Annotated in this window: 37 protein-coding genes; 19 read left to right on the forward strand and 18 right to left on the reverse strand. The window is 46.7% G+C overall.

From position 1 onward, the window contains the following. Positions 1-194: 194 nt before the first annotated feature. From QUB16_RS22245 to QUB16_RS22265, 5 genes are all read left to right on the forward strand, one after another. Complete coding sequence (locus tag QUB16_RS22245) at positions 195-923, forward strand: HAD-IA family hydrolase (RefSeq protein ID WP_333319455.1); 729 nt, start codon at positions 195-197, stop codon at positions 921-923. 252 nt (positions 924-1,175) lie between these two features. Further along, positions 1,176-1,799, forward strand: a complete 624-nt coding sequence (locus QUB16_RS22250; protein WP_333319457.1) for a DUF3859 domain-containing protein — start codon at positions 1,176-1,178, stop codon at positions 1,797-1,799. Between the two features lie 148 nt (positions 1,800-1,947). Then, positions 1,948-3,690, forward strand: coding sequence for an asparagine synthetase B family protein (locus QUB16_RS22255; RefSeq protein WP_333319460.1), 1,743 nt, complete (start codon positions 1,948-1,950; stop codon positions 3,688-3,690). A gap of 184 nt (positions 3,691-3,874) precedes the next feature. Next, positions 3,875-5,095 (forward strand): decarboxylase, encoded by a 1,221-nt coding sequence (locus QUB16_RS22260; protein ID WP_333319462.1) that lies wholly within the window; start codon positions 3,875-3,877, stop codon positions 5,093-5,095. Positions 5,096-5,331: 236 nt separating this feature from the next. After that, positions 5,332-6,645, forward strand: coding sequence for a hypothetical protein (locus QUB16_RS22265; RefSeq protein ID WP_333319464.1), 1,314 nt, complete (start codon positions 5,332-5,334; stop codon positions 6,643-6,645). A 448-nt stretch (positions 6,646-7,093) separates the two neighbouring features. On the opposite strand, the gene argJ is transcribed toward QUB16_RS22265, so the two are convergent. Then, the gene (argJ, locus tag QUB16_RS22270) at positions 7,094-8,335 is read right to left on the reverse strand and encodes a bifunctional ornithine acetyltransferase/N-acetylglutamate synthase (RefSeq protein ID WP_333242249.1); all 1,242 of its coding nucleotides are present in this window, start codon (positions 8,333-8,335) and stop codon (positions 7,094-7,096) included. An 898-nt stretch (positions 8,336-9,233) separates the two neighbouring features. After that, positions 9,234-9,428: a hypothetical protein gene (locus QUB16_RS22275; protein WP_333319466.1), complete on the reverse strand. Its 195-nt coding sequence runs from the start codon at positions 9,426-9,428 to the stop codon at positions 9,234-9,236. Positions 9,429-10,061: 633 nt separating this feature from the next. Between QUB16_RS22275 and QUB16_RS22280 the strand changes: the two genes are divergently transcribed. After that, positions 10,062-10,325, forward strand: a complete 264-nt coding sequence (locus tag QUB16_RS22280; RefSeq protein WP_333319467.1) for a hypothetical protein — start codon at positions 10,062-10,064, stop codon at positions 10,323-10,325. Between the two features lie 59 nt (positions 10,326-10,384). On the opposite strand, the gene QUB16_RS22285 is transcribed toward QUB16_RS22280, so the two are convergent. From QUB16_RS22285 to QUB16_RS22295, 3 genes are read right to left on the reverse strand one after another with little or no spacing between them, the layout of a single operon-like run. Further along, entirely contained in the window at positions 10,385-11,848 is a 1,464-nt protein-coding gene (locus tag QUB16_RS22285; RefSeq protein ID WP_333319469.1) for a DUF1802 family protein, read from the reverse strand. 42 nt (positions 11,849-11,890) lie between these two features. Then, positions 11,891-13,819 (reverse strand): P-loop NTPase fold protein, encoded by a 1,929-nt coding sequence (locus QUB16_RS22290; RefSeq protein WP_333319471.1) that lies wholly within the window; start codon positions 13,817-13,819, stop codon positions 11,891-11,893. 47 nt (positions 13,820-13,866) lie between these two features. Further along, a complete protein-coding gene (locus QUB16_RS22295) occupies positions 13,867-14,589 on the reverse strand; it encodes a hypothetical protein (protein ID WP_333319473.1) in 723 nt (240 codons plus the stop codon). A 412-nt stretch (positions 14,590-15,001) separates the two neighbouring features. Between QUB16_RS22295 and QUB16_RS22300 the strand changes: the two genes are divergently transcribed. Beyond that, positions 15,002-15,481, forward strand: coding sequence for a rhodanese-like domain-containing protein (locus QUB16_RS22300; protein ID WP_333319475.1), 480 nt, complete (start codon positions 15,002-15,004; stop codon positions 15,479-15,481). A 154-nt stretch (positions 15,482-15,635) separates the two neighbouring features. On the opposite strand, the gene QUB16_RS22305 is transcribed toward QUB16_RS22300, so the two are convergent. The 5 genes from QUB16_RS22305 to QUB16_RS22325 form a co-directional block, all read right to left on the reverse strand. Next, positions 15,636-16,070 carry an NUDIX domain-containing protein gene (locus tag QUB16_RS22305; RefSeq protein WP_333319476.1) on the reverse strand — a complete coding sequence of 145 codons (435 nt, stop codon included), beginning with the start codon at positions 16,068-16,070 and terminating at the stop codon, positions 15,636-15,638. A gap of 305 nt (positions 16,071-16,375) precedes the next feature. Continuing rightward, positions 16,376-17,122 (reverse strand): peptidase, encoded by a 747-nt coding sequence (locus QUB16_RS22310; RefSeq protein WP_333319478.1) that lies wholly within the window; start codon positions 17,120-17,122, stop codon positions 16,376-16,378. 185 nt (positions 17,123-17,307) lie between these two features. Beyond that, positions 17,308-17,547 (reverse strand): preprotein translocase subunit SecG, encoded by a 240-nt coding sequence (gene secG, locus QUB16_RS22315; protein WP_333156560.1) that lies wholly within the window; start codon positions 17,545-17,547, stop codon positions 17,308-17,310. 474 nt (positions 17,548-18,021) lie between these two features. Then, positions 18,022-19,620, reverse strand: coding sequence for a 2,3-bisphosphoglycerate-independent phosphoglycerate mutase (gene gpmI, locus QUB16_RS22320; RefSeq protein ID WP_333319481.1), 1,599 nt, complete (start codon positions 19,618-19,620; stop codon positions 18,022-18,024). A 784-nt stretch (positions 19,621-20,404) separates the two neighbouring features. Then, positions 20,405-21,076, reverse strand: coding sequence for a retropepsin-like aspartic protease (locus QUB16_RS22325; RefSeq protein WP_333319483.1), 672 nt, complete (start codon positions 21,074-21,076; stop codon positions 20,405-20,407). 230 nt (positions 21,077-21,306) lie between these two features. On the opposite strand from QUB16_RS22325, the gene QUB16_RS22330 reads away from it, so the two are divergent. The 4 genes from QUB16_RS22330 to QUB16_RS22345 all read left to right on the forward strand — a co-directional run bounded on the left by QUB16_RS22330 (position 21,307) and on the right by QUB16_RS22345 (position 25,842). Next, positions 21,307-23,247: a hypothetical protein gene (locus tag QUB16_RS22330; protein ID WP_333319485.1), complete on the forward strand. Its 1,941-nt coding sequence runs from the start codon at positions 21,307-21,309 to the stop codon at positions 23,245-23,247. 216 nt (positions 23,248-23,463) lie between these two features. Continuing rightward, positions 23,464-24,228, forward strand: coding sequence for an MORN motif-containing protein (locus tag QUB16_RS22335; RefSeq protein WP_333319487.1), 765 nt, complete (start codon positions 23,464-23,466; stop codon positions 24,226-24,228). A 102-nt stretch (positions 24,229-24,330) separates the two neighbouring features. Next, positions 24,331-25,044 (forward strand): MORN motif-containing protein, encoded by a 714-nt coding sequence (locus QUB16_RS22340; RefSeq protein WP_333319514.1) that lies wholly within the window; start codon positions 24,331-24,333, stop codon positions 25,042-25,044. 177 nt (positions 25,045-25,221) lie between these two features. Next, complete coding sequence (locus QUB16_RS22345; protein ID WP_333156566.1) at positions 25,222-25,842, forward strand: DUF6391 domain-containing protein; 621 nt, start codon at positions 25,222-25,224, stop codon at positions 25,840-25,842. A gap of 224 nt (positions 25,843-26,066) precedes the next feature. Here QUB16_RS22345 and QUB16_RS22350 read toward each other — a convergent pair whose 3' ends face one another. After that, the gene (locus tag QUB16_RS22350; RefSeq protein ID WP_333319490.1) at positions 26,067-26,837 is read right to left on the reverse strand and encodes a Uma2 family endonuclease; all 771 of its coding nucleotides are present in this window, start codon (positions 26,835-26,837) and stop codon (positions 26,067-26,069) included. Between the two features lie 195 nt (positions 26,838-27,032). On the opposite strand from QUB16_RS22350, the gene cax reads away from it, so the two are divergent. Then, positions 27,033-28,133 (forward strand): calcium/proton exchanger, encoded by a 1,101-nt coding sequence (gene cax / locus QUB16_RS22355; RefSeq protein ID WP_333057645.1) that lies wholly within the window; start codon positions 27,033-27,035, stop codon positions 28,131-28,133. 42 nt (positions 28,134-28,175) lie between these two features. Here the strand turns inward: cax and QUB16_RS22360 are convergent, their stop codons facing one another. The 3 genes from QUB16_RS22360 to QUB16_RS22370 all read right to left on the reverse strand — a co-directional run bounded on the left by QUB16_RS22360 (position 28,176) and on the right by QUB16_RS22370 (position 31,628). Further along, the gene (locus tag QUB16_RS22360; protein WP_333319492.1) at positions 28,176-28,892 is read right to left on the reverse strand and encodes a Uma2 family endonuclease; all 717 of its coding nucleotides are present in this window, start codon (positions 28,890-28,892) and stop codon (positions 28,176-28,178) included. 99 nt (positions 28,893-28,991) lie between these two features. Further along, complete coding sequence (locus tag QUB16_RS22365) at positions 28,992-29,636, reverse strand: hypothetical protein (protein ID WP_333319494.1); 645 nt, start codon at positions 29,634-29,636, stop codon at positions 28,992-28,994. Between the two features lie 327 nt (positions 29,637-29,963). Next, a complete protein-coding gene (locus QUB16_RS22370) occupies positions 29,964-31,628 on the reverse strand; it encodes a DUF655 domain-containing protein (protein WP_333319496.1) in 1,665 nt (554 codons plus the stop codon). Positions 31,629-31,819: 191 nt separating this feature from the next. Here QUB16_RS22370 and QUB16_RS22375 point away from each other — a divergent pair, with 191 nt between their 5' ends. The 4 genes from QUB16_RS22375 to QUB16_RS22390 all read left to right on the forward strand — a co-directional run bounded on the left by QUB16_RS22375 (position 31,820) and on the right by QUB16_RS22390 (position 35,806). After that, positions 31,820-32,221: a DUF7682 family zinc-binding protein gene (locus QUB16_RS22375; RefSeq protein ID WP_333143337.1), complete on the forward strand. Its 402-nt coding sequence runs from the start codon at positions 31,820-31,822 to the stop codon at positions 32,219-32,221. A gap of 68 nt (positions 32,222-32,289) precedes the next feature. Further along, entirely contained in the window at positions 32,290-33,480 is a 1,191-nt protein-coding gene (locus tag QUB16_RS22380; protein ID WP_333319498.1) for a cysteine desulfurase family protein, read from the forward strand. Between the two features lie 383 nt (positions 33,481-33,863). Then, a complete protein-coding gene (locus tag QUB16_RS22385) occupies positions 33,864-34,886 on the forward strand; it encodes a tetratricopeptide repeat protein (protein ID WP_333319499.1) in 1,023 nt (340 codons plus the stop codon). Positions 34,887-35,161: 275 nt separating this feature from the next. Further along, positions 35,162-35,806 (forward strand): hypothetical protein, encoded by a 645-nt coding sequence (locus tag QUB16_RS22390; RefSeq protein WP_333319501.1) that lies wholly within the window; start codon positions 35,162-35,164, stop codon positions 35,804-35,806. A 49-nt stretch (positions 35,807-35,855) separates the two neighbouring features. Here QUB16_RS22390 and thiL read toward each other — a convergent pair whose 3' ends face one another. The 3 genes from thiL to QUB16_RS22405 all read right to left on the reverse strand — a co-directional run bounded on the left by thiL (position 35,856) and on the right by QUB16_RS22405 (position 38,537). After that, complete coding sequence (gene thiL, locus QUB16_RS22395; protein ID WP_333319503.1) at positions 35,856-36,851, reverse strand: thiamine-phosphate kinase; 996 nt, start codon at positions 36,849-36,851, stop codon at positions 35,856-35,858. Positions 36,852-36,883: 32 nt separating this feature from the next. Next, complete coding sequence (locus QUB16_RS22400) at positions 36,884-37,198, reverse strand: hypothetical protein (protein ID WP_333058575.1); 315 nt, start codon at positions 37,196-37,198, stop codon at positions 36,884-36,886. 214 nt (positions 37,199-37,412) lie between these two features. Further along, positions 37,413-38,537 (reverse strand): peptidylprolyl isomerase, encoded by a 1,125-nt coding sequence (locus tag QUB16_RS22405; RefSeq protein ID WP_333319505.1) that lies wholly within the window; start codon positions 38,535-38,537, stop codon positions 37,413-37,415. A 383-nt stretch (positions 38,538-38,920) separates the two neighbouring features. Between QUB16_RS22405 and efp the strand changes: the two genes are divergently transcribed. The 3 genes from efp to QUB16_RS22420 all read left to right on the forward strand — a co-directional run bounded on the left by efp (position 38,921) and on the right by QUB16_RS22420 (position 40,666). Then, entirely contained in the window at positions 38,921-39,478 is a 558-nt protein-coding gene (gene efp / locus QUB16_RS22410; RefSeq protein WP_333319507.1) for an elongation factor P, read from the forward strand. Positions 39,479-39,685: 207 nt separating this feature from the next. Continuing rightward, positions 39,686-40,243, forward strand: a complete 558-nt coding sequence (gene accB, locus QUB16_RS22415; protein ID WP_333319509.1) for an acetyl-CoA carboxylase biotin carboxyl carrier protein — start codon at positions 39,686-39,688, stop codon at positions 40,241-40,243. A gap of 30 nt (positions 40,244-40,273) precedes the next feature. After that, entirely contained in the window at positions 40,274-40,666 is a 393-nt protein-coding gene (locus tag QUB16_RS22420) for an ArsR/SmtB family transcription factor (protein ID WP_006631662.1), read from the forward strand. A 271-nt stretch (positions 40,667-40,937) separates the two neighbouring features. On the opposite strand, the gene QUB16_RS22425 is transcribed toward QUB16_RS22420, so the two are convergent. Further along, on the reverse strand, positions 40,938-41,708 hold the full coding sequence (locus tag QUB16_RS22425; protein ID WP_333319512.1) for a GerMN domain-containing protein: 771 nt from the start codon (positions 41,706-41,708) through the stop codon (positions 40,938-40,940). Positions 41,709-42,191: the final 483 nt, after the last annotated feature.

Below are 42,191 nucleotides of genomic sequence, written 5' to 3' on the forward strand. Positions count from 1 at the left end.
AGCGTCCCCGCTCGCGTATTGTACAATACGCGAGCGGGGACGCTCGCACTGTAAATGCAAAACTGAGATGCTCCCGTTAATTTTTGAATGTTAACTGTATTTCTTAGTCCGCGCAGGCGGACTTTGTTTGTATAGTAGCGGTTTCAAGCGCCGAACAACCTGACAAATAACAAATAACAACTAACAAATAACGAATGACCAAAGTAATTTTTTTAGATGCCGCCGGTACACTCTTTGACGTTCGCGGCAGCGTCGGCGAAGTCTACGGAAAACTAGCCAATAGTTTTGGAGTAACAGTTAAGAGTGAAGAGTTAAATGCAGCCTTTTTCCAAAGCTTCGCCTCAGCAAGCCCGATGGCATTTCCAGGGATAGAAGCGGCAAAAATTCCCCAATTAGAATTTGAGTGGTGGCAAACAGTTTCCGCAAAAGCATTCCAAATAGCAGGCGTTTTCAATCAATTCTCAGACTTTCCCAAATTCTTTGCGGAACTCTACGCTCATTTTGCCACCGCCGAACCTTGGTTTGTCTATCCCGACGTATTGCCCGCATTAAATAAGTGGCAGCAACAAGGGATTGAATTAGCAGTAGTCTCGAATTTCGATTCGCGACTTTATCCAGTATTAAAAGCACTAAATTTAGCTCAATATTTCACATCAGTGACAATTTCTACCGAAGTTGGTGCAGCCAAACCCCAGTCTCAAATTTTTACCGCAGCTTTGCAGAAACACAATTGCATTGCCGAGAAGGTGCTGCATATCGGCGACAGCTTCAAGGCTGATTATTGCGGTGCTAAAAAGGCGGGATTAAACGCAATTTGGTTGAACCGAGAACAGGAAAAAGTAGAATCAGGCAAATTGCCTTTAACTGAAACGAAAATAGAACAGTGCAGCAGCCTTGATTTTATAATAGAGGTTCTTAAATAGAGGACTTAGCGATAATGTGTAGGGTGCGTCGCTGTCAGATATTAAATAAAAATTGGAGAGTATAGATAGCGACGCACCTTACCATAGCTTTTACATGAATTTTATGAGGTTAAGGTTATGATTTTTATGAGTTGACTTTGAAAGCTGTTTATTGAATAATATGAGTAATTAAACCGCAGAGATCGCAGAGGACGCGGAGGAAGAGAAGAGAAATGTGATTTGTATATCTAATTTTTACGGGAAAAGAACTTTATGGAAACTCGACTCACTCAAACTCAATTAGCACAGGTGATCGCTGAAATCGACAAGTTATCGCAGCAGCGCGAGTTAGAATTGGCCCCAGATCAGGTAAGAGAAATTTTACGGGACTTGAATCTTCCTGATGAGCTTTTAGAAGATGCGATCGCCCAAATGCGCCGCCGCGAAGTCCTAGAACAACAGCAGCGACGCAACCGCTGGATCGCGATCGCCTCGACAGCCGTTGTCATTTCTGCGATCGGTATAGGCGTGCTGTTCGGGCAAAATCAGCAACAAAAAACTGCTCGAGTTGTGGGAGGAGAAGACAGGATTGCGCTATCTCAAAAGGGCGGTGACAGCCTTACTCAAGTCAACCGTCAAATCAATCCCCGCATCTACTATCAGGTGAGGTTGCAAAATGCTCCGATCGGCAATGAGTTGTCTCTGCAATGCGACTGGATTAATCCTAGCGGTCAAACTGTGCATCAGGCCAGGTATCAAACTCGCACGATCGATACTGCGGTTTGGAATACGCACTGCTTTTACGATCTCGGATCTGCTGCTGCCCCAGGCAAATGGGAAGTTCGGATGTCCCTGGATGGGCGCGTCATTAGCAGTGAACCTTTTACTGTGAAATAAATAGACTTATCCAAAAAAGGCTGTTTTGAACAGGCTTTCCGGCCTGTTCCACAATGATTATGGGAGATATCTACATAGACTTATCCAAAAACAGCCTGTTTTGAACAGGCTTTCCGGCCTGTTCCACAATGATTATTGGAGATATCTAATGGGTGCGATCGGCAAACCTTCACATTTTATCGGCTACTGGGGAGATGGCGATTGCACAAAAACGCTCAGCCGTTTAGTCCCAGATTACTGCATTCGGCAGGGCAAATTATCAGAATGGGCGATCGCCTCTGCCTCTGTACTCACGGCTGACAGAGTGACGCTGAATGCTTGCGGGCGATTTGGGCCAACCGATTTACCGGGAGATGCTTGGGCGGCGGTAGAAGCGAAACAGCTACGGCTGGGGCGCGATCCGTTTGGGCGAGTGCCGCTTTATTGGATGCAGTTGGGAGAAACCATTTGGTTTGCGACGCGCCTGCAATTGCTGCTACCGCTGATTGCTTCCCCTCAAATTAGCCCGATCGCCCTACACAGCTATGCTTGTTTTTCCTACGTGCCCGCGCCGTTAACGCCGATCGAGCCAATTGCATCCGTAGCAGCCGGAAGCGAGATGATTTGGGAAATGGCCGATATTAAGGATCTGCCGAAAGTGAGATCGCTGCCATCGGCTTGGCAAGAAGCGCCCCAATTACTGCGGAGTGAAGATGAGGCGATCGCACAATTGCAAGGGCTGTTGCAACAGGCGATCGATCGACAAGTGGCCGATTTGCCGATCGACGAACCCGTAGGCGTTTTACTCTCCGGTGGCATCGATTCTTCCCTGGTGACGGCGCTGCTAGTGAAAGCAGGCTTGCAAGTGCGCGCCTATGCCCTCGATTTTGGTGTCGAAGCCTATTCCGAACTGCCCTACGCCCAACAGGTGGCGGACTTTTTTCAGATTCCGCTGATCCGAGTGGCGGCGACGGGCGATGCAGTGTTGCGGGCGATCGGGCCAACCGCCAAAGCCCTCGATTTACCCTATGGAGACGGCACGACGGCTGCACTGTTTTTGCTCAAACAGGCGGCGGCGCAAGACGTGCGAGTTGTATTCAATGGCGAGAATGGCGATCAGCTATTTGCCGGATGGACAAACAAGCCTTTGATTGCACACGGAGTTTACAGTGCAGAACATCCTGCGGGAAAAGAAACCTTTGAACAGCAGTATTTGCGGACGTTTCAGCGATTTTATGGTTATGAAAAACAGATTTTTTCGCCAGAAATGCTCGATCGCATCCAGTCTCACGATTTGAGCGTTTACCTGCAAGACGCGATCGAGCCCGAAACCTGTCCTTCCCTGCTAGCGAGGCTGCGGCGCGCTTCGCTGATGCTCAAAGGTGCCCAAAATATTCAGCCGAGGGCAACGGCATTGGCGTTTGCTTGCGGTTTGTGGGTGCGATCGCCCTTCTGCGACCCCGACCTCACAGCATGGACGTTTCAACTGCCAGGAGAGCTGCTACTGCAAGGTGCGTGCGAAAAATACATCCTCAAAAAAGCGTCCGAACGCTGGCTGCCACCGGAAATTGTCTGGCGGGAAAAGCGCGGGATGGGTGTGCCGTTGAAGGTTTGGTATTACCGGGAGTTTTGGGCTGCGATCGGCGATCGGCTGAATCCGAATCTGTTGCGATCGCAAAATTGCTGGCAGCCCCATTTGGCCGACTCGATGTTATCGGGACAACTCGGAGTTGCAATGCGCGATCGCTATATTGGCAATAATCTCTGGCTGCTGCTGATGTGGCAGGCATGGCGAACCGAGGTTTTAGGCGAAATTCCGGTTAAGCGATCGCTCGATCATGTGTTTTGGTTGCCACCGGCGATCGGACAACGCATTTGGAAATATCGAAGGAGGTTGATGGTTGATAGTTGACTGTTAACTGTTGACTGTTGATATGGGCGGGGCGGGTTTATAAATTTGTTGGCTTTGAAGTTGAGAATACTGGTGAACCCGCCCCTACAAGATATGGAATTATATCAGACAGATCCATCGGACTTGATATAACCCGTTACATCCGTTAAATCCCGTACATTCCTCGTTGCCGAACTTCTTCTATATGACTGAATCTTTGCTACAGAATGAAACCAAAATACATTCGCCGCCGTTCTCCGAAGCAATGGCCCAGCGACTTTTGTCAACTTATGGTTCGCCCTTATATGTGTATCAGGCCGAGATCCTCCGTCAGACTCTTGAGCATATTACGCGATCGATCGACTATCCGCACGTTCAGTTTCATTTTGCTAGCGTCACCAACGGCAATATTGCTCTGTTGCAATTGATTCAGCAAGCTGGTTGGGGGCTACACGCGAATACACCAGGGGATGTTTTTTTGGGACTGAAAGCGGGTTTTACGAGCGATCGCATTGTCTACACCGGCAGTAACCTCAACAGGGCGGATATTCAGCAATTGATCGAGTGGAAGATCGATCGATTTAACTTCGATAGTCTGTCGCAACTCCAAGATTTTTGCGAATATTCCGGGAGTCAAGCGCGATCGATCCGTGCCGAAATTGGACTGCGCCTCAACTCACCGGAATTGACGGGAGACAGTCGCATTGGAGTGCGTGCGGCCGAATTTGAAAAAGCCAACGAAATCGCGCAGCAGCAGGGGTTGAGGATTACCGGATTGCATTTTTATCGGGGGACGGGAACTAACGCCACGAGTGCTTTTACGCAGGCGATCGATCGCCTAATTGCGATCGCCCAACTGTTGCCCGATTGGCGAACCCTCGATTTTGGCGGTGGTTTTGGCTATCCCTATCGAGGCGGTGCGGTGTTTGACTGGCGGGAGTTTGGTGCGGCGATTACTGAACGATTGAGTGCGCTATCTCGCCCGATCGAGTTGGTGATTGAACCGGGACGATCGGCGATCGCAGGTTGTGGCGTTTTGCTTGCGAAAGTTGTGTCGGTGAAGTGGTTGGGCGTGAGGCAAATTGTCGGTGTGGATACGACTGTATCAAATCTATCGGTGCCTGCGGTGCACGGGGGCTATCGGGCGATCGCAACTTGGGAAACCGACGATGTATCGCGACACGAAACGGATATTTGCGGCAACACGACTTATTCCCGCGACTATTTGGGGCGCAATTGTTGGCTACCGAAACTCCAAATTGGAGATGCGATCGCGATTTTGGATAGCGGGGCTTACGGCTATGCGATGTCGTCACATTTTCTGCACCGCCCCCGCCCTGCTGAGGTGTTGATTGATGCTAAGGGCGATCGATTAATTCGACAGCGAGAAGACTATTCTATTTTATTAAACGGGCAAGTATTTTAAACCGGAGATGTTACACCATTCTCAAAAACAGGCAAGATGCCTGTTCCACAATAAATAAATTCTCTTGTGCAACAGGCATCTTGCCTGTTGCTGACAATGGTGCAAGATATCAGTTGTAACGAAGTTATCTCTCTTCTCTTCCTCTGCGTCCTCTGCGGCCTCTGCGGTAAAATCCTTCCAAAACAACCGTCAACGATATAAATCCATTAAATCAATCAGGAGTAACCGAAATGGGAATGAAATGCGTCCAGTGTCAAACAGACAACATTTTGAGCGATCGTACCACGAACTCAGGTCGCTGCAAACAGTGCAACCATCCGTTTGTCTTTGAACCCACTACCGTCACTGATAAAAAGTTGGCATTCACCGATCCGTTTTTCAAAAAGGCGATCGAAAATATTGCCAGCCAAAATATGTTGTTTTTTACGCACAAACAGTTTTTGTATTTTATTGACCAAAAGCTTAAATCTCGCACGCCAGAAACCAGTTGGATTTTGACCTACTTCTTGTTTAGCGTATTTATGGGCATCTTCGGCATTAACTGGGCTTCTGCTATTTTACCGTCACAATTCGCAGTTGTTATTCCCTTCGCTCTCTACAATTTGATTTGGATAGGGCTATTGTTCCACTACAGCAAATCTCCTGCTCAAGGTATTCGCGGCAGAAGAAATAATGCTAAAAACCTCCAGATTTTAGGGGGAATTATTTTAGTGCTGGGCATTTCAGGAAGCCTAATATTTGATTATTCTTCAGGATACATTGTAGCGATTACACTAGGGCTATTTTCCTACTGGCTCGGCATTTCACAAAAAAAACGCCCACAGATAACTGGTGAAGAATTTCTTGTCAATCAAGCGCAAAGCGATAAATGGCTGCGAGACTGGCAAACAGTAAACGGCACATTAGAAAAACTGCTCCCTGCACCTCGTCAAGAGGCTTTGCCCGCCAGCATCGATCGCGAAGTCAGCGCCTACAGTTTCGATCGCGCAATTATCTGTGACACTGACGAAATAGCTCAATTCCTCATTGCCAACAACGTCCATTTTGAAAACAACTGCGCGATTCTTAGTATTAGTGGCTATCCCCAAAGCATCTTCAGTACCGTGATTGAAATGCTGCGGCGCAATACCGATTTAAAAGTCTATGCACTGCACAATGCGAGCCCTGCTGGAGTTGGCTTGGTACATCAATTACGAACCAGTCCAAACTGGTTTGCGAATCAAGCGGTGACGATTTTTGATTTAGGCATTTCTCCGCGTCAAATCTTAGCAACCCGCGATATGTTTGTGCAGCAATCTCAAACAATGGCACAAACCGCCCGTCAACTACCCGATGCTGTAAGGCAAGGTTTAACAGCAGAAGAACTAGCATGGCTGGATGCAGGCAATTTTGTGGAATTAGAATCGTTTACGCCGCAGCGGTTGTTGCGCGTGGTGAATTATGGACTTGCTCAGAGTGGCGATCCGCAGGGTAACGAGGGCTTAATATTAGTGGATGATAATGTTGGATATGGCGGCGGCTATGTGTTTGTCTCCGATAGTTTTGGTTAGGGCGTGTTTTCAAACTTGATATTAGACTTATTAATAATAAGCTTAAAAAGTCTTGAAACTTAGTCTGAATAAGATTTTTAGCGCTCTTTTGTTGAAATCCTAAAAAGCTGATATTGGTAAGGGCTTCAGCGATTTTAAAATGAGGAGCAAAAAAGCTGAGATTAACTCGGTGAGTAAAAGTTTCAGATTTTTTAATTTCTAATCCTGGGGGGAAATTAAGTTTAAATTGTGTGAAATTTGCCTTTAACCTCACATCTTGCACCATTCTCAAGAACAGGCAAGATGCCTGTTCCACAAAAATTAAATTTTCTTGTGGAACAGGCATCTTGCCTGTTCCTAAACAGCTTATTGAAAATGGTGCAACATCTCAGTTTAACCCGATCTCGTCTGGTTTTGTTTGTTTAGGCGCGGTTTCTAACCGCGCGGACTTCTAACCGCCTGGACTTTTTTAAGTCGTATACTCGGCATTAATCTTCACGTAGTCGTAACTCAAATCGCATCCCCAAGCTTTCGCAAAACCGCTGCCATTCCCCACACTAACCTGAATTAAAACCGTATCAGCCTTCAAATATTCCCCCTCCGCAGCCGCTTTCATATAATTACTTGCAGCAGCGCGATCGAACTCTTTCGGTTGTCCGTTTTCCATCATCAAAAAATCCCCCAATTGAATCCGCAAATTCTCTTGATCGAAAGGTACACCAGCGCGCCCAGCCGCCGCCGCAATTCTGCCCCAATTCGGATCGCGTCCGAAAATAGCAGCTTTCACCAAGGAAGAACCGACAATTGTTTTGGCAATTTTACTCGCAGAAACTTCATCCAGCGCGCCACTAACTTGCACTTCCACCAAACAAGTTGCACCTTCGCCGTCACGGGCGATCGCCTTTGCTAAATGCACGCAAACTTCTGTCAGCATGGCCTCTAATTTTTCAGCATCTGCCCCCATTTCCGTAATTGCCGGTGTGCGGGATTGGCCGTTGGCCAAAGCAATTAGCGAATCGTTGGTACTGGTATCGCCGTCAACAGTAATTTGATTGAAACTTCTGTTAGCCGCCCGACTCACCATTTCTTGCCACAAATGCGATGACACTGCTGCATCGCAAGTTACAAATGCCAGCATTGTTGCCATATTCGGGTGAATCATTCCCGAACCTTTGCAAATGCCGCCGATGCGGACGGGTCGATCGCCAAACATGGTTTCGAGGGCGATCGTTTTCGGCACTAAATCAGTCGTACAAATAGCCTTAGCCGCCGCATCGGAACCAGTTTCCGAGGCCTCAGCAACTAATCGCGGAATTCCCGCCCTCAGCGGCTCCATTTTTATCCGCTGTCCGATGACGCCAGTGGAGGCCAAAAGAATAGATTCTGGAGGAATATTCAGCGCTTCTCCCAACAATTTGGCACTTTCGAGGGCATCTGCCAAACCTTGTTCGCCAGTAGCAGCATTAGCTTGTCCCGCATTGCACAAAATTGCTTTCGCGCTGGGTTTAGCTTGCAAACGCTGGCGGCAGTAGTCCACACAAGCGGCCCGGACAGTGGAGGTTGTGAAGACTCCGGCGGCGATCGCGTCTACCTCTGACAAAATTAAACTTAAATCTGGCAAGCCTGAAGGCTTCAAACCCGCTGTAATTCCCGATGCTCGATACCCTCGGGGTGCTGTAACTCCGCCGTCAATTTCTTTCCAGTCCGACATGATGACCTCCCTAGTAGCCTTCAATCTGCTGAAAGGGGATTATACCATTTTAGATTTTAGATTTTAGATTTTAGATTTTAGACTTCGGCGTGAGCGCTCAGTCGAACGATTTTAGATTTTAGATTTTAGATTTTAGATTCTTTTGAACCCAATTTCCCATTCCCCATTCCCAATTCCCCATAAAACTAATCGCGGCTTCCAATCTAGAGTTATAACTCAAGAAGAAGTCGCGACGGTTTTGTAATTGACATTATTAATTTTTAGCTGGCAAAGAACAAACTCGATTCAACTATCTCGCCTTTGAAAAAACGAGTTATTTGCGATCGATATTCGCTGGAGAACCAGCATCTAAACCCACTTCAGCAGCCACACGGCTCAGCATGGATTCCTGACGGTTTTTGACGACGTGTTGATGGCGCATCATCAGGTTGCGGGCTTGTTCTTGAGTGGACTTGACACTCCCTAGCCTAAAGGCGTAGGGATTCTTAATTCATCGACTGACCTTTAAGCACTATGTCCTTTCGGCAATCTTTAAACTTTTCAACCGTGCAATTACACCAATTGACGAGCCTAATTCACAGCAACCCCAGAGGGTCTATCTCCAAAAGCGTACTAGGATACGAACCTAGAGTTCGGGTATGCCCTACCCTACTTAATTGATTTAAACCAAATGATGTATTTTCTGGTACAGAGAATGCGTTGATTCTCTCGCTGTTTTAAGTGTTTTCGCAGCACTGTGCCCAATTTTTACACCTAAAAGTGTGTCTTAACAGTTTCACGATGGTGATGGAGTTTAACCTTGGCACATCCATCTTAATACAAAGCCGTCCTAGAAGGACGGGGTTTTAGACCCAATTTCTTGATAACTGCGTAGGCAATTGAGGAAATTGAGCTTGCCCTAGCTCATGGTGGCGTTGCTGCGATCGTAACTGGCTTGAAAGCTGGGCTGCGGTTTGCCTTGAATGTGACCCCAGTAGTGCGTATCTTCCATCCCGACTTCGCTGGCGGTGCGGTTGAGCATGGATTGCTGGCGGTTCTTCACAAGTTGGTGGTGGCGCATCATCAGAGAGCGAGCTTGATTTTCGGTAGACATAGGGGGTTCCTCGGTATTCTTTAGATTAATGTTGGGCTTGTTTTTTCTTCTCTTCTATCACTATAACAGACAATTCTGTATCTAAAGCTACCAAATTAAAATTGTCACAAAACTTTACAATTGGGCTATGGGGCGAGAATCTCGATCGAGGTTGCAGGGAGTGCGATCGAGCTTTGGCTGGTGGATTCAGGCCCAACATCAAGCAGCAGTGGGCAAAATTTGACAATATTCATCTTCTAAGAGCCACATTTTAGCGGCTACGTAATTGCCAAGGGCCAAAATAACTTTATAGTTTGGTTCACAGTTATAGATGCAGAATTTGGCCTCTCAAGAAAGTAGAATTTGCCTTAGTTAACAGTAAATTTAATAAGTAGCGAATCACAATTAGATTTACAATGATTAAGCAGCTATGCTCAAGCATAGTCAAGTTTTTTGTAGTCAACTAGATAATATATTTTGGCTAAGTGAATCGCCCTCGCCATCCTCAAAAAGCGAGCTTTGTTGATAAAAATAGATTAAGTCCCAGCAGCCTCCCACAAAAAAGAGCGATCGCCCCTGGGGATTAGTTTTTAGTAATGCACAAATTTACGTTTTTGTCCAATTAATTTAGATGCGTTTACCGTGCCGGAATATGTGATTCTTGACCCAGCCGAAACCAGCCCACGGGTGCGAGTTATGGCATTTCTCGAAGGTGATGACATTTATACAGAGGTAAATTACTTGCCGGGTGAAGAAATGGAATCAGTAGTATTTCCCCATCTGAGATTATCAGTAAATGCAATTTTAGATCCGCCATTGGTAGAAGGGTTAATTAAGGCAGAACAAGCTCAATTGCAGAAAGCTGAAAGATTGGCGGCGAGGTTGCGGGAGTTGGGCGTAGATCCTGATGCTGTGTAGGAAATTGGATAAAGTACGTGAAGCGAAGCTCTCCCGAAGGGAATCGCCCTTGACGTATCTCAATCATCTAGGGACAAATCGCGCAGGAAATAAAAGCGATCGCTTTGCGAATTATCTCCTTTAATTCGCCCTAAGTAACCAGTCAGCGGTGAAGAAAGTTCTATAGTCAAATCCTTTACTGATTCGTTTGTCAGCTTAGAATCAGTGGCGGCAAATCTAGCATTGTATTGAACTTTAATCTCAACAACCGTTGGAAAGTCGCTATCTGAGCAAAGTTGTTTCACTGCTTGTATGATTTGCGATCGCACTTTAAGCTTTTCCCGCACATCGTCAATATAGCGATTAACCTTAGCATCGGCTTCCTCACCAAACGGCTGTTGTTCCAAACAAGGTTTTAACTGTAATAAATCGATCGAACCTGGTTGCTTAGCTTTCAATTCAACTAATCTTTGCAATGTTTCCGGGCGAATTACATTCATTTTACTACCAATAGCTGCTTGATTAGCTGGATTAGTTAAAGGCCCAGCCGCCAAAATAATTTTAACGGATCGATCGAACTTATCTTGACCCAAGTGAGTCAAGCCTAAATGAACCAATTGAGCGGTGACACTATTAGGTACACTTTCATGTTTGCTAGCTTTGCACTCTCCCGCTACTGGATATGGAGTCTCGCAATAAAAGTCTAAACCACCAGCGCCGCCTGTTGATTCTGGATTGAGACTAGCTTTCGGATTGGTATTAGAATTGGCAAAACCTAGCTTGATAAAACTTTTGCGGACTAACTTTTCAAATGTATTACCATCGCTAGAGTTTCCGATTTGTGCGATCGCACTTATCCATGCTAAATCCGGGTCTGGTTGTGTTGTGGGTAATTTTTCCGACCAACCTAGAAACATTTTGATTTCTGCCTCTAGTTGTTTGGCTTTTGGGTTGGTGGTGGATAAATGCACTAATGCACTTTGCAACTCTTCCAATTCTGGATGTTCTGGCGGCTCTAGGTTTTTCAGCTTTTGACTGCGTTTGGCAAAGATAGACTCGCTCAACACAGGTGAAGAATCAGTAACATTTAGGGACTTTGGCAAAGGTACAAAATTGCCGCTGGGATGCACTGGCATTTCCAGCGGCTGAGGTAGCAAATAAACCCGCAGGTAAGCTACAAAAATAAAAGGACGCTGCTGGAGAATTTGCTGTAATGCCTCTGTTTTCCAGACTGTTAATTGCGACAAAGCCTCTAATGATTCAGGATCATTTATCATTTGGCACAATTCGCACCTAGCCCAAGCTTTGATCGAAACTTTATCTAAAACTACTAGGGGGAGTTCTAATTGACCTGACTCTGGAAACAAGCTCATTTGCTTAGGTTTCATCAAGGGCATATTAGAATTATCGGCTGGATAAAGTGCATATTGTTCTCCCGGATTAAACGTTCGCCAAACTATGGCTGCAATCATTCGCCCTTGGATTAAAGCTTCTACGTCTGGGGCAGGCAAACGGATAGCTTTGTCAATGTTGACTAGCGACATGAGAGTATTTGTCCCAATATGAAGTTGATAGTTTATGAAGCCTTAATTAAACTCGCCGAGTAAATTATCGCACGACTTATCTAATTCTTCTGCATCAGATAGATCATCCATAATAGACTCTGCTACAGCAACGGGTTCATCTTCTATCAAATCGGTAGGAACCTGATAGGACGGATCGCTCAGAATCTCTCTAAGCAAGGGGTTGCTAGCCCCTAGCATTTTCTCAGCACCTTTTTCTGCAATAAAATTGAAAATCTGCTCCTCACTAACCCCATAATCTACTTCGCGCTTCTGATAAACAGCCCGAATAGCTAACAGCGGTTTGATTTCATCTTCTTTCAGTGGGACATATTCTCCACCTTGTTGTTTAATGAGCGGTACAAGATACTTTTGCTCCATGTATGAAGTAATCTTTTTGCTCTGGGAACGAACCAAACAACCGCGAGTTAAATTAAAAGTTTGGTAATCATTTAACCTTTTTAAACCCGAGCCTAACCCTTTTCCACCAGCATACTGAAGCACTGCTATTCCAATGATTACATCTTTTCCGTTGTCTTTGCCAATTACTTTGAAATTGATGTAATCATCCTTGCCTCCACGTTTCTTAACTTTATCTGTGGCTTCCTGAACAGTTACCCTTTCCACCGTCTGACCAATCAAACTCTGAAAGCCAAATAAAATAGCATCAGCAAGCAGATAATTATCTTCTAAATAAATTCCTATGTCTTCCTCTAGCTCTTTGACAAAAGCAAGTTCAACGGGATTAGAAATCTCGGTATTTTTAGTGCCTTCACCCGTAGAAATAGGAGGATTACAATTTTCTTTACACCACTTCAAAACCTCTCTAGCAGTGGGTTTTCCTTTGCCAAGCTCGCTAAGTTGAATTTGAGTGAATGGATAAATTGGCTCATGAGGAATTAAGTTTTGCCGTTCATAATATTTGTCTAACCAAAAGCTAACTAAGTTAAGAATTGATTCTCCATCCATGTATTTCAAGTCAATCGGATTTCCCTGAACCGAAACCTTAGTGAACACTCCACCAGGTAGCTTCTTAATTTTATCGCTCCATTGAGGGGGCATCATTACACTCAGTATCAAACCCCGGTTTAGATTTTGGAACAAATCTTTGATTAGTCCTGCAACAATCTGACTGATGTGTAAGCCACTAATATCGTCGTAGGCATCAGGCGTGTCTAACTCATCAAAGCAAATGACCAGTTCCTTGTACTCACTAATCAAATCTAAGATTTGCAAAACCGCCTCAAAAGATTGGCATTGAGTTGGTAGTTCCAACTCATCGGCTTTGTATTTAGCAAGTTCTTGACCCTCTAACCATTTGATTGCATAAAGTGATTGCTCGTCGGAGAGTGTCCAAAAAATTGCCTTGACAATATCAGGATCGTTAACAGTTTTCGCTTGCAGAAATGCTTTTGTTAGATCCTTAACCCACTTTTTTAGTTGCTTGGGCGTGCCTGCCTTAAATTTGGCCAATAATTCTTGAGGATAAAAAACTTTAGCATTGGGTTTGGAAACCTTTAAAGCATTGTTAGCCATTGCCGTTGCTAGTTCTTGCCACTGTCTCACCCCATCTCTACCAATCTTTCCAAGGCTCTCAGCCAATATTCGCTGAAATCCTTGCTTAATTTGACTGATATTACCATATTTATTAGCGTAGACAAACAAGCCCCCGCCATGCTCCTGCAGGCGATGGCGAATGCGGCTAATAATGTGAGTTTTGCCTGTTCCATCTTGAGCAGTTATAGCGATGGAAGTAGTCTTGTAGTGACCAGCACGAATTTGAGCTAGTGCCTGAAATACAGCATTAGAGGCGTGGGCATTTATTGTCTCAACATCGAAGAATTCCTGACCCCAAACATCACCAGCATTGAGAAAAGGAGGTTTAGCAAATGGATTTTGATTTAAAAGAGCCGCGTTCAGGTCTTCAATCGAAGAAAAAGAAGAATTAGTCATGGTTTTTGTGTGAGGTTAACGAATTTACAAAAGGATTTAGGTCAATTTTAGGAATTTAGCCGTTTGGCATAATAGCGAATTGCACCAAGTGCAGTTTTGATGGAATCTTCAGCTTTATCGGGCGTGATGTCTGTCATTTCACCACCTATTAGCTGAAAAATATCATTAGCCTGCATTTCCAACAGCCACTCATTGAACTCCGATCGCCCTACCCTTTCGCCGATCGCCCGACGCATCCGATAAATCGGCACCAAATCGTCTAAGTTATAATCCCGGTTCAAGCTGTCATACACATCGATCGCCACAGCCTTAAAATCCTCATAGGATGCGATCGCCCCTACATCCCCCTTCCCTTTCTCAACCCCAACACTTGCCGCACTATCCTGATGCCGAATCCACTTCAACAAAGAATTTCCCAGCCGAGTACCAATTTGAGAACCATCAAACTCAAACAGAGAATCCTTACTTTTCAAGCCTTCCGCTAAAACTTCTTTCCCCTTCGCGCTCAATTCCACCAGCGTCACCCGATTTACCAGCGAATACTCGATCGCCCCAGTCGCCTGCAACTCGCCGAGCACTCCCAGATATCTCTGACTCGTCTCATTAGTGCGAACAATCCGCTTAGTCAAATCCCCCTTTTTCACCTTCATCTTCCCGCCGCTCAAATCCCACAAATTCAGCAGTACCCGAACTTTCGCCTTCGCATCCCACACCGCTTGCTCTTCCGGTGTCAAAGTGTTAGACACCGGAATTTCATCTTTCTCAGACATATTCATACCTTTAAATACTTGTTTTTACTCTTAGATTTTACCAGAAACCTTCCTGGCCAACATTTAAACTTTTCCGCAAAAATCCGCGCGAGGCTACGCACAACTTATGCAAATTTCATTTAAAAATAATAGGGATTGACTAAAATTGAATTCTTTGATAAAATACCGAATCTAACGAGCGATCGCACTTCAACTTCTCTGCACCAAATGCGATCGAAACCATCTGAAGCACAGCCCGCTATGCTCTAGCAACCTCAACAAATGTAGCGATCCCAACCGCAGCTAACAACCCGCAACCCAGCTTAACTGCGACTTTAGTTCAATGCCCGATTCAGTCTTTAGAAAGACGAATTCAACCTACACATCTTGTTACATTGCAATGGCAATCAAAACATTGAACAAGATTTTACCCATGAAAACTATTCCCGATCAAATTTCCGACATCAAAGAAAAACTTCCAGATTTGACTCCCACCCCTCCTGGTTTAAAAGCTCAAGCATCTAGCCACGACCTCAAAGCCCGTTTAGATTGGGGCGAACCCGGACTCACAATCATCGACGCCCGTGATTTTGAAAGCTTCACCAAAAGCCACATTACCGGCGCCGCAATGATGCCAATGGAAGACTTAGTAGAGCGAGCCAAAGCTAGCCTAGAACCCATCCGCGACATCTACATCTACGGCGAAAACGACCAACAAACCGCCGAAGCTGCCAATCTTCTACGCACTGCAGGCTTTCAAAAAGTAGCCGAACTAAAAGGCGGAATTCCTGCTTGGAAAGCCATTGACGGCCCTATGGACGGCTCTGGCGAACACGATACTCCGGGCCCCGACGCATACAACGTTTTCTCTCGCTTGCAACACCACGCCGAAGCGCAGAAAATCAAAAAATAACCTCAGATTGGCGGCAGAAGTCGCCCATAGAATCTGACACTTAATAAACCCGGTATCGCAAAAGTTACCGGGTTTTACTATCCGAACTTATACCAAATCCGTCTTATATTTTCTTAATCTCTTAGAGAGAGACTTCCTTTGTAGAGGATGGGTTTCAACCGCCGACTCTTAACTTCCTGCTATCCAAATATGCCTTAACTTCCCCAAACATTAAGCGGTTTGCATCAAAAGTAATCCGTGTAACAGCTTCCTCAAAAGAAAGCCAAGCAGAATTTTGAACTTCCTCCTCTTGCAAAACAACTTCCATCGAATTGACAAAACCTAAAAAATAAGTGACACTCTTTTCAATCGGCTCCCCATCCTTAACAAAAGAATAGTGTTCCGTAAAACTCGGCTCATCAAGCATTTCAAAATCCGATATACCTGTTTCCTCCTCAAATTCCCGCCTTGCCGTTTCCGCAGGAGATTCCCCCGGATTCGCGTGACCCTTCGGAAACGCCCAATGTCCCGCTTGATGTTGAATCAACAAAAACAAAGCATCAGCTTCCTTTCCAAAAATCGGCACAATCCCAAAACATTCATCTTTCATTTGTCTGATATTTCCTATTAATTATCGTGTTCTTTATAACTAGGGCTAAAGCCAACTATCACACGATCATCGACTTGTAGGGGGGAGCATCTCAGTTTTGTAAAAAGCATTTTTTTCATTGTAGTGCGAGCGTCCCCGCTCGCGTGTACAATACGCGAGCGGGGACGCTCGCACTGTAAATGCAAAACTGAGATGCTCCCCTTGTAGGGTGCGTCAGACGAAGTTCTAGAACGACTATCGAGGATTTCGGGATCTGACGCACCTTACTATTAACTATCGCGGACTTCGTTTGTCTAGATGCGATTTCAATCGCCCAGTCTCTGAAATTCCCACCCCAACCGAGTCTGCTGTTCATAAACCCGCTTCAAAGTATTAACATCCCTCGCAGAAATAGGCGGAGGATTTCTCACCTGAGAAAAATAAAGCACATCAGTTTCCATCAAACTGTGGCCCCAAATTCCCAAAGCGTGACCCAACTCGTGCCGCGCCGTCGCCGGAATATACTTACCCACTTGATTCGGATTCAAATAAACCGAAAACCGATGAGATAACACAGTTTTATCCCCATCGCGACGGGCATATAATTCATAGGTAGCCTCTCCAGATCGCGATCGCAAAACCCCTTGACGCAAAGGCGGAGCCCGACGTAAAATCCTAATATCAGCCACCTCCGAACTATCCACCACTTCCAAAGGCAAATAAACCCCCCATTCCCGCACCACATCCAACACAGCCGCCATCCATTCTTCAGACTTATTAGCACCAACTGGACGCTCAACATAAACCTGAATCGGAAACTTAGACCACAACAAATGACCAAAATTCGGTGGCTTAACCTGGTCAAAATAATCCCCGCTATCGGTGGAATCTTGCCAATTGGCCAGCGTTGGTGGCAAAGGATGAACCTGTGGAGGCGGAAAACTATTCGGGAGAGAAGAAAGAGTCGCCGCCGGAGTATTAACCTGAGTAAAAACTATCAGGCTAAAACAAAATAAAGCCAATCCCAAACCAGCCAGCAATCGAGGTTTTAATGTCACTTTCCCCAACCGCATTTTTGCAACCGCACTTAAATTTCATCTTTAGGGCGGGCTAGAAGCCCAACCCCTACTCCCCACAATATTTATTTATGTGGCACGGGCGTCTCGCCCGTGAGTTCATGTGGCACGGGCGTCTCGCCCGTGAGCTAATGTGGCACGGGCGTCTCGCCCGTGAACTCATGTGGTTAAAAATCCGAATCTTATAACTTAGGCGTCAACCAACCAGCACTCAAAATAACAGTCAAACCCATAAAAACAATAGACAGACCCCAAGTAATCCGGTTCAGACTTGTTTCTGCACTCTTGGCGCTGGTAAACAATTGAGCTTGTCCGCCAATCCCTCCAATACCATCGCCTTTAGGACTGTGCAGCAACACAAAAATCACAAGTCCTAAAGCAGACAAAGACCAGATAACTTGTAACACAGCAACAATATTCATAATCGGGGGGAATTGGTAATTAGTAATCGGTAATTTATTATGATATCAAATTTGGTCGATCGCGCACAATCTCCTCCGGGACACGGCATCGTGCCCATTGTTGTCAACTTAACGTCAAACCCGCAGTCCGGCAGGGAATGAATTCCCTGCCTCAAAGCGAAAGTCCTCTTAAGAGGACTGAAAAGAAGAATTTTTGGTGCTGCTGAATCTAAGTTTGATTTTGCCTGATGGGGTAATTCTAAGTGCTTACGCTGTCAGCGGTGGGGCAACCACAGGGGGATTGCCCCTACCAATTTCATACCCCAATTCAGAAACGCCGAATTTTTAAACTCATTAGTCCTCTTGAGAGGACTTTCGCTATTAGACAGGGAATTCATTCCCTGGCGGACTACCGGATAGGCGGGAGGACTGGGCGGATGACAGCTTAAATTGACACCACTGCACGGCGCCTTTGTCCCTAATCCTGCGTCCCTACTACAATCGGACTCGCACCGGAGTGCGATTGGCGCGAACTTCAAAATTAGCGGGTTCAATCATAGAACGTCCCGTCATCTCCGGGGGCTGAGGCAACCTCAACAGCTCCAGAATCGTCGGCGCAATATCCGCCAAAGAACCATCCGCCCTCAGAGGAACATCCGTTCCGTGACCCGGAATCTTCAGACCTTCACCTTCTACCAGAATAAACGGCACGGGGTTAGTAGTGTGAGCCGTCCAAGGATTCCCGTCCTCGTCAAACATCTGCTCAGCATTGCCGTGGTCAGCAATAATAATTGCCGTTCCCCCAGCTTTACTAATAGCGCTCAACAGCCGCCCCAAACATTTATCCACAGTTTCGATCGCAATTATCGTCGCATCCATCCTCCCGGTATGACCAACCATATCCGGGTTAGCGTAGTTAATCACCATCAACGAATAGATGCCTTTTTCCAAAGCCGTCACCACCCCATCCGTCACCAAGTCCGCCGACATCTGGGGCGCCTCATCGTAAGTCGCCACCATCGGACTCTGCACCAACTCGCGGTGTTCCCCGATAAAAGGCTCTTCCAGACCCCCATTAAAAAAATAAGTCACATGAGCGTACTTTTCAGTTTCCGCCGTCCGCAACTGCTGCAAACCGTGCTTAGAAATCACCTCGCCCAGAATATTGTTCAAATTCTGCGGTTCAAAAGCCACCATTACCGAGAGTTTGGGGTCGTACTGAGTAAAAGTCGCAAACGCCAGCGGCTCAATTAACTGCCGTTCAAACCCCTTAAAATCGGGAGATACAAAAGCCTGAGTCAATTCTCTAGCCCTGTCCGGGCGAAAATTGAAGAAAATCATCCCATCCCCGGATGCCACGGCCCCCCGCGCAATTCGAGTCGGAACTGCAAACTCGTCGGTCACTCCTTCAGCATAAGAGGCCTGCAACACATCCACAGCCGATCGACCGTCAGGCGCAATCTCAGTCGTCATCACCTCGTAAGCGCGCTGCACCCGATCCCAGCGCTTGTCCCTGTCCATCGCGTAGTAGCGGCCGCTAATGGTCGCAATCCGACCGACCCCTACCTCTGCGATATAACTTTCAATCTTGCCTAGAGCTTCGACACCCTCTTTCGGAGTAGTATCGCGACCGTCAGTAATCGCGTGAATGCAAACATCAGAAATTCCCTGTGCCTTTGCTAATTGCAGCAAACCCTTAATATGACTGAGATGGGAATGAACCCCGCCTTCAGAACAAAGACCAGTCAGGTGCAACTTGCCACCCGTGGCGCGGACTTTCTCGCAAAGCTTAACCAGCGCTTGATTCTTGAGCAAAGAACCATCTTCGACTGCATCCGAGATCCGCACCAACTCTTGAGGAACGACGCGGCCCGCGCCCAGATTCAAGTGACCAACCTCTGAGTTACCCATTTGCCCGTCTGGCAGCCCTACCGCCCGACCCGATGTGTGAATCAGAGTGCTAGGATAAGCGGCCCAGAGACTGTCCATCACGGGTGTTTTTGCCGCGGCGATCGCATTTCCGTCTTTTTCTTCACTAAAACCCCAGCCGTCTAGAATAATCAGCACTACAGGAGATACAGACGCTTGTGCCATGCGAATACCTTATTTACAATAATTAATTTCTCGATTTTCATGATTTCCGATTTTGCGGAACATCTTCCGCTAATCAGTTTACATATTTTCTAAGCTCCGGCGGAACAAAGCCCACCAAAATTCCATTAGCCACAGCATTTTGGGAACTAATTTCGACCTGCTTTGGGAATTGTTTAATTGATTGCCTTGCCCTGTACTGTGAATGCACCATCGGAGGCTGTTACCGATCTCACCAACAGCGACCCTGCTTTTGCGGCCGCATTTTCACCAAAAAACTGGGTCTGAAGCCCCGTCCTTATAGGACGGCTTTACATTGAATTAAATCCCCTTTCGGGTTCGGAGAGGGAATTTAATGCAACCTCTCCGATTTTTGGGGAATGGTTGCCCCAAACTCCCATTTCTGGGGTAAAGTTAGCTTCGACAAAGTTATAAAGGCTTGCGCCGGCTAGCAGCACTGTCTCAGTGACCTTAAGACTGTTTAACCACTAGCGACAGAGCAAGGGACTAGCTTCGCATCAAGCGGGTGTCGTGACCTAAATAACGTAGCTATTTAAAGCTTAGTCTGGTCAGAATGGCCTGTTAGATTTCTCTTTCAAGCCTCACGCCTTTAGGCTGAGGTTTCTGACGAATTGTTCAACGGTAGGTTGCTATTGAAACACTAAAAAGAATACCACAGATGGCGGACTTTTACTACTGCCTCAAGGAAGAGATTAAACAGCTTTGACTGGGCTGGGAATAACTTTAAACCAGTTGAGCAAAAATCCGTTTCCGAATCGGCTCACTTTCAGCGGACATAAAATTCTACAACATCTTTTTTAATTTTGACATCGTAATTGCCAAAGAAATCGTGACCGAGCAGACCTATTGGCATTTGTTTGGCGATCGCCACTTCGACATTTTGGATCGCAGCACCCCCAACCCGAATCGATCGCACTACGCCGATCGGGAACTCGACAACGCTACCGTCAGCGATCCCCGCTCTGATGGTACGCACCGGCCTCACTCCCAGTGCAGTAGCCATCCGCTGAGAAATCAAAGTGCCGCTCGCCCCGGTATCGAGAATCATCTCAAAAGTCTTGTTGCCGTTAAATACCACATCAATCACCGGCGTCCCGCCAGCGCGACGCTTGATTTTAGCTTGAAATACCTGTGGATTCCCCGGTGGCTTCGCCCGTTGATTTGCTGGGGGTTTGGCACCACGATTGGATGGGTTCCAAAACTGAGAGTACAATTGGCCAGTTGTCAATCCCGATCGCGTTATAGTGCGATTCCCTGCAGGATAGCTCCGCCGCGCGTGCTGCTGGGAACTCACATCGGGAACCAATGTCATCACCTGGGTTTCTGGCTGATGTGAATCAGAAAGCACCTCGCCGCCCCCCACCGATCCCACACCCACCAAAACAATCGCAAAAACAAAGCCCGATCGCCAAATCCGCTTGAGAATCACTTTTGCCATTATCTAAATACCTTAATTAATTCAATATGTCGAACAACGGCCACCATTGATATCCTAACCCGCTCCAGAAAACCCAGCGGCCGAAGAGCCCGATCGGATCGTCAGGAAAAGTTGGCAATTGTTAAGCGATCGCATAACATCGAACACAGATAAACTAATAAACGGCAACTGGCTGTAATTGCAGAGCCTTGTTGCATATCTTGAAATTAAGCATTTGGGGGCGATCGGCAATGCACAAACTTTTATATTTTGCAACTATAGGACTACTAGCTTTCTCGATCGCAGGCTGCGGTGGCGAGGGCAGCAACACAGCCAGCCCCAGCCCCAGCCCGAGTGCAGCCTCTCCGTCTCCGGCTGCCGGAGCCAGCCCCACCCCAGCAGGTCAGACTTTCCAGTCTCCAATAGTAGCCGCCCAGCCTCCAGGGTTAATTCGATCGACCAACCCAGACGAACGAGCAAGACAGGCTCAAACAAATATCGGCGACAACAAAAACAGGAATCCAACGCTTCCGCTTCAGCCGGTGCCGCAAGGCCCTGTGACAGCCAATCCTTCTCAGGTAGACCCCTTTGGGCCACTGCCGCCGATCGCAGTTCAAAACCCTCCCGGAGTTGGCGATATCCCCGGCGGAGTCCCAGCAGGGCCGATGACAGCCAATCCTTTGCCCAAACTGCCACAGCGACAGGTGGCGATGATACCTAAACTGCCAGAACTATCCCGCCCCGTCCAAATTGGAGGAACTAAGCTCAGAGGCCCGGCCGCTCCCCAAATCAATCTCAGCCCGACAGCAAGAGGCGTTGTCAGCGAATTCAGGACGCTTCAGGCTCTGCTAGACGACACCACACAAAAATCTGAGTACGGTACAGATCTGGGTACATTGGTTACTACTATTTACGGAAGAGAAGGAGCAAAGAATTCAACCAGACGAGAGTTACTTCTAACTAACCGACCATTCTTCAGAAGAATAGAAAAGGCCCTGGGTGAATATGTCACAGCCTCAAACTTGTGGGATATTTACGGAGAAAAATCGCCTCCTGATGCTCTCCGGTGTTCCATCGTGCCGGAAATTGCCGAGGCAATTGAGGTATATCGACCGCCGACAGTAAGAAGGGGGGAACTGTCCTGCGTGACGCGCATAAATTTGCTGCAAGCAGTTTGGCGGCAGGGCAAGAATAGACTTGATGCAGCCCTCCGCGATCAAGACTATGAGGCGCGAACAATCGCAAAAGCGCCTCTTCTGCCAGTTCTATCCGAAACCCCGACAAATCGTCAGCCAGAAGGCGAGAAGGCCCTGGGTCGGCAATTAGCTTCGTTGCCAGAAGTGCCTGGGCTAAACCCCCCGCCAGTAGGGCGTCGCCCAGCGGGATCTCCGTTAATAGCAGCGGGCCCCGGAGATCCTTCTCTGCCGGGAGGCGAAGGCGCGCAAGTTGGCTCGCCCCGCCAAGTTCCGGGGCTGAATGCGCCTCAATTGGGCCGTCGCGGCGGAGAGCCTGGTTTTCCTGGAGGCGAAGGCGCGCAAATTGGCTCGCCGCGCCAAGTTCCGGGACTCAATACGCCTCAATTCGGCAGTCCCCCTGGACAGCCAGGCCTGCCGGGAGGCGATGGATCGCAAATTGGCTTGCCGCCCCAAGTTCCGGGACTCAATCCGCCTCAATTCGGCCGCCGTCCAACTTCACCACCAACTACGGGTAGGAATCCGCGCCGTCCTGCACCCCCGCGCCCGCCCCAGCCAATTGCAGCTAGACCCATAGGAGTGCCGGATCTGCCGGAACTGCCAGTAGACAAGCGCCCGGCCCAGTGGAGAGACCCCAATCCCCCACCTCCTCCGCAGATCCCAGTAGTTCCTGCACCGCCGCCACCACCTTCTACTGACCTCGCTACAGGCACTGAAGTCAGCGGGGTGGTAAAAGTTGGTAACGAGACGCAAGTGATTGTCAAAGTACCGAATGAACCAACCAGCCGATATGTCAAAGTAGGGCAGCGGTTGTCTAACGGGCAAGTGTTGGTCAAGCGGGTGGATATCAAGCCCGGAGCAGATCCAGTCGTAATCCTAGAGGAAAACGGCGTTGAGGTTGCCAAAGGTGTGGGCGAAAAACCTGCAAGTCGCGAGCAAAAACCCGCCAATGCAGTTATTAGCCGTCTGTCAAATCCGAATAGCTCAACGCGGCGCTGAAAATTGACATTAAAGCATGAAAAATGCTAAGGGCAAAAACTCTAATTTTTGCCTTTTTGCATTTATGGCTGATATCGAATCTGAAGGTAAAATTAATATAGAGTGAGTTAGTCGCTTCTGGGAAGAAACATTAGGGATTAAAAAATAGAAGACTTTTCAGCGAGTCTTAGCTTTTGTAAAAGCTCTATCACTAATTGCAGTCAAAGGAGATTTCCCATGCTCAGTTCAATTCAAAAATTAGGGATGGTAATATTAGTTGCTTCTTGTATCGGCAGCGCCACTAATCTCTTGAATCCCCAGCCATCAATGGCTCAACCACAACCAGAGCCAACACCAGAGGCAAAACCCGAAGAAGAAAAACGCTCTCCCTTCTGCCAAGGAAACCCTCCTACGGGAAGAGTGAAATGCAATTACGAGGGAGGCGATAACTACGAGGGAAATTTCGTTAACGGCCTGCCCGACGGCAGCGGAGTCTACGTGTACGCTAATGGCGATCGCTACGAAGGACAATTTCGGAATGGAGTGCCAAATGGTAGAGGGACATTCATTTTTAAAGATGATGCCCGCTACACAGGCGTGTTCCAAGACGGCACAATGAGATCGGGGACGGTCGTTTTCCCCAACGGCGAGCGCTACGTCGGAGAGTTCGCAGTCGTCAGGAACGTTCAGACTGATGTTATTAGCAGCCAACCCGCAGGGCGAGGTCAATTTTTTTACTCCAACGGCGATCGCTACGAAGGACAATTCTTTGCAGGTTCGCCCTTTGGCCCAGGGGTATTAGTACGCAAAGACGGCACTCGCTGTTCCGGCAGATTTTTTAATCAAGAACTAGACGCTAGTGTCACCTGCACTTTCCCCAACGGTACGCGCTATGAAGGAGAATTGCGAAAGGGAGTGCCTCACGGTGTCGGAACGATGATCGATGCTAGCGGCAGGCGCTTTCCGGGGGTATTTCGCAACGGCAAACCGGGAGTTTCCTAAAGGATAAATTCAGTTTTTCAGGCCACTGTTGACAAGAAATCGGACAAAAGACAAATGACGAAGGAAAATAATATCCAGAAGCGTATAGGAGAGACTTTGTTAATGATTTCCCGTTTTAAAACCAGTGGAATCGCTCTATTAGTTACATCAGTGTTGGGAATTGGGAGTTACGCGACTTATCCCTTGCCATCAATGGCGCAAGGGACAGGAGCTAAAACCGGTCGCTGCGTGCCAGCTATCGCTACAGGTAGGGTCAGGTGCGATTACGACGATGGCGATAGCTACATCGGACAGTTCGTTAACGGTTTGCCCAGTGGCACTGGGGTATACATATACTCCAACGGCGATCGCTATGAGGGGCAATTCCGTCTCGGCCAGCCAAACGGTCGAGGACAATTTATATTTAACGACGACGCCCGCGTCGAGGGCATATTCCGAGATGGCAAAATCAGCTCCGGGACAGCTATTTTTACTAATGGCGATCGCTATATAGGCCCGTTTTCTCTGGATTGGAAAGTGGGTACGCCGACTGGACAGGGGCAATTCATTTTTGCTAACGGCGATCGCTTTGTCGGCCAATTTTTAGGGGGCAAGCCTTTAGGTGCGGGGGTTTTCACCCGCGCGGACGGTACCCGGTGTTCGGGACAGTTCTTTAATGAAGAACTTGATGCTAGGGGTAGCTGCGCGTTTTCTAACGGTATCCGCTATCAGGGAGAGTTCCGCCAGGGATTGCCTCACGGCAAAGGCACAATTATCGATACCAGTGGCCGGCGGTTTCCGGGAGTGTTCCGCGACGGCCAGCGGCTCGAACGATAAACTGGGAATAAGTGCGATCTATTAGTAAGGGCAGGTTGATGGCTAATAATTTTTGCACAAAACCTGCCCTTGCTAGGTTTTAAAGTCACAACTATTGATAATTTACGATCGGCTTTTTCTCAACCGAATTGCTAATGTTAAATATTCACTTAATGGAGTTAATGGAGGCGTTTTGATATGACAACTACTGCTTCAGCTTCCGGCCGCACCGGCCAGTTTCCCTTCGACTTTGCCCCGCAGCGGACTCAAGATGCTGATTTGTTGCGACAACTCAATTTTGTGCCCGGTTTGAAGGAAGTCTTGACTTTGCGCCAAGTTCATGCTTTGGAACACGCTACTGTTTGGGTACTGGGCCAATCTGGCGGTACGGCGACAGCAAGAGCCGATAATGAGTTATTGGGCGGAATGTCCACAGACCAAGGGTTTTATCTTTATGGTCACGTTAACATTGCACAGTTGCGTCAGGCAGTGCGCGAGGCTTTGCAGCGGATTGCCAGCGGAGAGTGGGATTTAGCTGTACATCCCCGCTGTGGCACGAATTTGTCGGTGGCAATGCTGCTAACGGCAGGCCTTGCTGTCGGTATCAATTTAGCCCTGCCTCGCGGGCCGATTCTGCAACTTTTAGGTTTGGGTGCAGCGGCTGCTGCTGCGGCTCAGTTAGCTCCTGATGTGGGATCTCTGGCTCAGCGTTACGTCACAACTGCTATTCCGTTTAATTTGAGTGTTGTTGATATTACTGTAAGTCACGACTTCTGGGGACGCGAAGCTCATTTTGTGCGGGTGCGTTGGGTTGAATAGCTGCACAGTATCAAGCCCGATCGATATATCTAACTCATCTGCGTTAATCTGTGTTAATCTGCCTGTATCTGCGGTTAAAAAAAGAGAATTTTGCAACCGCAGATGACAATGGATGAACGCGGATTCACGCAGATGAAGAGCATAGATATCTGAATAATTCCGCTCCTAACAGATTGGATATAACTAATAACAATTAACTCCTGACTTGTGGGTAATCCCAGCTCCTAAATGCGATCGGGATCTACTCCTAATTCTCGCAACCTCGCCGCCAATCTTTCAGCACGTTGGCCCTGCTCATCAGCCCGTTGGCGCTCCACCGCAGCTTGCTGCTCAAGTTCCTGGAACCGAGCTTGTTCTGCTTTAATCAACCCTTCAACTAATGGCGGACAAAGTATTTCATTCACTGATAATGTCAGATTAGGAAATACTACAGACACCATTTGTTGCCCCGGCACAAAATCTGTTTGTGTATAGATGTCTTCACCTTCAGGAAAGGCTAAAACTCGCACCAGTTCTTTGTTAGGTGTAGGGTCAACAATTACATATTCAGGTACGTTAGCTAGTTCGTACTCAGCTCGTTTAACCACATAATCGGCGCGCCGATTTTGACTCACTACCTCTATGACTAACAGGGGCTTTTCCTCAAAATCGAGGATACCAGAACCTGGTCTAGCAGCAGCTTGTTCCAAAAGACTTTGAGTGCAAACAACTACATCAGGAATCCGAGAGATATCTTCTTCTGTTCTTACTCCCAGGCCTGTTTTTGCTACTAAGTCAAGATTGTGTTCAGCTAGATAACGCTGCAATTGGTAAACTAAATATTCGCAAATTTTGATATGTAAAACTGTTGCGGTTGGCATCGGAATTAATTTGCCTTTGTACAGTTCATATTGTAGATCGGAATCAGTTTGATAAAATCGGTATTCTTCAAAGGTCAAGGTGGGTGAAGTATCAATTTGCTTGGATTCAACAACTGGCACTACAGATTGAGACATATCTTTTCACCGATGTCGATATAATTCTATTATATTCAATCTGCCTCGATCTGGGTGCATTTGCGGTTAAAAATTCCCAATTTATCGATCGCACTTGCCGCCAGAATTGTCAGAGAATAGTTGAATAGTGTAAAATCAACTTTGCGATCGCCCCGACAACTCGACCTCACCCTTCCTTACACCATCCGAGTTCCTATGTCAATCAAAAAGATTCTTTCCATAGCGCTGTTAATTTTCATCCCCATTTCCATCGCCGCTGAGTATTTGCACTGGGGTTCCCTTGCAGTTTTCATCACATCCGCTTTAGGCATTATACCTCTGGCGATTTGGTTGAGCACAGCAACAGAAGAAGTGGCGATCGTTACAGGCCCCTCCATAGGCGGCTTATTAAATGCAGTCTTCGGCAATGCTACGGAATTAATTATTGCCATAGTTGCCCTGAAAGCCGGCTTAATTGACATTGTGAAAGCCAGCATAACCGGTACAATTATCAGCAACTTGCTTTTAGTCATGGGATTTTCCATGCTGCTAGGAGGAATCCGCTACAAAGAACAGGAATTTAAGCCAATAATCGCGCGGGTGAACGGTTCCACAATGACTCTAGCAGTGATTGCCATCCTGCTGCCGACAATGGTAATTTATACCTCCAATGGAGTCGAACCCGCAGCCATTCAGAATCTTTCCTTAATAACTGCGATCGTCCTAATTGCAGTTTACGCTCTAACTCTCCTATTTTCATTAAAAACGCACAGCTATCTTTACGATGTTGGCTTAGTAGAACTAGAGTCAGAAAATCCTCAAAATACCAAAGAGGAATCTACTACGCACAAACCGAATTTGTGGCTGTGGATAGGAGTGCTAGTTGCCTCAACTGTTGCCGTTGCTTTTGAATCAGAAATTTTCGTCGGTGTTGTCGAAGAAACTACCAAAGGATTGGGATTAACGCCGCTGTTTACAGGGGTAATTCTGTTGCCGATTGTTGGCGGCGCCGCTGAATATGTAACTGCGGTGGGAGTTGCGATGAAAAACAATATGGATTTGTCAGTTTCTGTCGCAATGGGTTCGAGTTTGCTAGTTGCTTTGCTGGTAGCGCCGGTGTTGGTGATTATCGGATTAATAATTCATCAGCCGATGGATTTAAACTTCAATCCGTTTGAAGTAGTTGCAGTTGCCATCGCAGTGACAATTGCTAATCTAATTAGTCTTGACGGCCGCTCTAATTGGCTCGAAGGAGTGCTGCTTTTAGCAACATATATTGTGTTAGGAGCGGCATTCTACTTTCACCCCATTACTTAATTCTCGCGGAACAGGCAAGATGCCTGTTCCACAAAAAATCAATTAAATAGTATCCGGGTCTATTCCCATCTCCCGCAAGCGCGCCGCCAGTCTGTCAGCTTGCTGTAATCGAGATTGTTCTTGTCTGATTAAATCTTCGACAAGTGGGGGAGATAGAATTTGATCCACTGATAAAATCAAATCTGGAAACTGCAAAGACACGATGTTTTGCCCTGGCACAAAATTCGTTTGTTCGTAAGCAGTTTCATTTTCCGGCAAAGTTACAACTCTGACCCTAGTCCGGTTAGGTTTAGGGTCTGCCATCCAATATTCCGGCACTCCAGCATTTTCGTATTCTGCTCTTTTTGTCACGTAATCTTGACGCTCGTTTTGGCTGACAACTTCAACAATTAACACTGGCGTTTCATCTAAATCGAAGACGCCAGCACCAGGTCTGGCAAGCAGTTGTTCCCAAAGACTTTGAGTACAAACAATCACATCAGGAATCCGCGAGGAATTCTCTTCCGTTCTCACTCCCACATTAGTTTTTGCCACCAAATCGAGATTGTGTTCAGCTAAGTAACGCTGCAATATGTAAACTAAGAATTCGCAGATGCTTGCGTGTAAAGCCGTTGCGGCTGCCATCGGTATTAATTTTCCCCTGTGAAGTTCGTAGAGAACGTCAGGTTCTCCCTCATAGACAAGATATTCTTCAAAAGTTAAGGTGGGCGAAGCATCAACTCGATCGGTTTCCGAAACAGGTAAAACAGACTGAGACATATTTATCCGCGCTCCGGTTTTAGTTCTCTTAATTAATTTTAGCCTCTCTTCTTTTATTCCTCTGGGGTTAATTAAAAGAATTAGGTATTTTTCAAGCAGTTACGGACAGCGACACTGTTGAACAGGAAAACACTCTTGTCTGCAAGTTCTTTTTCTGCCTTTACGGTCGCGACAATCAGAAGTATCCCGACATTCTACCCGATCTTGACAAATTTGTTGACGGGGAAAAGTACCTAAGTTTTGTATAGAAACTTCAGCCGTCAGCGAACCCTGTTCTATAACTTGGTCATTTTCTTTAATTTCATAGAGAAACTTATTTTCTCCCTCTAAAACCGAAAAAGTTCTTGTTTTGTGACTGTTACCCAACTTAAATCCAAAATCCTCGGAAAACTCACCTTTGTTGTAACCTCGGTCTGTGTAGGGATAGGGGTTAGTTTCCATGCCATCAGTCACATTTTTAATCATTACCCTTCTGTTAGGGCCCGGAGGAGTTTTGCTGGAGACAAATCGAGCGCTTTGCGAATCAGGGGAGAAGACAGTACCGGCACAGGGGCCTACATATTCAGTGCGCTTAAATTGAATTAAATTAATATTAAAAGCGTTTTCGTTTTTGACCCTAAATTGTGCTTCGCTACTCTGCTGGGCGCTAACGGTGAAAGCTGCTAGCGTCAAAAAAAAAGCCCCCACCAAAATAGCTAGGAATTTGATTTGCGGCCTCCCCGTAACAAATCTGGCGTGTTTCATCTCTCTATACCTCTAATGTGAATAGATAGCATTTTGTTTAGCAGTTATTTTAACTTGAGAGCTGAGGTGTTGTCAAAGTATATCGAATAGGTTTCTAGTGAGGGCTGGAGTCTTTGATGCTGAGTTGCGAAAGGAAGGACGGAAGTTATGACTGTGAACTTTGTAGAGTCAGGAATGAAGTCCTGATTACTGAGAGGTTGCACCATTGTCAATAAGCCTTTTATGAACGGGCTCTCCGGCCCGTTCCACAAAGAGTGAATTTTCTTGTGGAACAGGCATCTTGCCTGTTCTTGAGAATGGTGCAATATCTAAGGAGTACGAACTTAACTACCAAGTTACTCGATCGCGCCATCTCTCTAAAATCTTGTCCCCAATGCCCTGAACCCGCGCCACATCGTCCAAAGAGGTGAAAGGTTGCTGTTGCCGCGCGGCAATAATTCTCTCGGCTAACTTCGGGCCCACCCCAGGCAAGGTTTCTAATTCTTCCTGAGTCGCGGCATTCAAATTAACTAACTTTTTACCCGCAGCAATTTGAGGTTTAGCACTCGCAGATTTTGATGCTGCTTGTAGTGAATCGCACTCTTTTTTCTTAGCATCAATTCTCTGTTTGATTCGGGGGGGAATTCCCAAGGTTGCACCTTTGTAAAGCCGATCGAACTCCCGCTCAAAATGGGCTGCAACTACGGGACTCTCGATCGCCAGCAACGTCTCGTCATTCCCGTGATTTGCAGCCTCACTCCAGTTGTGAGAACCTGTAAGCACCGTTTTGCCGTCCACAACGCCGAATTTGTGGTGCAGGCGATCGCCCATTGGTAACAGCGGCACTCCCACCGTAGTCAACGGCTTTCTCCAAGGGCGATTGTCATCTTCTAACTTGCAATCTTGGATGAAAGTCGCACCCATCATATCCAAACCTTCACTGTAAGAGCGATAAATAAAATTAGAGTCAATTAAAGCTCGCACCGCAACTCCCCGGCTAGCTTCAATTTCCAAAGTATTGGACAACCGCTGAGCCGAAAATACAAACAATGCCAAATCAACCGACTTTTTCGCACTACCCAAATTTCGATTTATCAAACTGTTAACGCTTTTTTCCCAAGGCAAAGTCTGGGAAGTCGGCGAAAATTGCACCGCCACTGTCGAATTCCCTACTCTTACTTTTTGCACTTGACGAAACGGCTTTTTGATGCCAAACTTGCTGTCCGGTTTGCCTCCGGGCCCGTCGCCCCACATGATGTTAAATTCTTGAGTAAATAGTTGCGCTATTTGAGCATTTTCAATTTTTAGCAAATTGTTCGCATTGCCGCGACTTGCGGCTGTCTTGAAATCGCCGTGTATATCGCTTGTGGTAAAATTAGCCGAAGTGACGATTACCGTTTTGCCGTCAATTACCACAAATTTGTGGTGCATCAAACCGCTGCCTTTACTGCCGTCAGCAGTATCGTCAATTACAGGAATACCCGCATCCTTGACAATTACCAAAGCATCATTTTGCTTGATTTCCTCGGCGCTTAATTTACCGTCTTTATTGCGATCGGCAAGTTGCACAAATTCGTTATAACGATCGCGCTCTCTTTCCGGTAATTTCGCTAATTCCTGACCTCTAAAATCGCTCCAAGGGCGACTATACATATGTTCGACAATTAATCTAACTTTAATTCCCGATCGCCCTCGTTCGGCCAAAACCCTCGCAATACCGGGCAAGCGAAACTCCTGAACCGCTACATCTACCGTCGATCCCGCACTGGCGATCGCCACAGCGATCGAGTTTTCTAAATCATCTCCGGGTCTAGTTTGCTGGCGGTAAGGCTCTGTATAACTCGAAGCGATCGACTGATTGAAGTATACTTGCAACAAGGGGTCTTGAGGCAATGGAGCCAGAGTGAGAGGTAAATTCTGCACGTCTTGCTTTGTTTGTCCGCAGCCCGCCAGATTGAGCGCCACCAGCCCCGCACAACAGAAACCGAGTAAATGATAATACAATACAGCCACAAAATTTTAAAAAATATAGAGGTTATTAGCCCAACCACAGTTCAAAGCTATTGGATCGAGTAAAGTTACAACCTATTAAATTTATGCAAGGGAATAGATTTTACGTCTTGTAGAACTGCCTCGATGCCGGAAGCATCACTGGTAGGGTAGCAGCATTCAGGGGCGTGGGTCAAACCCTATACCGCTGCTTTATGGCTAAAAGAAAAAGAATTTTTCCGTGCGGTCACAAAGGATATGGTAAAGCGTGCCATCGCTGCACGCAAGAGTTGGTGGCGCAGCAGCAGTACGTTGAAGTGCTGACACAAAAACAAACCAAAAAACAAGAGAGGGAAGCATCATTTGCTAGAGATATCATCGATCTCAGAGGTCTGCCCGACCACGTAGTCACTAAAGCCCGAGCAATTATAGCAGCTTTGGGCGAAAATAAGAATTACAGAGATTTCGGCGGCAAACGCCTGCGTCACAACCGTTTGATAATCAGTATTCCTGTAACTCGCAACTACAGAATGCTTTGTGAAGATTGCGGCACTTTCTTAACTCCCCAAAAAGTTTTGTCGCACGAAGACTACAACGTCTGCAAACCAGGAAGTTAGTTATCAGTCATTAGTCATTAGTCATTAGTCATTAGTCATTAGTCCTTAGTCATTAGTTATTTAAAATCATGCAAATTTACCTAGACTATAGTGCCACAACACCCGCACGCCCCGAAGCGATTCAAGCCATGCAAAAAGCCCTGACTCAGCAGTGGGGTAATCCTTCCAGTTTGCACGAGTGGGGACAAAGGGCAGCGACAGCTTTAGAATTAGCAAGAATGCAGGTTGCTAGCTTGATTAACGCGCTACCGGAATCGATGATTTTTACCAGTGGTGGCACTGAAGCGAACAATTTGGCAATTATGGGAATTGCCCGTCTTTATACAAAGCCGCAGCATATCATTATCTCCAGCGTAGAGCATTCCGCAGTAGCAGAACCGGCGCGACAACTCGAACAGTTGGGATGGGAAGTGACGCGGCTACCGGTGGATAAATTTGGGCGCATTCACCCTTTGGATTTGCAAGAGTCGCTGCGATCGAATACAGTGTTAATTTCCATCATTTACGGACAAAGCGAAGTAGGCACGCTGCAACCAATCGAGGCATTAGGACAAATTGCTCGCGATCGCAATATCCTGTTTCATACCGATGCAGTTCAAGTTGCCGGCAAGCTGCAAGTAGACGTGCAGAAACTTCCCGTAGACTTGCTTTCCCTTTCCAGTCACAAACTTTACGGGCCGCAAGGTGCGGGGGCGCTTTACGTGCGTCCGGGAGTAGAATTAGTGCCAATGTTAGGCGGTGGTGGCCAAGAATTGAAACTGCGTTCCGGGACACAAGCGCTGCCGGCAATTGTCGGTTTTGGGGTGGCTGCAGAGTTAGCATTGCAGGAAATAGATGTGGAAACGCCGAGGTTAATTGCATTGCGCGATCGGCTTTTTGACCGATTATCCCACGTACCCAGTTTAGTACCAACGGGCGATCGATATTTCCGGCTGCCGCACCACGTCAGTTTTTGCATAGTCTCCCCTTCCTCCCGCCCTTATCAACAGAGAGATACAGGGCGAATAACAGGCAAAACACTCGTGCGGCAGCTAAATTTAGCAGGAATTGGCATTAGTTCCGGTTCTGCTTGTAGCAGCGGCCAACTAACTCCCAGTCCGATATTATTAGCAATGGGATATGACGAAATCGGGGCCGTTGGTGGAATTCGCTTGACTCTGGGGCGAGAAACCACAGAAGCTGATATTGATTGGACAGTAATTGCGATCGAGCAAATTTTGGATAGATTAATGCCCAAGGTAGCATTATCTAGTTGTTAGTAGGAAAATCTGCGGTTAAAATTCCAAAGAAACCGGGTTTTTACGATTTTTATCGACTGTAATGAAGTATCTCCCAAAAACCCGGTTTCTAGCCACCCGCGCACAATCAAAATAATCTTTCATACATCCTGTAGGGGCGGGTTCACCAACCATAATTGCCTGAAATAAACCATCTCAAAAACCCGCCCCCACCCAACCAACAATCATCATTTACATTTTGGCGATGCGAGGCAAATTTTAGGTTGACGTGGGTTATCGGTGGTGGCAGGGCGGGTTTATATAGATGGCTGGTAATTGTTATATATGGTTGGCGAACCCGCCCCTACAAAATATCGTAAAATCATGATAAAATAAATCTCGATATTATTCACAACTCCCTAACAATGGAAGAAAGCCGCGCCCAAGCCTACCTAGAACTAATTCACACCCTGCTGAATTGCCCCAACGGCGAAGAACCGCAGATATTACAAGATAACTCAGAATTGTTGGATGTCGAATTTCTGGAAACTTGCGAGTTAGTAGCAGAAAAAATGGCACAGCAAGGAGGACAAAACGGTGCTAATTTCCTGCGGCAACTGATCGGCCAGCTAGCACAATTAATCGATATCAACGATGGTGATATCTCCGCAGGTGAAAATCCCCAAGAGTATGCAAACTTTATTCTAGAATTATTGCAAGCCGAAGATGGTAGCAATAGCAATACAGCAGTAATTTACCCGATGCTAGCTGAACGAAAACATCTACTCAATCCTCGTTTTTCGGACATTTTAGAGCAAGTAGTCGAGAGGTTAGTGGGTGGGGAAAATGCAAAAACTATTGATTCACTTGTCAGTATCGTTGAAGACTTGAGCATTAATATTAGTAATTTTTCCGGTGGGAATAGAGCCGATAATATTGAAATTGCCATTGCCGCTTATCAACTTGTTTTAAATAATCGGACACCCGGAAGCGAAAAGTTTGCTCAAACTCAAAACAACTTAGCTGCTGCCTACATTACCAGAATAAAGGGTTCGCGGGCCGAAAATGTGGAAATGGCGATCGCCCTTTATGGCGCTGCTTTAACAGTATATACCCTTGAGGCTTTCCCGGAAGATTGGGCAATGGCTCAAAATAACCTAGCGGCTGCTTACGCCAACAGAATCAACGGTTCGCGGGCGGAAAATATCGATCGCGCGATCGCATTTTTTGAGGCTGCTTTAACTGTTCGTACCCCGGAACACTTTCCTGAAGATTGGGCCATGATTCAATATAATCTAGGTAATGCCTATAATGACAGAATCAACGGTTCGCGGGATGAAAATCTCGAAAAGGCGAGATCCTTTTATCAAGCAGCATTAACAGTATATACCCGTGAGGATTTCCCTGAGTATTGGGCAATGATTAAAAAGAAGCTGGCTAATGCTTAAACTGATGCAGCTTGAAAAATCTCATAAACCGGGTTTTTTCCGACATCTTCGCGCACCATCTCAGAAACCGGGTTTTTTCCGATATCTTCGCCTCCGATAAAATATCTTCGCAAAAACCCGGTTTCTCGTCACCACGCACCATCTCAGAAATCGGTTTTTTTCCGATAGCTTCGCCTCCGATTAAATATCTTCGCAAAAACCCGGTTTCTCGCCACCCAAAAACCCACCCCCAATCATGATAAAATAAATCCCGGTGTTATTGACAACTCGCCACAATGGAAGAAAACCGCGCCCAAGCCTATCTGCAATTAATTCACACCCTGCTGAATTCCCCCAACGGAGACGAACCGCAGATATTACAGGATAACTCAGAATTCCTCGATCGCGGATTTCTGGAAACTTGCGAGTTAGTAGCCTCAACCTTGGCCGAACAAGGAGGCGAGAATGGCGCTAAGTTCCTCCGACATTTAGCTAGTTACCTAGCGCCACTCATCGATATGAACGATGACGTAGATAGCAATAATTCTGCCAGTGAAAATTTCCAAGAGTATGCAAACTTTTTCCTAGAATTATTGCAAGCAGAACAAGATAGCAGCGGGGATACAGCAGTAATTTACCCGATGCTGGAAGGGCGACAACATCTCCTTAATGCCAGTTTTGCCGAGAGTTTACAGCAAGTAGCGCAGAAGTTAATAGCCGGCGAAAACTCAGAAACAATTAGCTCAATTATCGGTCTTATTGAAAATTTGAGTATTCATATTAGTGACTTTCCCAGTGGGAATAAAGCGAATAATATTGAAATTGCCATTACTGGTTATCAAATAGTTTTAAATAATCGCGAACCCGGTAGCGAAAAATGGACGCAAACTCAAAATAATCTGGCTACTGCCTACAATAACAGCAAAAAACCCGGCGGCTGAAACCGCGTCTACACAAACCAAGTCCACCTATGCGGACAAGCGAGATAATTCAGAAGTGTTGAAATCCTCGATCGAGCTTTAATATACCATCAGGATAAATACCGCTGCTATCAGTTAACCAGATATCCGTGCTATCCGTAGCTGTTCCCACAATCGCGGCTCCATTTCCTATTTTTTCCACTAATAACTGAGCATTTGCGATCGGCAAAAACAGCACTAACTCGAAATCTTCGCCGCCGTATAATGCCCAATCTAAAGCTTTTTCGGTTGATACAATTTCGCTGAAAATATCGGGAATTGGTATTTTTGTCCGATCGACTTTTGCGCCAACACCGCTAGCCCGACAAATTTGAATAATTGCATCAGCTAAACCGTCGCTGCTGTCCATTCCGGCGAGGGAAAACTCACCCGCAGAATCTAAAATTTCCCTAATAATCGGCAAAACATCCAGTCTCGGTTTAGGGCACTGGTGAGCGAGAATTAAGGAAGCCCGATCGACCTTTTCCAGATTTTGCCCGAATTCTGGATTTAACAACAATTCTAATCCCGCGCGGGAGGCTCCGTGAACACCCGTGGCGACAATCGCCCAGCCCGATCGCGCATTTGACCGACTAATGGTACGATCGCACTCAACTTGTCCGAAAGCAGTAATCGCCACAGTCACCACGGGCGATCGCACAACATCGCCACCGACGATCGGCGTATGATATTCTTGCAAGCAAGCCGTCATCCCCCGGTAAAACTCTTCAACCCACTCCACAGCCGTATCCGCCGCCACAGCGAGGGCTACAGTCACCGCCAGAGGCGTTGCTCCCATCGCAGCCAGATCCGACAAATTCGCCGCTGCGGCGCGCCATCCTGCGTAATAAGGCCCCGTAGTGCGATCGCTAAAATGCACTCCCTCCACTAACATATCTGTAGTGATAGCCAGAGATTGGTTGGGATTTGTAGGCATGACAGCGCAATCATCACCCACTATTTCGGCGGGGCAGAATTTTTGCAATATTCTTAAAAGACCTTGTTCACCGATATCTTTAACTTTCATAAATTTGAATTAGTCGATCGCACTTTCTCAATTCACCATTCCTTACCCGAACTCGGCGGCAAGCGCAACCTAGGAAACCTATAAAAAGTATCTCCTTCATCATCTACCTCTAAAACCGCCGAAAAAATCTTAACTTGCCGAGTTAAATACTGCTGAGCAACTTCAGCCTCAACCCTAGCACTAGCCGCCAGTTGAATCAGCGAAATTTGACTGTTTTGAGTTTCCAACAACTGATAAAAAGCCTCATCCAACCGCTGCTTTTGCTTGTTTTCATTCACATTTTTTACAATCAACAAGCCTGCGAATCCGCCCAAACCCATTACCAATAAAAATTGTAAAATAGCCATATTTTCGATGCAATTCCTAATTTCAATAACGAAACTATAAAAATTATCTCTTCTTCCAACCTGATTCCGGCGGGATTTGTCTGTGTAAAAGTGATTTCAATCGCCGTTACCTTTCTTTATTTAGAAAAGATTTCTATGCCTGTCACTATTGATTTTTTCAGCCCGCGCAGGCGGGCTTTGTTTGTGTAAAAGCGATTTCAATCGCCGTCACTAATTAAACTTGAGGTCGCACCAAATTTTCGATTCCTTTAACTACCTTAGCAGATACAATCTTGTCTCCCTGCTTCAGTTGCTCCAAAACTTCTTTTCCTTCAATCATGTAACCAAAAACAGCATAGCGGCCGTCCAACAGATTCAGACCAGCGGGCGTGAGTTCAGGTTCAAACAAGAAAAAGAAAAACTGAGAAGAAGCGCTATCAGGGTCAGTTTCTGTACGGGCCATAGCCACTGTACCGAAAGCAGAAAAAGGCAAAACAGGCTCGTCGCGATAGCGGCCCGCATCTTCTAGAGTAATCCCGTAAATAGGTTCTTTTTCCTCCCTGACGAGCACTTCTAGCGGTATATTCCGGTATTTGCCAGTAGCTGGGTCAATAAAACCCTCTTCCTTGCCTTCGGGGTCTCCCGTTTGCAAAACGTAGGATTCTTCCGATCGAATAAACGGCAAACCGTCATAAAAACCTCGATCGACCAAATCCACAAAATTACCAGCCGTAACCGGGGCGCTGTAGCCGTCAACCACAACAGTAATTTCCCCTTTTTCAGTTTGTACAGCCACAGTAGCGCGCCCTTTCAGTTGAGGCAGATTAGCATACTTGGCAGGCACTTCAAACGGGAACTTTGTCACCATCAACTCTTCGATTTCGCCTACCGTGCCCAGGATTGTAGGTTTCAATTCAATCACTTTTTCCCTGTCTTTAGCCTCAACAGCCTTTTCCAGTTGAGCAACTCCCTCCTTGACTCGTGCAACTAGCGCCTCAGCTTGCGGCTTTTGCGCCTCGGGAATACTGTCTAAAATGTCAGACTCCCGAAGGTTGAGAATCCTGGAAGCCTTACTGACATCGCTGCTAATGGGCCCCCAACGTTTAGATCGTATGTGGTTGCCAATGTCTTCGAGACTGATTTGCAACTCTCGTACAGTCTGATTGTCAATAGGTAAAGCGAAGCGCAGCAGCGCCCGGCCGTCCGTAATCGCATTCCCTGCAGGCATACTGCTGCTGGGACGTTTGGCATGGGAGACTGCACTGAAACTCAGTCCGAGAGTGAACAGCAGAAGCGCTAAAGCGAGGGTTTTGACCCAGCGCTTGCACGTATCGATCGAGAAATTAGGCCAATGCAACATAACTTTAACTTTTATTGCCTCTCTTATCTTCCCACAGCGCTGCCCGCCCTCTATCCCTTAAATGCCCTACACTGCTCGCGGCAGAACTTCCTTCCCTTGAGAGCTTTTTAGCTTTCCGTACAGCACTTGCTCCCTTTGAACGGTAAAATAAAATGCCAATTGCTTTTTGATGCCGTCAGCTAGACTGCAGCTTTAACCTGACCCGCTCAAAAACGGATACAATCCCCAGACTCCTGTCGTGGAGAGATCAAAATTTTAGACCAAGGTTCAATCTCCCAAATTCATCTGTGGAGTAAATCTAAAATCTAAAATCTAAAATCTAAAATCGACTGACTGTAGTTCCCCCGTGCCCCAAGGCGACGGGATTGCCCGCAAAAATTTATATGATTTCCAGTAACGACTTTCGACCAGGTGTTTCAATTGAATGGAATAACGGCGTGTGGCGGGTTATCGAATTCCTCCACGTCAAGCCAGGAAAAGGCTCGGCTTTCGTGCGGACAAAATTAAAAAACGTCCAAACCGGAAACGTAGTAGAACAAACCTTCCGGGCGGGCGAGACTATGCCTCAAGCCAACCTGGAAAAGAGTGTGATGCAGCATACCTATAAAGAGGGCGACCAGTTTGTCTTTATGGATATGGAAACTTACGAGGAAAGTCGCCTCAGTGCCAAGCAAATAGGCGATCGTGTCAAGTACCTCAGTGAAGGGATGGAAGTCAGCATCCTGCGCTGGAACGACCAAATCATGGAAGTGGAACTGCCCAACTCTGTTGTCTTGGAAGTGCTGCAAACCGATCCCGGAGTCAAAGGAGATACTGCCACTGGTGGCAGCAAACCCGCGATCGTCTCCACCGGAGCTCAGGTTATGGTGCCTTTATTTATTTCCATTGGAGAACGGATTCGGATTGATACTCGTGAAGACAAGTACCTCGGCCGAGAATAGAAACGAGGGAATAAAAGGGAGTTTTTAGTTTTTAGTTCTGAGTTATGAGTTAAAGAAGTCAAAATTCAATACTCATCACTCACAGCTTAAAAACTATCCCTTTTGCCTCCAAACTCGGTGAATTCTCCTAGCTTCGCCTGATTCTGAATTCTGAATTTTCAATTTTCAATTTTCAATTTTCAATTCTCAATTACCCTTGAATCTGCTGTGCAACTAGACTTAAACCAGCTTTGTGACCTGCTAACTGTATTAGACAAAACTGGCATTTCGGAACTGACCTTAAAAAGTGGGGATATTGAACTGACAGTACGCAAAGGCATTCTGGCAAGTTCACCAGGCACCTCTGCAGCGCTCCCGGCTGCCGTGACGACTGTCGCTCCGAGCGCGTTGACCGCTGTTGCTAGCCCCACTTTAGCCTCACCTCCTGCTGTTGACCAAAATTTAGCAGCGGATCTGGCTGCCCCTGTACCCGTCGCCCCTGTCGCCGCACCTGCTGCCGTACCTGCTTCTGTCGATACGAAATGGGTGCCAATTATCTCGCCGATGGTAGGAACGTTTTATCGCGCGGCTGCTCCTGATGAGCCTCCTTTTGTCAATGTGGGCGATCGCATCAAGGTCAGCCAGACAGTCTGTATTATCGAAGCGATGAAGCTGATGAACGAGATCGATGCTGATGAAGTCTCCGGTCAAGTGATGGAAATTTTAGTTCAAAATGGCGAACCTGTCGAATACGGTCAAGTGTTGATGCGAATTAATCCGGATTGAAGGATTACTTTATTGTTATGGACAGAATAAATGCTAATATTTCCCGATCACTTCTCTCCGGTGAGTTTGATGAAGTCATCCCAGCCTGTCCCGCAAGAGGTTGTGCAACAAGTTGCTGAGTATTTCAGTATTTTGAGCGAACCCATGCGTTTACGAATTTTGAACTTGCTTCGCGACGGCGAAAAATGCGTGCAAGAATTGGTGGAAGCTACTCAAACGAGTCAAGCCAATGTTTCTAAGCACCTAAAACTCATGCTCCAAGCTGGTATCCTCACTCGCCGGAGTGAAGGAACTTCAGCTTATTATAAGGTGCAAGACGAGTTGATTTTCGAGCTGTGTAATATGGTGTGCGATCGGCTTGCCAGCCGGATCGAACAGCAAGCCCTACACTTTCGGGCATTTAGTCTAACTACGAAGCACTGAAAATTAGTTCTCAGCCCCCAGTCAATCGATTTTAGATTTTAGATTTTAGATTTTAGATTGACTTGCGCGAGATAAATGCGGGGGCTGGAGGATTTTAGATTTTCGATTTGGGATTGATTCCACGGATAAATCCGGCGGCTTGTACCACCTTTGAAATTCGTGGTCATGAGTCATCAGCCCTGAGTCATAAGTTATCAATCCCTACTCTCTGCCTTCAGACCGATGACTAATGACTCCTAACTAATGACTCCTAACTAATGACTCATAATTACTAAAGGGGAAAATTTTTGTCAAAACTTTGGCGGGTACTCGGCTGAGCCACCTCCAAACCTTCGCCGCCTAAAAGTTCTAAAGGCTTCCCTTCCACCGAAATCCAAACCTTGGTATTCGGTTGTAAACTCGTAGCCGTATAGATAACTTGCCCTAACCGGCCAGTCATCGAATTGCTCCCTCCCCCCGCAGTAAATTCGGCCGATAAATCGACATAAACTCCGTCATTCTTAACACTCAAACCCCTGAGTTTTGTCCCATTAGGGATTTCGCTAGAAACAGTTCCATCCTTCGGCCCAGCCAACAAACTGGTAAAAGCAGCTTGTAAAGCTGCATCAGGCTTGTCAGCTTGTTTGACAGCTACTTTCGTAGGAACTCCCTCAAATTTGCCGCTCGCATCTTTAACCCAGTAGACTTGCACTGTCTGGACATCAGTCTGCGGCAAAGGCTTGGGCTGCGGTGACTTTGGCACCAGAGCGTTAGGCGTCTGAGCTGTAGGCGTCTGAACCTGCGGCGTCTGAACCTGTGGCGTCTGAACCTGTGGCACTTGTACAGGATTTGGAGGGGGCACGGGGATAACTACAGCAGGAGATTCCCCAGGAATTGGGGAAAGCGACGGAGGGGTAGTTTGAGCAGAAGGCTGCGTATCTGCGGGGGTTGGCGAACGGTTCCCGGTCCACCAGGCAATGCCCCCTCCCGCCAGTAAAGCCAACCCGCAAACACCCGCAATGACGGCTGTGGAGACGCGGCGTACTTCTTGTCCATCTTTCATAATACAAATCCTCTTTAGAAATAGAGCGCTTGGGACGGTGAGGAGCGACTCCCGATCAGCTACATTTGTCTATGGTTAGATTCTGGAATTGACACAATTGCATTGCTGCTAGCGAACACTTTATAGCAAGCCCAACATATTCTGAATCCGACTATTGGAATCCTAGACCATAATATAAGATTTCGCCCGTGGAGTATGTCACAGTATCTCGATCGGCATAGTGGCTATATTCTATAGTAATCATAAAAAATTAAAGAATAAAGGAAGAAAAATAAGTAAAAAGCAAGAAGGAAGGCAACGGAGGTAAGGGTAGTTACGGATTTAAGGGATTTAACCGATAGAAACAGGTCTAGAAAAATATTTTCCCCAAACAAAAAGCGCCCCTATTTCTAGGAGCGCTTTTTGTCAATCAAAAGCTAAAACTTAGCCATTGATAGAAGGAGCAACCAAAGCTACTGGGGTGACTTCACTAGCAGCCAAGTC

It is taken from the genome of Microcoleus sp. D3_18a_C4, assembly GCF_036702415.1.
Taxonomy (GTDB): domain Bacteria; phylum Cyanobacteriota; class Cyanobacteriia; order Cyanobacteriales; family Microcoleaceae; genus Microcoleus.

Coding starts and splice junctions, on each gene's coding strand:
- QUB16_RS22245 (WP_333319455.1), top strand. CDS start 195: ATGACCAAAGTAATTTTTTTAGATGCCGCCGGTACACTCTTTGACGTT.
- QUB16_RS22250 (WP_333319457.1), top strand. CDS start 1,176: ATGGAAACTCGACTCACTCAAACTCAATTAGCACAGGTGATCGCTGAA.
- QUB16_RS22255 (WP_333319460.1), top strand. CDS start 1,948: ATGGGTGCGATCGGCAAACCTTCACATTTTATCGGCTACTGGGGAGAT.
- QUB16_RS22260 (WP_333319462.1), top strand. CDS start 3,875: ATGACTGAATCTTTGCTACAGAATGAAACCAAAATACATTCGCCGCCG.
- QUB16_RS22265 (WP_333319464.1), top strand. CDS start 5,332: ATGAAATGCGTCCAGTGTCAAACAGACAACATTTTGAGCGATCGTACC.
- argJ (WP_333242249.1), bottom strand. CDS start 8,335: ATGTCGGACTGGAAAGAAATTGACGGCGGAGTTACAGCACCCCGAGGG.
- QUB16_RS22275 (WP_333319466.1), bottom strand. CDS start 9,428: ATGTCTACCGAAAATCAAGCTCGCTCTCTGATGATGCGCCACCACCAA.
- QUB16_RS22285 (WP_333319469.1), bottom strand. CDS start 11,848: ATGTCGCTAGTCAACATTGACAAAGCTATCCGTTTGCCTGCCCCAGAC.
- QUB16_RS22290 (WP_333319471.1), bottom strand. CDS start 13,819: ATGACTAATTCTTCTTTTTCTTCGATTGAAGACCTGAACGCGGCTCTT.
- QUB16_RS22295 (WP_333319473.1), bottom strand. CDS start 14,589: ATGTCTGAGAAAGATGAAATTCCGGTGTCTAACACTTTGACACCGGAA.
- QUB16_RS22300 (WP_333319475.1), top strand. CDS start 15,002: ATGAAAACTATTCCCGATCAAATTTCCGACATCAAAGAAAAACTTCCA.
- QUB16_RS22305 (WP_333319476.1), bottom strand. CDS start 16,070: ATGAAAGATGAATGTTTTGGGATTGTGCCGATTTTTGGAAAGGAAGCT.
- QUB16_RS22310 (WP_333319478.1), bottom strand. CDS start 17,122: ATGCGGTTGGGGAAAGTGACATTAAAACCTCGATTGCTGGCTGGTTTG.
- secG (WP_333156560.1), bottom strand. CDS start 17,547: ATGAATATTGTTGCTGTGTTACAAGTTATCTGGTCTTTGTCTGCTTTA.
- gpmI (WP_333319481.1), bottom strand. CDS start 19,620: ATGGCACAAGCGTCTGTATCTCCTGTAGTGCTGATTATTCTAGACGGC.
- QUB16_RS22325 (WP_333319483.1), bottom strand. CDS start 21,076: ATGGCAAAAGTGATTCTCAAGCGGATTTGGCGATCGGGCTTTGTTTTT.
- QUB16_RS22330 (WP_333319485.1), top strand. CDS start 21,307: ATGCACAAACTTTTATATTTTGCAACTATAGGACTACTAGCTTTCTCG.
- QUB16_RS22335 (WP_333319487.1), top strand. CDS start 23,464: ATGCTCAGTTCAATTCAAAAATTAGGGATGGTAATATTAGTTGCTTCT.
- QUB16_RS22340 (WP_333319514.1), top strand. CDS start 24,331: ATGATTTCCCGTTTTAAAACCAGTGGAATCGCTCTATTAGTTACATCA.
- QUB16_RS22345 (WP_333156566.1), top strand. CDS start 25,222: ATGACAACTACTGCTTCAGCTTCCGGCCGCACCGGCCAGTTTCCCTTC.
- QUB16_RS22350 (WP_333319490.1), bottom strand. CDS start 26,837: ATGTCTCAATCTGTAGTGCCAGTTGTTGAATCCAAGCAAATTGATACT.
- cax (WP_333057645.1), top strand. CDS start 27,033: ATGTCAATCAAAAAGATTCTTTCCATAGCGCTGTTAATTTTCATCCCC.
- QUB16_RS22360 (WP_333319492.1), bottom strand. CDS start 28,892: ATGTCTCAGTCTGTTTTACCTGTTTCGGAAACCGATCGAGTTGATGCT.
- QUB16_RS22365 (WP_333319494.1), bottom strand. CDS start 29,636: ATGAAACACGCCAGATTTGTTACGGGGAGGCCGCAAATCAAATTCCTA.
- QUB16_RS22375 (WP_333143337.1), top strand. CDS start 31,820: ATGGCTAAAAGAAAAAGAATTTTTCCGTGCGGTCACAAAGGATATGGT.
- QUB16_RS22380 (WP_333319498.1), top strand. CDS start 32,290: ATGCAAATTTACCTAGACTATAGTGCCACAACACCCGCACGCCCCGAA.
- QUB16_RS22385 (WP_333319499.1), top strand. CDS start 33,864: ATGGAAGAAAGCCGCGCCCAAGCCTACCTAGAACTAATTCACACCCTG.
- QUB16_RS22390 (WP_333319501.1), top strand. CDS start 35,162: ATGGAAGAAAACCGCGCCCAAGCCTATCTGCAATTAATTCACACCCTG.
- thiL (WP_333319503.1), bottom strand. CDS start 36,851: ATGAAAGTTAAAGATATCGGTGAACAAGGTCTTTTAAGAATATTGCAA.
- QUB16_RS22400 (WP_333058575.1), bottom strand. CDS start 37,198: ATGGCTATTTTACAATTTTTATTGGTAATGGGTTTGGGCGGATTCGCA.
- QUB16_RS22405 (WP_333319505.1), bottom strand. CDS start 38,537: ATGTTGCATTGGCCTAATTTCTCGATCGATACGTGCAAGCGCTGGGTC.
- efp (WP_333319507.1), top strand. CDS start 38,921: ATGATTTCCAGTAACGACTTTCGACCAGGTGTTTCAATTGAATGGAAT.
- QUB16_RS22420 (WP_006631662.1), top strand. CDS start 40,274: ATGCTAATATTTCCCGATCACTTCTCTCCGGTGAGTTTGATGAAGTCA.
- QUB16_RS22425 (WP_333319512.1), bottom strand. CDS start 41,708: ATGAAAGATGGACAAGAAGTACGCCGCGTCTCCACAGCCGTCATTGCG.